Annotated in this window: 49 protein-coding genes; 19 read left to right on the forward strand and 30 right to left on the reverse strand. The window is 68.7% G+C overall.

The annotated features are described in order from the left end of the window. Positions 1 to 62: 62 nt before the first annotated feature. Positions 63 to 968, reverse strand: a complete 906-nt coding sequence (locus NWF34_RS22030; protein WP_258326052.1) for a bifunctional methylenetetrahydrofolate dehydrogenase/methenyltetrahydrofolate cyclohydrolase — start codon at positions 966 to 968, stop codon at positions 63 to 65. A gap of 55 nt (positions 969 to 1,023) precedes the next feature. Between NWF34_RS22030 and NWF34_RS22035 the strand changes: the two genes are divergently transcribed. Together NWF34_RS22035 and NWF34_RS22040 are read left to right on the forward strand one after the other, a co-directional pair. Beyond that, positions 1,024 to 1,962, forward strand: coding sequence for a serine/threonine dehydratase (locus NWF34_RS22035; RefSeq protein ID WP_258326053.1), 939 nt, complete (start codon positions 1,024 to 1,026; stop codon positions 1,960 to 1,962). Between the two features lie 57 nt (positions 1,963 to 2,019). Next, entirely contained in the window at positions 2,020 to 2,484 is a 465-nt protein-coding gene (locus tag NWF34_RS22040) for a tRNA (cytidine(34)-2'-O)-methyltransferase (RefSeq protein ID WP_024497190.1), read from the forward strand. Here NWF34_RS22040 and NWF34_RS22045 read toward each other — a convergent pair. The 3 genes from NWF34_RS22045 to NWF34_RS22055 all read right to left on the reverse strand — a co-directional run bounded on the left by NWF34_RS22045 (position 2,481) and on the right by NWF34_RS22055 (position 7,159). Continuing rightward, positions 2,481 to 3,473 (reverse strand): IS481 family transposase, encoded by a 993-nt coding sequence (locus tag NWF34_RS22045; protein ID WP_035754036.1) that lies wholly within the window; start codon positions 3,471 to 3,473, stop codon positions 2,481 to 2,483. The two genes, NWF34_RS22040 and NWF34_RS22045, sit on opposite strands and share 4 nt — an antisense overlap. A 126-nt stretch (positions 3,474 to 3,599) precedes the next feature. Next, positions 3,600 to 3,827, reverse strand: coding sequence for a DUF167 domain-containing protein (locus NWF34_RS22050; RefSeq protein ID WP_006434486.1), 228 nt, complete (start codon positions 3,825 to 3,827; stop codon positions 3,600 to 3,602). Between the two features lie 47 nt (positions 3,828 to 3,874). Further along, positions 3,875 to 7,159: an error-prone DNA polymerase gene (locus tag NWF34_RS22055; protein ID WP_258326054.1), complete on the reverse strand. Its 3,285-nt coding sequence runs from the start codon at positions 7,157 to 7,159 to the stop codon at positions 3,875 to 3,877. A 176-nt stretch (positions 7,160 to 7,335) separates the two neighbouring features. On the opposite strand from NWF34_RS22055, the gene NWF34_RS22060 reads away from it, so the two are divergent. Together NWF34_RS22060 and NWF34_RS22065 are read left to right on the forward strand one after the other, a co-directional pair. Further along, positions 7,336 to 9,276, forward strand: a complete 1,941-nt coding sequence (locus tag NWF34_RS22060) for an SDR family oxidoreductase (RefSeq protein ID WP_258326055.1) — start codon at positions 7,336 to 7,338, stop codon at positions 9,274 to 9,276. Then, positions 9,273 to 10,358 (forward strand): alanine racemase, encoded by a 1,086-nt coding sequence (locus NWF34_RS22065; protein WP_258326056.1) that lies wholly within the window; start codon positions 9,273 to 9,275, stop codon positions 10,356 to 10,358. Before NWF34_RS22060 ends, NWF34_RS22065 begins: the two co-directional genes overlap by 4 nt. A 5-nt stretch (positions 10,359 to 10,363) precedes the next feature. Here NWF34_RS22065 and NWF34_RS22070 read toward each other — a convergent pair whose 3' ends face one another. From NWF34_RS22070 to NWF34_RS22080, 3 genes are all read right to left on the reverse strand, one after another. Continuing rightward, on the reverse strand, positions 10,364 to 12,034 hold the full coding sequence (locus tag NWF34_RS22070; protein ID WP_258326057.1) for a DNA polymerase Y family protein: 1,671 nt from the start codon (positions 12,032 to 12,034) through the stop codon (positions 10,364 to 10,366). Between the two features lie 16 nt (positions 12,035 to 12,050). After that, positions 12,051 to 12,824, reverse strand: coding sequence for a hypothetical protein (locus NWF34_RS22075; RefSeq protein ID WP_258326058.1), 774 nt, complete (start codon positions 12,822 to 12,824; stop codon positions 12,051 to 12,053). 281 nt (positions 12,825 to 13,105) lie between these two features. Beyond that, entirely contained in the window at positions 13,106 to 14,137 is a 1,032-nt protein-coding gene (locus NWF34_RS22080; RefSeq protein WP_258326059.1) for an Rv2578c family radical SAM protein, read from the reverse strand. Positions 14,138 to 14,216: 79 nt separating this feature from the next. Here NWF34_RS22080 and NWF34_RS22085 point away from each other — a divergent pair, with 79 nt between their 5' ends. Then, positions 14,217 to 15,479: a serine/threonine-protein kinase gene (locus NWF34_RS22085; RefSeq protein ID WP_191834883.1), complete on the forward strand. Its 1,263-nt coding sequence runs from the start codon at positions 14,217 to 14,219 to the stop codon at positions 15,477 to 15,479. Here the strand turns inward: NWF34_RS22085 and NWF34_RS22090 are convergent. Both NWF34_RS22090 and NWF34_RS22095 read right to left on the reverse strand, forming a co-directional pair. Then, positions 15,476 to 16,195 carry a response regulator transcription factor gene (locus tag NWF34_RS22090; protein WP_309148656.1) on the reverse strand — a complete coding sequence of 240 codons (720 nt, stop codon included), beginning with the start codon at positions 16,193 to 16,195 and terminating at the stop codon, positions 15,476 to 15,478. The genes NWF34_RS22085 and NWF34_RS22090 overlap by 4 nt on opposite strands. Beyond that, positions 16,192 to 17,478, reverse strand: coding sequence for an ATP-binding protein (locus NWF34_RS22095; protein WP_258326060.1), 1,287 nt, complete (start codon positions 17,476 to 17,478; stop codon positions 16,192 to 16,194). Before NWF34_RS22095 ends, NWF34_RS22090 begins: the two co-directional genes overlap by 4 nt. A gap of 153 nt (positions 17,479 to 17,631) precedes the next feature. Between NWF34_RS22095 and NWF34_RS22100 the strand changes: the two genes are divergently transcribed. Together NWF34_RS22100 and NWF34_RS22105 are read left to right on the forward strand one after the other, a co-directional pair. Then, positions 17,632 to 19,077 carry a PspC domain-containing protein gene (locus tag NWF34_RS22100; RefSeq protein WP_258326061.1) on the forward strand — a complete coding sequence of 482 codons (1,446 nt, stop codon included), beginning with the start codon at positions 17,632 to 17,634 and terminating at the stop codon, positions 19,075 to 19,077. Continuing rightward, the gene (locus NWF34_RS22105; protein WP_258326062.1) at positions 19,074 to 19,304 is read left to right on the forward strand and encodes a hypothetical protein; all 231 of its coding nucleotides are present in this window, start codon (positions 19,074 to 19,076) and stop codon (positions 19,302 to 19,304) included. Before NWF34_RS22100 ends, NWF34_RS22105 begins: the two co-directional genes overlap by 4 nt. Before the next feature lie 62 nt (positions 19,305 to 19,366). On the opposite strand, the gene guaA is transcribed toward NWF34_RS22105, so the two are convergent. After that, on the reverse strand, positions 19,367 to 20,959 hold the full coding sequence (guaA, locus tag NWF34_RS22110) for a glutamine-hydrolyzing GMP synthase (protein WP_258326063.1): 1,593 nt from the start codon (positions 20,957 to 20,959) through the stop codon (positions 19,367 to 19,369). 49 nt (positions 20,960 to 21,008) lie between these two features. Between guaA and NWF34_RS22115 the strand changes: the two genes are divergently transcribed. Genes NWF34_RS22115 through NWF34_RS22125 form a run of 3 tightly spaced genes read left to right on the forward strand, consistent with a single transcriptional unit; the run spans position 21,009 to position 22,935 of the window. Continuing rightward, complete coding sequence (locus NWF34_RS22115) at positions 21,009 to 21,635, forward strand: biotin transporter BioY (protein WP_258326064.1); 627 nt, start codon at positions 21,009 to 21,011, stop codon at positions 21,633 to 21,635. Positions 21,636 to 21,661: 26 nt separating this feature from the next. Beyond that, positions 21,662 to 22,336: an energy-coupling factor ABC transporter ATP-binding protein gene (locus NWF34_RS22120; RefSeq protein WP_258326065.1), complete on the forward strand. Its 675-nt coding sequence runs from the start codon at positions 21,662 to 21,664 to the stop codon at positions 22,334 to 22,336. Then, on the forward strand, positions 22,333 to 22,935 hold the full coding sequence (locus NWF34_RS22125; protein WP_258326066.1) for an energy-coupling factor transporter transmembrane protein EcfT: 603 nt from the start codon (positions 22,333 to 22,335) through the stop codon (positions 22,933 to 22,935). Before NWF34_RS22120 ends, NWF34_RS22125 begins: the two co-directional genes overlap by 4 nt. 65 nt (positions 22,936 to 23,000) lie before the next feature. Here NWF34_RS22125 and NWF34_RS22130 read toward each other — a convergent pair whose 3' ends face one another. The 3 genes from NWF34_RS22130 to guaB form a co-directional block, all read right to left on the reverse strand. Beyond that, complete coding sequence (locus tag NWF34_RS22130; RefSeq protein WP_258326067.1) at positions 23,001 to 24,764, reverse strand: GMC family oxidoreductase N-terminal domain-containing protein; 1,764 nt, start codon at positions 24,762 to 24,764, stop codon at positions 23,001 to 23,003. A gap of 143 nt (positions 24,765 to 24,907) precedes the next feature. Continuing rightward, positions 24,908 to 26,065 (reverse strand): GuaB3 family IMP dehydrogenase-related protein, encoded by a 1,158-nt coding sequence (locus NWF34_RS22135; protein WP_258326068.1) that lies wholly within the window; start codon positions 26,063 to 26,065, stop codon positions 24,908 to 24,910. Between the two features lie 87 nt (positions 26,066 to 26,152). Then, positions 26,153 to 27,664: an IMP dehydrogenase gene (gene guaB, locus NWF34_RS22140; protein WP_024500326.1), complete on the reverse strand. Its 1,512-nt coding sequence runs from the start codon at positions 27,662 to 27,664 to the stop codon at positions 26,153 to 26,155. A gap of 180 nt (positions 27,665 to 27,844) precedes the next feature. Here guaB and NWF34_RS22145 point away from each other — a divergent pair, with 180 nt between their 5' ends. Next, a complete protein-coding gene (locus NWF34_RS22145) occupies positions 27,845 to 28,234 on the forward strand; it encodes a DUF5319 domain-containing protein (protein ID WP_006434467.1) in 390 nt (129 codons plus the stop codon). Between the two features lie 102 nt (positions 28,235 to 28,336). Here NWF34_RS22145 and NWF34_RS22150 read toward each other — a convergent pair whose 3' ends face one another. From NWF34_RS22150 to NWF34_RS22160, 3 genes are all read right to left on the reverse strand, one after another. Further along, positions 28,337 to 29,419, reverse strand: coding sequence for an anti-sigma-D factor RsdA (locus NWF34_RS22150; RefSeq protein WP_258326069.1), 1,083 nt, complete (start codon positions 29,417 to 29,419; stop codon positions 28,337 to 28,339). Further along, positions 29,403 to 29,990, reverse strand: a complete 588-nt coding sequence (locus NWF34_RS22155; protein WP_191834878.1) for a sigma-70 family RNA polymerase sigma factor — start codon at positions 29,988 to 29,990, stop codon at positions 29,403 to 29,405. Before NWF34_RS22155 ends, NWF34_RS22150 begins: the two co-directional genes overlap by 17 nt. Before the next feature lie 120 nt (positions 29,991 to 30,110). Beyond that, positions 30,111 to 31,001, reverse strand: coding sequence for a hypothetical protein (locus NWF34_RS22160; RefSeq protein ID WP_258326070.1), 891 nt, complete (start codon positions 30,999 to 31,001; stop codon positions 30,111 to 30,113). Positions 31,002 to 31,418: 417 nt separating this feature from the next. Between NWF34_RS22160 and NWF34_RS22165 the strand changes: the two genes are divergently transcribed. After that, complete coding sequence (locus NWF34_RS22165; RefSeq protein WP_258326071.1) at positions 31,419 to 31,715, forward strand: WhiB family transcriptional regulator; 297 nt, start codon at positions 31,419 to 31,421, stop codon at positions 31,713 to 31,715. 145 nt (positions 31,716 to 31,860) lie between these two features. Here the strand turns inward: NWF34_RS22165 and groL are convergent, their stop codons facing one another. The 14 genes from groL to NWF34_RS22235 all read right to left on the reverse strand — a co-directional run bounded on the left by groL (position 31,861) and on the right by NWF34_RS22235 (position 45,368). Next, the gene (gene groL, locus NWF34_RS22170; protein ID WP_159406094.1) at positions 31,861 to 33,477 is read right to left on the reverse strand and encodes a chaperonin GroEL; all 1,617 of its coding nucleotides are present in this window, start codon (positions 33,475 to 33,477) and stop codon (positions 31,861 to 31,863) included. Positions 33,478 to 33,597: 120 nt separating this feature from the next. Beyond that, positions 33,598 to 33,897 carry a co-chaperone GroES gene (gene groES, locus NWF34_RS22175; RefSeq protein ID WP_004019185.1) on the reverse strand — a complete coding sequence of 100 codons (300 nt, stop codon included), beginning with the start codon at positions 33,895 to 33,897 and terminating at the stop codon, positions 33,598 to 33,600. Between the two features lie 213 nt (positions 33,898 to 34,110). Beyond that, entirely contained in the window at positions 34,111 to 35,157 is a 1,047-nt protein-coding gene (gene tsaD / locus NWF34_RS22180) for a tRNA (adenosine(37)-N6)-threonylcarbamoyltransferase complex transferase subunit TsaD (RefSeq protein WP_024500323.1), read from the reverse strand. Beyond that, on the reverse strand, positions 35,154 to 35,663 hold the full coding sequence (gene rimI, locus NWF34_RS22185) for a ribosomal protein S18-alanine N-acetyltransferase (protein ID WP_258326072.1): 510 nt from the start codon (positions 35,661 to 35,663) through the stop codon (positions 35,154 to 35,156). Before rimI ends, tsaD begins: the two co-directional genes overlap by 4 nt. Further along, a complete protein-coding gene (tsaB, locus tag NWF34_RS22190; protein WP_258326073.1) occupies positions 35,660 to 36,385 on the reverse strand; it encodes a tRNA (adenosine(37)-N6)-threonylcarbamoyltransferase complex dimerization subunit type 1 TsaB in 726 nt (241 codons plus the stop codon). Before tsaB ends, rimI begins: the two co-directional genes overlap by 4 nt. Next, on the reverse strand, positions 36,382 to 36,915 hold the full coding sequence (tsaE, locus tag NWF34_RS22195; RefSeq protein ID WP_258326074.1) for a tRNA (adenosine(37)-N6)-threonylcarbamoyltransferase complex ATPase subunit type 1 TsaE: 534 nt from the start codon (positions 36,913 to 36,915) through the stop codon (positions 36,382 to 36,384). Before tsaE ends, tsaB begins: the two co-directional genes overlap by 4 nt. Next, entirely contained in the window at positions 36,912 to 38,054 is a 1,143-nt protein-coding gene (locus NWF34_RS22200; protein WP_258326075.1) for an alpha/beta fold hydrolase, read from the reverse strand. The genes tsaE and NWF34_RS22200 overlap by 4 nt, the downstream gene beginning before the upstream one ends. Beyond that, positions 38,051 to 39,208 (reverse strand): alanine racemase, encoded by a 1,158-nt coding sequence (alr, locus tag NWF34_RS22205; protein ID WP_258326076.1) that lies wholly within the window; start codon positions 39,206 to 39,208, stop codon positions 38,051 to 38,053. The genes NWF34_RS22200 and alr overlap by 4 nt, the downstream gene beginning before the upstream one ends. A 136-nt stretch (positions 39,209 to 39,344) precedes the next feature. Continuing rightward, entirely contained in the window at positions 39,345 to 40,811 is a 1,467-nt protein-coding gene (locus NWF34_RS22210; protein WP_258326077.1) for an NAD(P)H-hydrate dehydratase, read from the reverse strand. Positions 40,812 to 40,821: 10 nt separating this feature from the next. Further along, on the reverse strand, positions 40,822 to 42,684 hold the full coding sequence (glmS, locus tag NWF34_RS22215; protein WP_024500316.1) for a glutamine--fructose-6-phosphate transaminase (isomerizing): 1,863 nt from the start codon (positions 42,682 to 42,684) through the stop codon (positions 40,822 to 40,824). A gap of 54 nt (positions 42,685 to 42,738) precedes the next feature. Further along, positions 42,739 to 43,728, reverse strand: coding sequence for a dienelactone hydrolase family protein (locus NWF34_RS22220; RefSeq protein WP_258326078.1), 990 nt, complete (start codon positions 43,726 to 43,728; stop codon positions 42,739 to 42,741). Positions 43,729 to 43,738: 10 nt separating this feature from the next. Further along, positions 43,739 to 43,999, reverse strand: coding sequence for a hypothetical protein (locus tag NWF34_RS22225; RefSeq protein ID WP_258326079.1), 261 nt, complete (start codon positions 43,997 to 43,999; stop codon positions 43,739 to 43,741). Next, on the reverse strand, positions 43,996 to 45,009 hold the full coding sequence (locus NWF34_RS22230) for a hypothetical protein (protein WP_258326080.1): 1,014 nt from the start codon (positions 45,007 to 45,009) through the stop codon (positions 43,996 to 43,998). The genes NWF34_RS22225 and NWF34_RS22230 overlap by 4 nt, the downstream gene beginning before the upstream one ends. After that, positions 45,006 to 45,368 carry a hypothetical protein gene (locus NWF34_RS22235; RefSeq protein ID WP_258326089.1) on the reverse strand — a complete coding sequence of 121 codons (363 nt, stop codon included), beginning with the start codon at positions 45,366 to 45,368 and terminating at the stop codon, positions 45,006 to 45,008. The genes NWF34_RS22230 and NWF34_RS22235 overlap by 4 nt, the downstream gene beginning before the upstream one ends. A gap of 227 nt (positions 45,369 to 45,595) precedes the next feature. Here NWF34_RS22235 and NWF34_RS22240 point away from each other — a divergent pair, with 227 nt between their 5' ends. The 7 genes from NWF34_RS22240 to NWF34_RS22270 all read left to right on the forward strand — a co-directional run bounded on the left by NWF34_RS22240 (position 45,596) and on the right by NWF34_RS22270 (position 52,791). After that, positions 45,596 to 46,630, forward strand: coding sequence for an LLM class flavin-dependent oxidoreductase (locus NWF34_RS22240; RefSeq protein ID WP_258326081.1), 1,035 nt, complete (start codon positions 45,596 to 45,598; stop codon positions 46,628 to 46,630). Beyond that, positions 46,627 to 48,312 carry a long-chain-fatty-acid--CoA ligase gene (locus NWF34_RS22245; RefSeq protein ID WP_258326082.1) on the forward strand — a complete coding sequence of 562 codons (1,686 nt, stop codon included), beginning with the start codon at positions 46,627 to 46,629 and terminating at the stop codon, positions 48,310 to 48,312. Before NWF34_RS22240 ends, NWF34_RS22245 begins: the two co-directional genes overlap by 4 nt. Before the next feature lie 10 nt (positions 48,313 to 48,322). After that, positions 48,323 to 49,501, forward strand: coding sequence for an LLM class flavin-dependent oxidoreductase (locus NWF34_RS22250; RefSeq protein ID WP_258326083.1), 1,179 nt, complete (start codon positions 48,323 to 48,325; stop codon positions 49,499 to 49,501). Beyond that, a complete protein-coding gene (locus NWF34_RS22255) occupies positions 49,482 to 50,282 on the forward strand; it encodes an alpha/beta fold hydrolase (RefSeq protein ID WP_258326084.1) in 801 nt (266 codons plus the stop codon). Before NWF34_RS22250 ends, NWF34_RS22255 begins: the two co-directional genes overlap by 20 nt. Beyond that, positions 50,279 to 51,010, forward strand: coding sequence for an SDR family NAD(P)-dependent oxidoreductase (locus tag NWF34_RS22260; protein ID WP_258326085.1), 732 nt, complete (start codon positions 50,279 to 50,281; stop codon positions 51,008 to 51,010). The genes NWF34_RS22255 and NWF34_RS22260 overlap by 4 nt, the downstream gene beginning before the upstream one ends. A 147-nt stretch (positions 51,011 to 51,157) precedes the next feature. Further along, complete coding sequence (locus NWF34_RS22265) at positions 51,158 to 51,580, forward strand: nuclear transport factor 2 family protein (RefSeq protein ID WP_258326086.1); 423 nt, start codon at positions 51,158 to 51,160, stop codon at positions 51,578 to 51,580. Positions 51,581 to 51,699: 119 nt separating this feature from the next. Then, entirely contained in the window at positions 51,700 to 52,791 is a 1,092-nt protein-coding gene (locus tag NWF34_RS22270) for an LLM class flavin-dependent oxidoreductase (RefSeq protein ID WP_258326087.1), read from the forward strand. The last annotated feature ends 121 nt before the right edge of the window (positions 52,792 to 52,912 follow it).

The following is a 52,912-nucleotide window of genomic DNA, read 5'->3' on the forward strand; positions in this document are numbered from 1 at the left end:
CCGGTTCGGATCCGTCGAGGGCGGATCCGAACCGGCCGGGCCGACGTGCGGCTCGTCCGGGCTCACGCCGTGCCGCCGCCCTCGACCCCGGCGACGGCCTCGGCAGCGGCTTGTTGGGCGGCGAGCTGCTGCTCGGCCCTTTCGACGACGTTGACGAGCAGGAAAGCGCGGGTCAGCGGCCCGACTCCGCCGGGGTTCGGCGACACGTGTCCGGCGACCTCCCACACGTCGGGATGGACGTCGCCGACCAGGCCGTCGTCGGTCCGGCTGACGCCCACGTCGACGACCGCGGCACCCGGCTTCACCATGTCCTTGGTGATCAGATGCGGTACACCTGCAGCGGCGACGACGATGTCGGCACGCTCGACCTCCGAGCGGAGGTCCGTGGTCCCCGTGTGGCAGAGAGTGACCGTGGCGTTCTCACTGCGCCTCGTCAGCAGCAGGCCGATCGGCCGGCCGATCGTGACCCCACGGCCGACGACGGTGACGCGGGCACCCGCGATCGGGACGTCGTAGCGCCGGAGGAGATGGATGACGCCGCGCGGCGTGCAGGGCAGTGTCGACTCCTTGCCCAGCACCAGTCGACCGAGGTTGATCGGGTGCAGTCCGTCGGCATCCTTGAGCGGGTCGATCCGTTCGAGCGCCGCGTTCTCGTCGAGGTGCTTCGGCAGCGGCAGCTGCACGATGTACCCGGTGCAGGCGGGGTCGGCGTTCAGTTCGTCGATCGCGGCGTTGAGCTGCTCGGTGGTCGCGTCGGCCGGCAGGTCCTTGCGGATGGATTCGACACCGATCCGGGCGCAGTCCGAGTGCTTGCCCTTGACGTAGGAGTGCGAGCCGGGGTCGTCGCCGACGAGTACCGTGCCCAGACCCGGGGTGATGCCCGCCTCGCGCAGTTTGTTCACCCGTTCGGTGAGATCCGCGAAGATCTCGTCGCGCGTGGTCTTGCCATCCAGTCGTATCGCGGTCACGCCCGACATTCTTCCATCCGGAGCGAGCTCGATGTGAGCCACTACTGTCTGTGCCGTGAGAGCAACGCGGGCCGGCGTCGACCTCGCCGCCAGGACCATCTCCCCTCTCCTGCGGCGCACACCGACATCGCACAGCACCATCGAGACCGTCGACGGCCCGCGGGACGTCGCGTTCAAACTCGAGTACCTCCAGCTCGGTGGCTGTTTCAAGGTCCGGGGCAGCTTGTGGGCGACGCTGCACGCGCGCGCCGAGGGAACGCTGACGGACGCCGGGGTGCTCGTCGCGTCAGGAGGCAACGCCGCGATCGGCGCGGCCTGGGCCGCACGGATCGCCGGCGTGCCCTGCACCGTCGTGATCCCGGAGACGGCTCCCGCGGTCAAGGTCGGAACACTGCGAACTCTGGGCGCGCAGGTTCATCTCGTCGGGCTGCGCTACCAGGACGCCGCCGACGCCGCGGTGGAGATCGCCGCGACCACCGGCGCCCTGGCTCTCCACGCCTACGACCTGCCCGACATCGTCGCGGGTGCGGGCACGATCGGCCTCGAGGTCGCCGAGGACATACCCGGTCCGGTCACCACCGTGGCCTGCGTCGGCGGCGGTGGGCTCCTCGCCGGTCTCGCGGCGACCCTGCGTCCCGGCGACCGCCTGGTGGGTGCCGAACCCCTCGGGGCATCGTGTTTTCACCAGGCACGGGCAGCGGGTTCACCGGTCCCGGTCGAACTCGAGAGCATCGCCGCCGATTCCCTCGGTGCGACCCGCCTCGGTGACATCTGCTGGGAGACCGCCGCACAGCATCCGGACGTCGACAGTGTGCTGGTGACCGATGACCAGCTCGTCGCCGCTCGACGAATGCTGTGGGACTCTCACCGCATCCTCGTCGAACACGGCACCGCCGCGGCCGTCGCCGCGGTGACCACCGGAGCGGTTCGGACAGAACCGGATTCGACGCTGTGCATCGTGCTGTGCGGTGCGAACACGGGTTTCGACCTGTAGCCGACACGAACCGTCGCCGTCACTCCCGGCGAGGCCTGCGACTACGCTGAGCACATCATGTTCCGGATCATGTTCTATCAGCCCTGCATCCCGCCGAACACCGGAAACGCGATCCGGTTGGCCGCCAACACCGGGTGCGAACTACACCTCATCGAACCCCTCGGATTCTCGATGTCCGACGCCCAGGTAAAGCGGGCGGGTCTGGACTATCACGAGATGGCGAACGTGACCGTGCATCCCAACCTGGTGACGGCGTGGACCACGTTGAAGCCCGAGCGCGTGTTCGCGTTCACCGCACATGCGGAGCGCTATCACACGGACGTCGACTACCGGCCCGGCGACGTGCTGCTGTTCGGCCCGGAACCGACCGGACTGCCCGAGGAGGTCCTTTCCGAACCCGAGGTCACCGACCGGGTGCGCATCCCGATGCTCGCCGGCCGTCGTTCACACAACCTCGCCAACGCGGCGAGCATCGTCGTCTACGAGGCATGGCGGCAGAACGGTTTCGCCGGGGCCGTCTAGCTGTACTGCCCAGGGACGTTGGTCAAGCGGCTGAAGGGAACGTTCCGGCCGATGGCGGAGTGTTGCCGGTGGTGATTGTAGGTGTGCAACCATCCTGGCAACGCTGCGCGTCGGGCTTGTTCGGACCGGTAGTGCCGGGCGAAAGCCCATTCGGCGGCCATGGTCCGGTGGAACCGTTCGATCTTGCCGTTGGTTTGCGGCCGGTAGGGGCGTGTGTACTTCGCCGTGACTCCGAGCTCGGTGCAGGTGCGCTTCCACAACGCTGAGCGGTAGCAGCCACCGTTGTCGGACAAGACTCGTTCGACAGTGACGCCGCGGGCCGCGAACCAGCCCACGGCTCGCTGAAGGACTCCGGCTGCGGTGACAGCGGTTTCGTCGTCATGGATCTCGGCATAGGCGACGCGAGAGTGATCGTCGATGACGGTGTGCACGAAGGCATGTCCGAGTAGTTCGTTGTGGTGCTTGCTCCGGCGGGTTCCCGGCGTGGCCTGCCGATTCTTGCGTCCTTTGGCGCGTCCGACGAACCGCCAGCCGCCACCGACGGGGATGTTGCCGAGTTTCTTGACGTCGACGTGGATCATCGAGCCCGGATGAGGGTGCTCGTAGCGGCGGATCACTTCCCCAGTGCGGATGTCGATGTGGGAGAGCCGGTTGAGCCGGCATCGGACCAGCACCGCGTGCACGGTCGAGGCCGGCATCGACAGTCGGGAGCCGATCGCCTGGGGTGAGAGGCGCTGACGCCACCGCAGGGCCACGATCTTGCGTTTGATCGGCTCGGGGGTGCGGTTCGGACTGCGATGAGGACGACTCGAGCGGTCGTACATGCCCTCTGGGCCCATCTCGACATAGCGAGTGGCCCAGCGTTTGGCGGTCGGCCACGAAACGTTGAAGTGTTCGGCTGCCCTGACGATGGGCCAGCCGTCATCGACGATGCGACGGGCCAGCAGTAGTCGGCCCTTGGGGGTCAAAGGTGCGTTAGCGTGAACCACGAAGGTCTCCCGGTTGTGAAGTGTGTGTCGTAGCAGCTCCACTTCACGACGGGAGACCTTCGCTGTTCAACGACCCACTACCGCGTGTCGTCGCAATCCCTCAACCAACCTGCCTGGGCAGTACATCTAGCCCACCCGGAACCGCTTGGTGCGGGCGGTCGCCCCGCCGATGAGCGCGACCTTGCTCTTGGGCACTCCGAGATGTGAGGCGAGCAATTCGGCGACGGCCTTGTTGGCACGGCCCTCGGTGGCGGGCTCGCGAACGTAGACGGTGACGGAACCGTCGGGTCCGGTTTCCACCAGCGGACCCTTGCTGCTCTTCGGCTTGACGGTCACCACAACCTGCTGCGACATCAATATCCCCGATTCATTGTCTTCCCACTCCGGCAGGCCTCCCGCGGCTACTGCCAGTCTCTGGATCTGGTTCCAACTCGAAGATCCATGCGCTGCAAACGATCTGCGACGACGGTCACGGCCCCCTCGGCATTCTGTACCCGGCCGCGCACCAGCAGAGCCGGTGCTGTCTGTGCCAGTACACGGTACCGCGCCCACAGGCCCACCGAACACACCACATTGACCATCCCCGTCTCGTCCTCCAGGTTGATGAAGGTCACGCCCGAAGCCGTCGCAGGTCGTTGGCGATGGGTCACCGCACCCCCGATCAGCACACGCGCGCCGTCGGGCACCGACAGCAACCGGTCCGCGGCCACCACCCCCAACGCATCGAGCCGAGGGCGCAGGAACTGCGTCGGATACGTCTTCGGGGTGATGCCGGTGGCCCAGGCATCGGTGGCCGCCAACTCGATGTCGGACAGGCCGGGCAGCGTCGGGGTGGCACCCGCCGATCGCAGTTCCAGCTGATCGTCGCGGACGGTCGCGGCGGCCCCGGCCTCCCAGAGCGCCTGCCGCCTGCTGAGACCGAAACCGTCGAAAGCCCCGGCCCCGGCGAGCCCCTCGAGCTCCTTGGCGCTCAGGGCAGCACGCCGGGACAGGTCGGTGATGTCGGTGTACGGCCCGTCGGCGCGACGGTCGACGATGCGTTGGGCGACCTCCTCACCGACCCCGCGCACCCCGTCGAGTCCCAACCGCACGTCGAGGCCCTCGTTCTCCAGAGTCGCGTGCGCGAGGGAGGCGTTGATGTCGGGACGATGGACGGCCACCCCGTGCCGGCGGGCATCGGCGACCAGCGACTGCGGCGAGTAGAAACCCATCGGCTGTGCCCGCAGCAGCGCCGCACAGAACGCGGCCGGATGATGCAACTTGAACCACGACGAGTAGAAGACCAGCGACGCGAAACTCTGCGAGTGGCTCTCCGGGAAGCCGAAATTGGCGAAGGCGGCCATCTTCTCGAAGATGCGGTCGGCGGTGTCGCCGGTGATGCCGTGCAGTCGCTCCATGCCGGCGTAGAAGCGTTGGCGCAGCCGCTCCATCTTCTCCGGCGACCGTTTGGAGCCCATCGCGCGTCGCAACTGGTCGGCCTCGGAGGCGTCGAAGCCCGCGACGTCGACGGCCAGCTGCATCAGCTGCTCCTGGAACAGCGGCACCCCCAGTGTCCGTTCGAGCGCCCTGAACATCGACGGGTGTTCGACGGCGACCGGTTCCTCCCCGTTGCGCCGTTTGATGAAGGGATGCACCGAGCCGCCCTGGATGGGTCCGGGACGGATCAGCGCCACCTCGACGACCAGATCGTAGAAACAACGTGGTTTCAGCCTCGGCAGGGTCGCCATCTGGGCGCGCGACTCCACTTGGAACACGCCCACCGAATCGGCGCGGCAGAGCATCTCGTAGACCGCGGGTTCGGCGAGATCGAGCGTGGCGAGGTCGACCTCGATGCCCTTGTGCTCGGCGACCAGATCGATCGCATAGTGCAGCGCCGAGAGCATGCCGAGACCGAGCAGGTCGAACTTGACCAGCCCGATGGCCGCGCAGTCGTCCTTGTCCCACTGCAGCACGCTGCGGTTCTCCATCCGCGCCCACTCCGTGGGGCAGACGTCGGCGATGGGCCGGTCGCAGATCACCATGCCACCGGAGTGGATACCCAGATGCCTTGGCATACCGAGGATCTCACCGGCCAGATCGGTCACGTCCGATGGTGCGGTGTCCGGGGACTTCGCCCAGGCGTCCTGCTGACCTGGCGCATACCCCAGGGCACGCGCCATGTCCCGGATGGCCGAGCGACCGCGATAGGTGATGACATTGGCGACCTGCGCGCTGCGATCCCGGCCGTACCGGCGGTAGACGTACTGGATGGCCTCCTCGCGACGGTCGGACTCGATGTCCACGTCGATGTCGGGCGGCCCGTCGCGTTCGGGGGCCAGGAACCGCTCGAACAGCAGCTTGTTGGCGACCGGGTCGACGTTGGTGATCCCCAGGGCGTAACAGACGGCCGAGTTGGCCGCGCTCCCCCGGCCCTGGCACAGGATGTCGTTGGCCTTGCAGAAGTCGACGATGTCGGCGACGACCAGGAAATAGCCGGGGAACGTGAGGGTCTCGATGATGGCGAGCTCGTGCTCGATCTGCCGGTAGGCCTGCGGATGTTCGGTGGGCGTGCCGTAGCGGCGCCGGGCGCGGGTCATGGTGAGTTCACGCAACCAACTGGCCTCGGTGTAACCCTCCGGCACGTCGAACGGCGGCAATTCCGGCGCGATCAGGCCCAGCTGGAAGGCGCAATCGGCGGCGAGGCCGGCCGCGTTGTCGATCGCGTCGAGGTGCGCGGGCATCAGCCGTGCCATCTCGTCGCCGCTGCGCAGATGCGCGCCGGCCACGCCCGGCATCCAGCCCGCGATGGTCTCGATGTCGGTGCGGGCCCGAACCGCCGCCATCGCCATCGCCAGCCGGCGGCGTCGGGGCGCGGCGAAGTGCGCACCGGTGGTGGCCACCGTCGGCACCCCGGCGCGCGCGGCGAGACCTGCGAGCACCGCGTTGCGTTCGTCGTCGTCGGGCATGGCCTGGGCGGTGAGCTCCAGGACGACGTTGCCGTGGCCGTAGGTCTCGATCATCTCCCGCAGCGCGATCTCCGCGGCCGGGACGCCGCCGCGGTCCAGCGCGCGTCGGACCGCGCCCTTCCGGCAGCCGGTGAGGATCAGCCAATGCCCGTCCCCGGCACCGGCCAGGGCGTTGCGGTCGTAGCGCAGCAACCCCTTCTCGCCCGCGACCATGTGCGCCTCGGCAATCGTCCGCGACAGCCGGCGGTAACCCTCGCCGTCACGGGCGAGGACCAGCAGGTGTTCTCCCGGGGGATCGTTGTGTCCGGTTCGTGCGATGTCGGGCTCCAGCGACAGCTCCGCACCGAAGACCGTCGGCATCCCGAATTCACGGGCGGCCTCGGCGAACCGGACGATCCCGTAGAAGCCGTCGTGATCGGTGACGGCCAGCGCCGCCAGACCGAGCCGCTGCGCCTCCTCGACCAGTTCCTCCGGCATCGACGCACCGTCGAGAAAGCTGTAGGAGCTGTGGGCGTGGAGTTCGGCGTATGCCACCGACGACGATCCCCGCGTGATGTCATCCGCCTGGTACGCACCACGTTTGCGCGACCAGGCGGGGCTGTCGCCGCCGTCGCCCGGGAACATCGCGTGGTCGCTGTCATCGGGACCGAAGGCGGTACCCGGACGCCCGCCGTCGGGTGCACGACCGGAGAGCACCCGCTCCATCTCCGACCACGTCGGTGGTCCCTGATCCCAGCCCACCCGAACAGTCTATCGAACACGAGTTCGAATGAACATCCGGATTCCCCGCCGATCCCCGTAGGCCGTTGCGTCCGGCTCGAGTTGGTGCAACTCTGAGTACCAGACAGATTCCATCTCCCATCGGGGGACGGGACATCCAGCGGGTGACATGCCCGCTCACATGATGGGATCCCTACATGACTAGCTACTTCATCACCGGAGGCAGCGGGTTCATCGGCCGGCGCGTCATCGATCGTCTTCTGACCGTCGACCCCGACGCGACCATCCACGCACTGGTGCGCGAATCCTCTCGATCCACGTTCACCGCCCTGCTCGACGACCTCGGTGCCGCCGATCGAGTGAAACCGGTCGTCGGCGATCTGACCAGCCCGGGCCTCGGCCTCGACGCGAACGACCTGCCGGATTTCGACCACGTGGTCCATCTCGCCGCGATCTACGACATGGCCGCCGGCGCCGAGTCGCAACGGGCCGCCAACGTCCTCGGCACCTCACGCGTCGCCGACTTCGCCATCGCCCACGACGCCCTGTTGCACCACGTCTCCTCGATCGCGGTGGCCGGCGACCATCGCGGCCGCTTCGACGAAACCGATTTCGAAGTCGGGCAAGGCTTTCCGACGGCGTATCACCGGACCAAGTTCGAGGCCGAACGAGTCGTGCGCGAACGCGAGGGCCTGCGGTGGCGCGTGTACCGGCCCTCGATCGTCGTCGGCGACTCGCGGACCGGCGAGATGGACAAGATCGACGGCCCCTACTACTTCTTCGGTCACCTCGCGGCGCTCGGACGTCTTCCGTCGAAGCTGCGGTTGCCGATGCCCGACCTCGGCACGCTCAACATGGTGCCCGTCGACTTCGTCGCCGCCGCCATGGTGGCGCTCATCGCCGTGGAACCGCAGCGCAGCGGGCTCGTGTTCCACCTCGGGGACCGGCGTTCGCTCACCATCACCGAGATGTACAACGCGCTCGCCCCGTCCTTCGGCGCACCCCGGGGATTCGACGCCGTCCCGCACGCCATGGTCGAGCCGGTACTGGCGCTGTCCGCGATGGGACCGGCCCGCGTCGGCCGCAATCTCCTCGCCACCCAACAGGGCATCCCACCGGCGGTGCTCGACGCGGTGTCGCTGCCGGTGGACTTCTCCTCCGACGCCACCATCGCCGTCCTCCACGAGCACGGGATCGGTGTCCCCGAATTCGCCGAGTACGCACCCCGCCTGTGGCAGTACTGGTCTGCGCACCTCGACCGTTCGCGCAACCGGCGTCGCGACCCCCGCGGCCCTCTCGTGGGCAAGAACATCCTCATCACCGGCGGGTCGAGCGGCATCGGGAAGGCCACCGCCCGGATGTGCGTCGCACGTGGCGCCAACGTGATCATCGTGGCCCGATCTGCCGACGAACTCGATTCCGCCGCCGCCGAATTGAATTCGACGACCAGCAAGAAGGGCATCCCGCCCGGCCGTGCGGTGGCGTATCAGTGCGACATCACCGACGAGGAATCGGTCAACGCGCTGGTCAAATCGGTACTGGCGGAGCACGGTCACGTCGACGTCCTGGTCAACAACGCCGGCCGGTCCATCCGGCGCGCCACCGTGAACTCGGTGCAACGCTCCCACGACTATCACCGGGTCATGGCGGTCAACTACTTCGGCGCGGTCAACCTCATCCTCGGACTCCTGCCGCACATGGTTGCCCGGCGGTCGGGACATGTGGTCAACGTGACCTCGATCGCGGTGCAGTCCCGCGGTCCGCGCTTCGGCGCCTATGCGGCGTCGAAGGCGGCGCTGGAGGCGTTCAGCGATGTGACCGGCACCGAAACCGTCTCCGATCATGTGACGTTCTCCAATGTGCGTCTGCCGCTGGTGAAGACGCGGATGATCTCCCCGACCGAGGCCTACGACAACCAGCCCGGCACCTGGGATGTCGACAAGGCCGCGTCCCGGGTGTTGCACGCCATCATCGATCGGCCCAAACGGGTCAGTTCGGTCGTCGGGACGATCGCCGAACTCGGGCATCGCTACACCCCTGATCTGACCACCCGCATCCTGCACCAGGAGTACCTGCTGTTCGGCGAGTCGGCGGCCGCCATGGGACGTCCCCGCAGTTCCGGTGGTCGCGACGCGTGATCGACACCCCGTACCTGGAGGTCGACGTCGACCGACTGGACCGCAACCTCGCCACACTCGCCGGAGCAGCCCGGAACGTCGGCGTCGACGTCCGGCCGCACGCCAAGACCCACAAGTGCGCCGAGATCGCCCGCCTTCAGATCGATCACGGCGCGGTGGGGCTGACCGTGGCGACCATCGGCGAGGCCGAAGCCTTCGCCGACGCCTCCGGTGCCACCGGGTGCACCGACATCTTCATCGCATACCCGTTGTGGCCGAACGCCGTCCAGGCGTCTCGACTGCGCGCGCTCGCCGAACGGGTCAGTCTGCGAGTGGGGGTCGATTCGCTCGCCGGCGCACGGCATCTCGCCAGGTCGCTCGGCACGGCCGGCCTGCAGGTACTCGTCGAGGTCGACTCCGGTCAGCACCGCACCGGCGTCGCCCCGGAACTGGCCGGTTCCGTCGCCGAGGCGGGTGTCGCGGCAGGACTCGACGTCATCGGCGTGTTCACCTTCCCCGGCCATTCCTACGGTCTCGGTGACACCCGACGCTCCGCGGCCGAACAGGAGGTGGCCGCGCTGGCGACGGCGGCCGCCGGGTTGCGCGCGAACGGCGTCGACCCCCGCGTCCGGAGCGGCGGTTCGACCCCGACGGTCGGCTTGCTCGACGCGGGACAGGCGGATGTCCTCACCGAGATCCGCCCCGGCGTGTATCCGTTCAACGACGCGCAGCAGGTGGAGATCGGCTCGTGCGGCTTCGACGAGGTCGCGTTGACCGCGGTCGCGACGGTGGTGCGCCGGGACGCCCACCGGATCGTCCTCGACGCGGGCAGCAAGATCCTCGGCGCCGACCGCGCACCCTGGGCCACCGGGTACGGCCGGCTCCTCGACCATCACGATGCCCGCATCGTGATGCTGTCGGAACATCATGCGGTGGTGGAGTTCCCGGCGGAGTCTCCCGACGAGGACATCCCGGGTATCGGGAGCTTCGTTCGCGTGGTGCCGAACCACGTGTGCAACGCGGTCAACCTGGTCGACGAGCTGGTGGCGATCGACGGCTCGGACACCAGGTGGCCGGTGATCGCGCGGGGTCGCAACAGCTGAAACCCTCACTCGTAGACCCCTTCGACGATCCACTCCCCACCGCGGTAACACAGCAGCAGAGCGCGTGAGTCGTCGAGCAACACCTGTGCCCGTGCGATCAGTTCGGTGGTCCCTGCCGCGGATGCACGGTCCATGCCGACCGGCCACGGGCCGGCCCACCAGCACAACCCCCAGCTCGTCTTCCGGCTCTTCCCCCCACCCGGCGACTCCGACAGCCGGACGGTCACCGGCTCGGCGGTGAACGCTCCCCGGTCGGTCACCCGCACCGGTTGGCCGAGGGCGTCGAGCACACTGACAGCAGTCTCCACCAGCACTGTCGGGGTGGGTTGCGGCAGGTGGCCGGGCCACGGTGCGGACGGGTCGCGGCGCGGTGTCCGTTCGTCGCCGAGGGACACCATCGTGATCTGCTCGGCGGGTCCGCGCCCACCGCTGAGCACCGGGATACGGACCGCATCGCCACCCAGCAGTCCCTGGATACGGACAAGTGAGCGACGGGCGCGTTCTTCGACGTCGGGGTCGACCGCTGTGCCGCCGGAAAGTGCGTCGGAGAGCTGATAGTGCAGGGCACCGGCCTCGACGACCTCCACCGGTATCAACCGCAGCCGCACGATCGGCGAGTCGGGACGGGTGTCCTTGCCCGGTCCACTCGTTCCCCCGTTATTCGTTCCCCGGCCGCCGTTCCCCCGCCGCCCACCGGTCAGCCACCCCTCCAACTGCCAGCGGATGCGGTCCGCGGTCGTCTCCGGAGTCAGCGGCTGTGCACAATGCCACGTCCGCGAATGCTGTTGGCCGCGTTCGGTGATCGCTTCGATGGTGAGTCGGGTGCAGGCGACCGCGGCGTCCCGCAGACGACGATGCAGTTTCTCGGCGAGGGTACGTCCGATGAACGCCGCGACGTCGATGCGGTCGACGGGCGGATCGCAGGTGTGGTCGACGTCCAGTTCCGTCGGCAGATGCCGGCCTGAGGGCACGCGCCCCGGTAATGCATTGGCCAGGCGGTGCGCGAGCACCGCATCGCGGGCGAATCGGGTGGCCACGTCGGCGATGTCCATCTCGGCGAAGGCGCCGATGGTGCCGATCCCCAAGCGCCGCAACAGATCCACCAGCTCGACACGTGACGGGTCGCTCATGCTGGGTTCGAGGGCGAGATCGGCGACGGGACGCCCGGCGAGATAAGCCCGGTCACCACCCGGTTCCACCTGATGGCCGTGCCGCGCGGCGAGGACCGCGGTGAAGATCTCGTCGGCGATGCCGACCTGCGATTCGATACCACAGGCAGACACCACGTCGACGAGTTCCTCGGCGAGCGCCTCCATGCCGCCGAAATAGCGCGCCGCCCGATCACCGGGGATCACCAGAAGACCCGGCCGGAGCACCTCGAGGGTCGGGATCACCTCGGCCACCGCGGCCACCACCGGGTCGAACAGCCGACCGTCGCGTCCCTCGTCGGCCGCGACCACGGTCATCTCCGGGCACACCGCCTGTGCCTGGCGTTTGCGCATGCCGCGTCGGACGCCGACGGCCCGGGCGGTCGCCGAACAGGCGACCACCCGGTTCGCCGACAGCACGGCCACCGGATGCAACGGCGGCAGATCGGCCTCGGCGGCCGCCGCCATCGCCGGCCAGTCCGGGCACCAGAGTGCGAGAGTCCGCCTGGTGAGCTCCTGCTGTGTCATCGGTTCACCCCCGCCATCAGTTCGCGACCGCGAGGACCGGACGAGCACTCGTCGTCGAGACCATCTCCACCGTCCGGTCGGCACCCTGGCCTCGCGCCAGGAGATCGACCTCGGTGCTCTGCGACTGCCTGCCGCGTCCCGAGGCCGTGACCTGCAGCCTCATCCCGCCGATGCGGCCGTAACCGCTGCGTGCGGAGTCCAGGTCGGTGGCGCCGGGCACCAACGGGCTGTGCCGGTAGGTGAGCACCCGCGCCTCGATGGTCAGCTGCGCACCCGGCCATGTGCCACCGGCGACCAGCAGGACCGACGACTGTTTGCGTACGCGTCCCATCACCACGCGCGCCCGCGACGGGGCGACCGCATCCGCCGCGCCCACCCCCGGTCCGACCTTGCCGAGCACCACCAGGTCCATGCCGTCGAGAAGCACCGCGGCGACCTCCACCGGATCGATGCCGGGATCGGGGACGGTGGCGATGCGCGAGAGGTCCGCACCCATCTCCACCGCCGACAACAGGCTCAGCCGGGGCATCCCGACGATCCCGACCTGACCGCCCGCGCGGGTGACCGATGCGATCATCGCGACCAGCAACGAGTTGGCACCGTCGAACCGGGCGACCGTTCCACGCGGAATCCCGTTGTGCGGCAGTATCTCCGACAGCGGCTCGGGGATCGGCAGCACGCCCGCGGCCGGATCACGCGTCTCCACCGCGTGCCGGTCGGGACGCCCCGACATCGCCGCCATGCGTCGGCGGAGTCCGGCCAATTCATCCGTACGGGACGACACATCCATGACACTCTCCAGTCGCGTGGTGGTACTCGAGCGAGCCGGGAAGGTGCTGCGCCATCTGGTTCTCGAACCGCCGTGAGGAATGATCCGAGAGTGATCTCGTCCGCCGATCATTCGAACATTGTTTCGATACCCAGAGGGTAGAACCACCCACCGACAAGCGTCAACCGACGGCCATCCGCACCCGATCGACGGACGTAACGCGTTGCACTGGCGCATCTTTCGTCACAGGAAGCAAACCCCCGCCGCCTGAGGTGCGAGGAGCCCCTCAGGCAGCAGGGTGGTCAGAACAGGGTGAGCGCGTGCTGCAGTTCGGGCGCGGCGACCGACCCCGCCGGCTCCGCATCCGTGCCGGACTGCCGTAGGCCACCCGAGCCCGCCAGCCCGTGGCGCTGCACCATGGGTTGCATCCGCTCCCGCAGCCACGACGAGTACTCAGGTGTCACGTAGGCACCGCGTCCGTAGAGGCCGCGGTAACGGCGGATCAGCGCCGGGTGCTCCTCGGCCAGCCACTCCAGGAACCAGGGTTTGGTCGAGGACCGCAGATGCATCGGGAACGCCGTCACGCCCGACGCGCCGGCCTCGGCCAACGCCTCCAGCAGCGCATCGAGGTGCGACGTCGAGTCGGTCAGGTAGGGAATGACCGGTGCGACCATCACATGAGGCGCGAGGCCGGCGTCGGCGAGGTCGCGGATCAGCGACAGCCTGGCCTGCGGCGACGGCGTGCCCGGTTCGATCTTCTTCTGCAGATCCGGGTCGATGATGGCCAGCGAGATCCCGATGCTCACCGGGATCTGGGCCGCCGCCTGCCGCAACAGGGGCAGGTCACGCCGGATCAGCGTGCCCTTGGTGAGGATCGAGAACGGCGTCCGGGACTCCGCCAGCGCCGAGATCACCCCCGGCATGAGCTTGTACCGGCCCTCGGCCCGCTGATAGGGGTCCGTGTTGGTTCCCAGCGCGACGGTCTCCCGCGTCCAGGAGCGCCGTTTCAGCTCCTTGCGCAGCACGGCGGCCACATTGAGCTTCACGACCACCTGGGAATCGAAGTCCTTGCCCGCGTCGAGGTCGAGGTATTCATGCGTCGGCCGGGCGAAACAGTACCGGCACGCGTGGGTGCATCCGCGAAAAGTGTTGACAGTGAACTGAAACGGGAGATGCGAGGCCTCCGGGACACGGTTGAGAGCACTCTTCGCCAGCACCTCGTGGAAGGTGACACCCTCGAAGTCGGGCGTCCGCACCGACCGCACCAGGCCGGAGCGGCTCAGCCCGGGGAGTGCCCCGTCGTCGACCTCGACCGCCTGCTCGGACCATCGCATACCAGCGAGTCGAACACATGTGCGATCGGACTGTCAAGTGCGGTGCCCCCCGGCGATCCCTCGCCGCTATCATCGCCGTATGCCACCGTCCGTCGGAACCCATCATGCCCCAGGTCCCCAGTACCTGGTGGCCGGCCGATACCGCCTGAAGTCGCGGATCGGCGGCGGCGGCATGGGCACGGTGTGGCTTGCTCGCGACCAGCTCCTCGATCGCGACGTGGCCGTAAAGCAGGTCGTCTCCACCGAGGGCCTCACCGAGGATTCCGCGGACAACGTCCGTAAGCGGGCGATGCGCGAGGGTCGCATCGCCGCGAAGCTGTCGCACCGCAACGCCATCGCGATGCACGATGTCGCCCTCGACCGCGGTGAGCCATGGCTGGTGATGGAGTACCTGCCGTCACGCAGCGTCGCCCAGATCCTGCACGCCACAACGACGCTCGAGCCGATGGAGGCCGCCCAGATCGGTGCGCAGGTGGCCGACGCGATGGTCGAGGCCCACGCGGCCGGCATCGTGCACCGCGACATCAAGCCGGGCAACATCCTGATCGCCGAGGGCGGCCGCAACGCCGGCCTCGTCAAGATCACCGACTTCGGCATCTCGCGGGCCAAGGACGATGTGACACTCACCCAGACCGGCGTGATCACCGGCACCCCGGCCTATTTCGCTCCCGAGGTGGCCCGCGGCGCGGAGCCGATGGAGGCCTCCGACGTCTACTCGCTGGGTGCCACGATCTACACGATGGTCGAGGGCCAGCCACCGTTCGGCGTCGACGACAACTCGATCGCGTTGCTGCACAAGGTCGCCCGGGCACGGATCAATCCGATGACGAAGGCCGGTGATCTCGAACCGGTGCTGCTCCGTCTGCTGGAACCGAGTCCGACGAAACGACCGTCGATGGCGGAGGCGCGCGACGCGCTCACCGCTTTCGCCGCCGGTTCCCGCGGCACCAGGGACCAGGTGCTCACCGGCCTCATCACCCGCCCCGGGGCAGGTACGCCGGTGTGGGCGCAGCGCAACAACCGCTCGTCGACCACGGGACCCCATCGCCCGGTGGCCGGCGCGACCCTGCCGCCGTACGCCCCGACCGTGGCCGGCGATCGCGGCTCACGCGACATCCCGCATACGCGGCAGGAGCACCACTCCCCGACGCTGATGTCGACCCCGCAGCCGTATTCGGCTGCCTCCCAGTCGTCGTCACCCCATCGTCAGCCGATGAACCCCGGCTACGGGGAACCGTCCCGGAACTCGGCCACGTCGAGCACGGCCCTCGCGGTGTCGGTCTTCGTGTTTTTCGCCGTGCTGGCGGTGCTCGTGGTCCTCGCGATCGCGCTGTTGCGCTAGCCGATGTGGCGTGTCGCCGCCCAGCGGGTCAGGGCGTTGCGGTTGGACTGCTGGGTCTTGCGCAGCACGTTGGAGGCGTGCGTCTCCACGGTCTTGATCGAGATGAAGAGCTCCTCGGCGATCTCCCGATAGGTGTACCCGCGGGCCAGCAGTCGCAACACCTCGAGTTCACGGCGGGTGAGGGAGTCGAGTTCCGGATCCAGCGGCGGTTCGGGCGCCGACGACTTACCGGTGAACGAATCGAGCACGAACCCGGCCAGCCGGGGGCTGAACACCGCATCGCCCTCCGCGACCCGACGCACCGCATCGGCGAGTTCGGCGCCGTCGATCGTCTTGGTCACGTACCCGCGCGCACCGGCCCGGATCGTCGCGATCACGTCTTCGGCGGCGTCGGAGACGCTCAGGGCGAGGAAGACCGGCATCGACGCCGCATCGGTACCGAGCCGGTCGAGTACGCCACGCAGCACCGCGACCCCGCCACCGGCCGGCATGTGGACGTCGAGGAGCACCACATCCGGTGCGGTGGAGACGATTCCGGCGATCGCCTCCGGCACCGTACCCGCCTCCCCGACCACCCGCAGGCCCGGTTCGTCGGCCAGCTCCGCGCGCACCCCGGAACGGAACACGGCGTGGTCGTCGACGAGGTACACGGTGTAGCCCGACGCCGGTGCGCCGGTGGTCGTGTCCATCGAATTCGAGGTCTGCTGGGGGGTCATCGCACCTTCCGGTCGTCCGTTGTTTCCTTCTCTGCCTGCTCTGCCTGGGCCTGTTCCGCGGGCGGTGCGCCGGTCTCCGCGCCCACCCCGTCGACCACCGGTACACGGTCGACCCGCGGCATCGTCAGGGCGACATTCGTCCCGCGCCCCGGTGTCGAGGTGATCGCCACCCGACCGCCCATCCGTTCCATCCGCGCCCGGATCGACCGGCTGATCCCCTGGCGGTCGTCGTCGACGACCATCGGGTCGAAGCCCACGCCACGGTCGCGGACGAACACCTCGACCTGGTCGTCGGTCACCTCGCTGTACACGTCGACCGTGCGCTCACCGGAATGCTTGGCCGCGTTGACCAGCGCCTCCCTGGTCGCCCCGGCCAGCGCCGACCATCGTTTCGCATCCCGCGCATCGTTGGGCCGCAGATCACCGACGGTGATGATCTCCACGTCGACGCCATAGGCGTCCTCGACCTCCGCGCCGACGCTGCGCAGCGCCGCCGAGAGTGAACCGCGTTCCTGCGCGGGGTCGCTGAACAGCCAGGCACGCAACTCCCGTTCCTGGCTGCGGGCGAGCCGCGCGACCTCCTCGGGACGGTGGGCCTTCTTCTGGATCAGCGCAAGGGTCTGCAGCACCGAGTCGTGCAGGTGCGAGGCGATCTCCTCGCGTTCGGCATTGCGGATGCGTGCGGCGCGTTCCTCGTTGAGGGCACGCCACATCCGCATCCACAGCGGCACGGTGAGGAGCACGACGCCGATGAGCGTCGCCACCACCGCGAGGATCGTCGAGTTGAGGCCGCCGAAGCTGCGATCGCCGGCGACGACGATCACCACGAGTCCGCCGACGACGAGCAGCACGCCGCCGATCAGTCGTGTCCAGGTCAGCAGTGGGGCGCGGGGCGCGCGGTGGGAGGTGTCGAACTCCCGCCACACGAGGCTCGCGCCGATGGCGATGAACACGAAGGGAACGAGATACTCCGCGGGTGTGCCCGAGGCGGCGAAGCCGACGACCGACATCGCGACGAGCCCGATCACCGCGAGCCCCAGGGACTGCCGGCGCTCGCCCGGTGCGGGCGGGGCGGTGTCCTTGCCGGGCGGGCAGAAGAACCAGAGCAGACCGTAGGCCGCGACCCCGGCTCCGGCCAGCGCGGCGAGCACCACGAACACGATCCGGACGCGGAAGACGTCGACCCCCAGATGGTCGGCTATCCCGCCGGCGACCCCGGCGACCACCCGGCCGCCGTCCCGGCGTACCAGCCGCGGCGCAGGCTCCACCTCCGTTCCACTCACCCCTCGATGGTCCCATGGCAGGCGAATCCGGACATCGGGGTTCACCCCCGTTTCTCCACCCGCGACTCGGGGTGCCCGACCCGCACCCCCGATCAGCGCCCGGGGTGAAATCAGGGGATCACCCGATGTGCTGCGGGTGCTCGAGGGAGCACGATGATCCCCATGGACACCAAGGAGTTCCAGAATCAGCTCAGGGAGCTGTGGTCGACGCGCCCCTATCGTCCGGAGAACCGGACCATCGCCGGCGTGTGCAGTGGCATCGCGGCCCGCTACCGCGTCGACCCCACGCTCGTGAAGGTCGCCTTCGTGGTCTCCGCCTTCTTCGGCGGCAGCGGGTTGATCCTCTACCTGGCGGCCTGGATCGCGTTCCCGGGGTCCCAGCGCGCCCATGCCGAAGCACTGCGAGCCGCGTACTCCGGCGGACACGGCGGGCACCGACGCCACGGTCACGGCCACGGCTGGGGCAATCCACAGGTGATCGTGCTGGTCGTCCTCGCGATCGTGATCGTCACCTCGATCGGCCCCAACCGCACCTGGGGTTCGGGTGGCCTGGTCGGCGCGATCCTGATGCTCGGCGGGTGGTACCTGCTCTATCTGCGCACGCCCACGCCCCCACCCGGCACCAGCATCGACACCGTGGCCGTCACCGACGTGGTGGTCCCGCCGCCGTCGGCGGGGCAATTCGAACGATGGGTCCCACGCACCATGAGCGATACCGGGACGACCGGTTCTGGGACGACCGGCGCGAGCTCGGCGAGCACGCCCACCGTCCACCTGCAGAAGTCCACGACCGACACCGGCCCGAACGCGGCGGCAACGAAGGAGACAGGCATGAACCAGGGCGACGTCGACACCGGGTCGGCCGGGCAACGCTGGGCTCCCCTGCCGACTCCGGTGCCGGCATCCGACGACCTCGAACCGGCCCCGCCGGCCTGGGATCCGTTGGGAGCGGCCCCGTTCGCCTGGGATCTGCCCGAACCCGCCGCCCCGGTGAGGTCCATCGAGCCCCGGCGCCGTCGGTCACCGCTGACCATGGTCGTCCTCGGACTCGCGATCATCGTCGGCGCGGTCGGGGCCGCCCTGAATCAGGCAGGGGTGGACTGGTTCACCACGCCCCGAGTCCTCTCGTTGTGCCTGGCAGTCGTCGGCGCGGGCCTGTTGCTGGCCGCAACGCTCCGACGACGCACCGGCGAGCACAGCACCGGTCTCCTGCCGGTGGCCATTCTGCTGGGCGTCGCGACGATCGTCACCACGACGGTCTCGGGGATCACGATCCCGAACGGAGGGGCCGGCGATCGGGTATGGAAGCCGTTGACGGAGAACGACATCCAACCCGAGTACTCCCTCGGCGTCGGCGAGATGACCCTCGACCTGCGCGAGGTCGACCTCACCGCGGACCGGCGGGTGGAGCTCCAGAACGGGATGGGCGTCATCAAGGTCGCGCTGCCCGAGAACATGAACGTCCGTGTCACCTGCGACACCGGGATCGGCGACATCGACTGCCCCACCGGACTCGACGGTGGTCGCGACGGCACCGACGGGCCCGTTCTCGAGATCGACGCACACACCGGCATGGGAGAGGTTCAGGTCACACGATGAGCGAGCAGATGAACGGCGATCCCGCCGCTACCGAGGACTACGCCGAATCAACCCACCGCGCACCGGGATTGGGGATCGTGGGGATCGCGGCGCTCGCCGTCGCCGGGTGGGGTCTGGCCGACGGGCCGGCACTTCCCGAAGCAGCCGACCTCGGCTGGGCCGCCGTCGGCATCGGGCTGCTGATCGGACTGATCCTCATCATCTCCGGGACTCGCAGCCGGAGATGAAAGGCGAGGGGTGAACACATCAGGCCGGCGTCGTGGTCACGACGCCGGCCTGATGTGTTGTGTCACTCCCACTCGATGGTGCCCGGCGGCTTGCTCGTCACGTCGAGGACGACGCGGTTGACGTCGGAGACCTCGTTGGTGATCCGGGTCGAGATGATCTCGAGGACCTCGTAGGGCACGCGCGTCCAGTCGGCGGTCATCGCGTCCTCGCTCGAGACCGGGCGCAGCACGATCGGATGACCGTAGGTACGGCCGTCACCCTGGACGCCGACGCTGCGGACGTCGGCCAGCAGCACCACCGGGCACTGCCAGATCTGGGCGTCGAGACCGGCCGCGGTCAACTCCTCGCGGGCGATGAGGTCGGCCTTGCGCAGCATCTCGAGCCGATCGGCGGTCACCTCGCCGACGATGCGGATCGCCAGACCCGGACCCGGGAACGGCTGGCGCGCCACGATCTCCTCCGGCAGGCCGAGTTCGCGGCCGACGGCACGGACCTCGTCCTTGAACAGCAGGCGCAGCGGCTCGACGAGGCTGAACTCGAGATCCTCGGGCAGGCCGCCGACATTGTGGTGGCTCTTGATGTTCGCGGTGCCGCTGCCGCCACCGGACTCGACCACGTCGGGGTAGAGCGTGCCCTGGACCAGGAAGTCGACCTTCTCCCCCGTCTCGGCCTCCTCGCCGAGGACCTCGCTCACCGCGCCCTCGAAGGAGCGGATGAACTCGCGGCCGATGATCTTGCGCTTGGTCTCCGGGTCGCTGACACCCGACAGTTCCTTCAGGAACTTGTCGGCGGCGTCGACGGTGACGAGCTTGGCACCGGTCGCGCCGACGAAGTCGTGCTGGACCTGCTCGCGCTCACCGGCGCGGAGCAGTCCGTGGTCGACGAAGACGCAGGTGAGACGGTCGCCGATGGCGCGCTGGACCAGCGCGGCGGCCACCGCGGAATCGACTCCGCCCGACAGACCGCAGATCGCCCGGCCGTCGCCGATCTGGTCGGCGACCGCGTCGATGAGGGCGTCGGCGATGTTCGCGGCGGTCCAGGTGGCCTCGAGACCGGCGATCTCGTAGAGGAAGCGGGTGAGGACCTGCTGGCCGTGCGGGGTGTGCAGCACCTCGGGGTGGTACTGGACGCCCGCCATGCGGCGCTCGAGATTCTCGAATGACGCGACCGGAGCGCCGGGCGTCGAACCGGTGACGGTGAAGCCCTCCGGGGCCTGCTGCACCGCATCGTTGTGGCTCATCCACACCGGCTGGGTCTCGGAGAGGCCCTGGTGCAGAACGCCGCCGCTGTTCACCGTGAACGTGGTGCGGCCGAACTCGCGGCCGCCGGTGTTGGCGACCTCGCCACCCAGCTTTGCCGCCATCGCCTGGAAGCCGTAGCAGATGCCGAAGACCGGGATGTCCAGGTCGAAGACGGCGGGGTCGAGATCCGGGGCGTCCTCGGCGTACACCGACGCCGGTCCGCCCGAGAGGATGATCGCGACCGGGTTCTTCTCCTGGATCTTCGCCAGCGGGACGTCGTGGGAGATCACCTCGGAGTAGATCCGCGCCTCGCGCACCCGTCGTGCGATCAGCTGCGCGTACTGCGCTCCGAAATCGACGACGAGTACGGGCCGCGGGCCCTCGAGGAAATCCTCGGCAGAAGAGTCTGTCACCCGGCCGAGTCTAGTGGTCGACGTCGACGTGAAATACTTCGACACCGACATGACTGCATCTCCCCGTACCTCCGCTTGGTCGCTGAGCATCGGCGACCTCACCCAGGCCGCCGTCTTCGCCGCGTTGATCGCCGCGCTCGGCCTGCCCGGGACCATCAACATCGGCTCCAGTGGCGTGCCGATCACGTTCCAGACGCTGGGTGTGATCCTCGCGGGCGCCGTCCTGGGCCCGAAGAAGGGAACTCTCGCCGTCGCCATCTTCATGGTGCTGGCCATCGCGGGACTCCCCATCCTGTCCGGAGGACGCAGCGGTCTGACCGCCCTGGCCTCGCCGACCGCCGGCTACTTCGTCGGCTGGCTGCCGGCGGTCATCGTCATCGGTGTGCTGACTGCGGCGATGCTCGCGGTCGGCGACCGGCCGCGGTACCGCGTGCTCTGGGGCATCGGGATCAACGCACTGGGCGGGATGTTCGTCATCTACCTGTTCGGCGTCCTCGGGTTGATCCTGCGCACCGATCTGACGGTGTGGGCGGCGATCACGTCGAACGGCCCGTTCCTCATCGGCGACGTGATCAAAGTCGTCGTCGCCGCGCTGGTGGCCGCGCAGATCCACCGCGGCCGCCCCGGCCTCATCGAGCCGCTCCGACCGTCGCGGCGCTCCGGCGCCGACAGCTGAGCCGACCCGGCCGGCGCCACACCTCGATGATCGAGTTCACGAACGTCTCGCACTCCTACGACGACCGGGTCGTGCTGCGTGACGTCTCGTTGAATCTCACCGAGAACCGGATCGGGATCGTCGGGGCCAACGGCAGCGGGAAGTCGACGCTGGCGCGGATGATCAACGCGCTCGTCGTACCGGTCTCGGGCACGGTGACCGTGGACGGTCTGCTCGTCGCCCGGAACAAACGTGAGGTCCGACGCCGTGTCGGGTTCATCTTCTCCGACCCCGACCGGCAGATCATCATGCCGACGGTCATCGAGGACATCGAACTGTCGCTGCGCCGCACCGATCTCGACAAGAAACAGCGCACTGTCCGGGCCCTCGAGGTACTCGAGCGTTTCGGCCTGGCCCAGCACGCCGATCATCCGGCTCAACGACTGTCCGGCGGGCAGAAACAACTTCTCGCGCTCGCGTCGATCTTCGTGACCGACCCGGCGATCATCGTCGCCGACGAGCCGACGACCTTGCTCGATCTGCGCAACACCCGCATGCTCACCGACGTCTTCGCGTCACTCGACGAACAGCTGATCGTCGTCAGTCACGACCTCGACATCCTCGATGGCTTCGACCGGGTCATCGTGATCGACGAAGGCCGGGTGGTCGCCGACGACGAGCCGGCTCCCGCCATCGCCTTCTACCGGACCCTGATGTCGTGAACGTCCTCGGCGTCTACCGCCCCGGGAACACCTTGCTGCACCGGCTTCCACCGGGCGTCAAATTCGTCGCCATGGCCGTGGCGATCCTCGTGATGTCGCTGACCGTGGGGACACTGCTCACGCTGGGGGTCGCGACCCTCGGTGTCGCGGCGACCTTCGCGCTCGCCGGCATCGGCCCGCTCGAAGCCTGGCGTCAGCTCCGACCGCTGACCTGGATGTTGTTGTTCATCTTCGCTTTTCAGGTCATCTTCACCGACTGGCAACGCGCGGTGGTGATCTGTGGCGTACTGGCGCTGTCGGTCGCCCTGGCGACGGTCGTGACGCTGACGACCCGCACCACCGACATGCTCGATGCGATCGTACGCGCCCTGGGTCCGCTCCGACGGATCGGGGTGCGCACCGACCTCATCGCCATCGCGCTCGCACTGACGATCCGCGCCATCCCGCTGATGGTCGAGGTGGTGCGCGAGGTCGACGAGGCACGCCAGGCCCGCGGGCTTCGGCCGGGTCCGCGGATCCTGGTCGCGCCGGTCGTGCTCGCCGCCCTCCGCACCGCGGACGGCTTCGCCGACACCCTCACCGCGCGTGGCCTGGATTGAACGAACCGACCCGAGATCAGGTTGCGTTTTGTCCCGGCATGCGGGACAAAACTCAACGTGATCCGTCAGGCGGTGACGCCCGGTCGCGTGATCGGGGTGATCGGCAGCCGCAGCGCGCCCGGGGCCTCGGCCGGCACGACCGGCGCCACCGGTTCTGCGGGGCTGATGCGCTCGTACGACTGCCCCTGCGCGGGCCGACGGTCTTCCTCACCCTTGTTGGGCCACAACGCGACTGCCCGTTCGGCTTGCGCACAGATCGTCAGCGACGGATTCACACCGAGGTTCGCCGAGACCGAAGCGCCGTCGGTGACGTGCAGCGTCGGGTAGTTCCACACGCGCTGATAGGGATCGATGACACCGCTGGCCGGGTCGTCGGAGATGGCGCAGCCACCGAGGTAGTGCGCGGTCAGCGGCATGTTGAGGATGTCGCCCCAGGTGCCGCCGGCGACGCCGCCGTTCAGCTTGGCCGCCATCCGGCGAGTTGCCTCGTTGCCCTTGGGAATCCATGTCGGATTCGGTTCGCCGTGACCCTGCTTGCTGGTGACGTAGCGCAGCGGACCCCGCTTACGCACGAACGTCGTCAGCGAATTGTTGTTGTTCTGCATGACCAGCGCGATCACGGTGCGCTCACTCCACTGGCGAACGACGAGCAACCGCACCAGCAGGAACGGGTTCTTCGCGACCTGGCGGAGAAACTGCCCGAACCGGTTGCGGCGCGTGCCACCGTCGGTGAGCAGCGTCTGCAAGTAGGCAATTGCATTGGAGCCCTTGCCATATCGCACGGGCTCGATGTGGGTGTTCGGTTCCGGATAGAACGACGACGTGATCGCGACGCCGCGTGAGTAGTCGTGCTCGGGATCGATCCGCGACCCCATCGCGCCCAGGATCGACTCCGAGTTGGTCCGGGTCAGCCGGCCCATCGCATCCGAGATCTGCGGCAGCGTGGTGACTTTCGCGTGATGCATCAGCCGCTGGGTGTTGAACGTCCCCGCGGCGAGGATCACCTGGCCGGCGGTGAAGGTACGCCGACGACGTCCCAACGGCCCCCACGACGACGAGTGGTGTGTCCCGACCTCCCACGAGCCGTCTGCCCGCTGGACGAGTGAGTCGACCGTCGTCCGGTCGATGATGATGGCGCCGTTGCGTTCGGCGAGTCCGAGGTAGTTCTTCAGCAGGGTGTTCTTGGCGCCGACGCGGCAGCCGGTCATGCAGGCACCGCATTCGGTGCACGCGGTGCGGTCGGGTCCGGCGCCGCCGAAGTACGGGTCGGGCACCGTCTCGCCGGGCGCACCGTCGAGTCCGGTCTTGGCACCGAAGAACACGCCGACGGGCGTGGGCGTCACGGTATGGCCGACGCCCATCTCCTCCGCCACCTCGGCGACGATCCGGTCGGAGTCGGTGATGGTCGGGTTGGTGACCACGCCGAGCATCCGCCGGGCCTGGTCGTAGTACGGGGTGAGCTCGTCCTCCCAGTCGGTGATGTGGTTCCACTGGGGGTCGGTGAAGAACGGTGTCGGAGGCTTGTACAGGGTGTTCGCGTAGTTCAGCGAACCGCCGCCCACACCCGCGCCGGCCAGGATCATCACGTCTTTGAGCGCATGGATGCGCTGGATGCCGTAGAGACCGAGCTTCGGGGCCCACAGCCAACGGTTCAGCCGCCAGCTGGTCTTGGCGAACTCCTCGTCCTCGAAGCGGCGTCCCGCCTCGACGACACCGACGCGGTAACCCTTCTCCACCAGTCGGAGCGCGCTCACGCTGCCACCGAATCCGGAGCCGACGACGAGGACGTCGAAGTCGGTGGAGCTGTCGGATCGCTTTGTCACACCCATGGAAACCATGCTAATGGCTGTTGTCACATGGGATGAGCCAGGTCACCCTAACCCTTCGATACGCGTCCTCCGCAAGCTCCGGACGCTACTCAGGGAGCGAGCGAACGGGTCTCCGCAAGCTCCGGACGCTACTCAGGGAGCGGTCAAGCGTGGACGGACAACCCCACCCGCTGGAATTCCTTGAGGTCGCAGTACCCGGCCTTGGCCATCGCGCGCCGCAGCGCACCGACGAGGTTGAGCTCGCCGAACGGGTCGTCGGACGGGCCGTTGAGGACTCGATCGAGGCTCGGGCGGTCGGCGTTGCCGGCCACCTGGAGCAGCGCCCCGCGCGGGGTGTCGGGGTGAGCGGCGGCCGACGGCCAGTACCAACCACCACCGGGAGCCGACGCCGAGGCGGCGAGCGGCGTACCGAGAACCGCGGCATCGGCACCACAGGCGATGGCCTTGACCAGGTCACCCGAGGTGTGGATGTCACCGTCGGCGATGACGTGGACGTAGCGTCCACCGGTCTCGTCGAGGTAGTCGCGACGGGCGGCGGCCGCGTCGGCGATGGCGGTCGCCATCGGCACGCCGATGCCCAGCACCTCACCGGTGGTCGTCGCTCCGGCCGCCGAGCCGTAGCCGACGATGACGCCCGCCGCACCGGTGCGCATCAGGTGCAGCGCGGTGCTGTGATCGAGGACGCCGCCGGCGATGACCGGGATGTCGAGGTCGGCGATGAACGTCTTCAGGTTCAGCGGTTCGCGCTGGGTCCCGTCGGCGTCGACCTGCGCGACGTGCTCGGCGGAGATGATCGTGCCGTGCACCACGAGGAGTTCGACTCCTGCCTTGAGGAGGGCGGGGGTCAGTTCCGGTGCGTGCTGCGGGCTGACGCGCACCGCGGTGGTGACACCGGCGTCGCGGACCTGCGCAACCGCTTCGGCGAGAAGACCGCTGTCGAGGGGTGCGGCGTGCAGCTTCTGCAGATGACGCACCGCCGCATACGGATCGGGATCGCCAGCGGCGATGGCGGCCAGCTCCTCGAGCTTGGCCTCGACGTCGCGGTGCCGCGCCCACAGTCCCTCGCCGTTGATGACGCCGAGTGCGCCGAGCTTGCCGAGCTCGATGGCCACCGACGGCGACACCAGGGCATCGGTCGGGTGGCTCAGGATCGGGGACTCGAACCGGTAGGCATCGATCTGCCACGCGGTGGAGACATCCTTGGACGAACGGGTCCGACGGGACGGGACGATGCTGATGTCGTCCAGTTCGTAGGTCCGTCGGGCCGTCCGGCCCATGCCGATTTCGACGAGGTCACGCACCAGTGCGCCTTTCTGCGGAGTTCAGCTGCACGACGACCCTACGGCGTCCCCGGTCCGGAGGGACCGGCGGGAACGGCCGCGGGGATGTCAGCGGGAATAGTAGTTGGGCGCTTCGGAGGTGAGGGTGATGTCGTGGGGATGCGACTCCTTGAGCCCGGCCGCGGTGATCTGGACGAAACGTGCGGTCTGGAGATCGGTGATCGACGACGAACCGGTGTAGCCCATCGCGGCACGCAGGCCACCGACGAGCTGGTGGATCACCTGTGCCAGCGGCCCGCGGAACGGCACGCGCCCCTCGATGCCCTCGGGGACGAGCTTCTCCTCCTTGAGGACGTCGTCCTGGAAGTAGCGGTCCTTCGAGTACGACTTGGCCTGGCCGCGGCCCTGCATCGCGCCGAGTGAACCCATGCCGCGGTAGCTCTTGAACTGCTTGCCGTTGACCAGGACGAGTTCGCCCGGTGCCTCGGCGGTGCCGGCGAGCAGCGAGCCGAGCATCGCGGTCGACGCACCGGCGGCGAGCGCCTTCGCGATGTCGCCCGAATACTGCAGACCGCCGTCGGCGATGACCGGCACACCGGCCTTCTGGCACACGGCAACCGCCTCGAGAATCGCGGTGATCTGCGGGGCACCCACGCCCGCCACCACACGGGTGGTGCAGATCGAGCCCGGTCCGACGCCGACCTTGACCGCATCCGCGCCGGCGTCGATGAGCGCTTGGGCGGCCTCGCGGGTCGCGACGTTTCCGCCGACGACGTCGACACGATCGCCGACCTCCGCCTTCAGCTTGGCGACCATGTCGAGCACGAGGCGATTGTGCGCGTGGGCGGTGTCGACGACGATCACGTCCACGCCCGCGTCGGCCAGCGCCATCGCGCGGTCCCACTGCGGCCCACCGGTACCCACCGCGGCGCCGACGAGGAGACGACCGTCGGAGTCCTTGGTGGCATTCGGATGCTGTTCGGTCTTGACGAAGTCCTTGACGGTGATGAGACCGGTGAGTCGACCGTTGCCGTCCACGATCGGCAGCTTCTCGATCTTGTTGCGACGCAACAGCCCGAGCGCGGCCTCGGCGGACACGCCCTCCTGCGCCGTGATGAGCGGCGCCTTGGTCATGACCTCTGCGACCGGACGGTTCTGGTCGACCTCGAAGCGCATGTCGCGGTTGGTGATGATGCCGACGAGCTCACCCTTGTCGTCGACGACGGGCAATCCGGAGATCCGGTACCGCGCGCACATCGCGTCGACCTCGGCGAGGGTGTGCGACGGCGTGCAGGTGACCGGATCGGTGACCATGCCGGCCTCGGACCGCTTGACCGTCTCCACCTGGGCGGCCTGCGCTTCGATGGACAGGTTGCGGTGCAGCACGCCCATGCCGCCGGCGCGCGCCATCGCGATGGCCATGCGAGACTCGGTGACGGTGTCCATCGCCGAGCTCACCAGCGGCACGCGCAGCGTCACGTTCTTGGTCACTCGCGAGGAGGTGTCGACCTCACTGGGGATCACGTCCGAGGCCGAGGGCAGCAACAGGACGTCGTCGAAGGTCAGGCCGAGCATTGCGACCTTGCCGGGATCGTCTCCACCGGTGCGAACATGCGTCATCGGTCCATCGTATCGAGTCGACCGATGCGGCGATCGTCACACGTGCACTCCGGTGCCGGTGAGACGTCCGGGACCCCGTGTTGCCTCGTTCGGAAACCTCCCCGGCACGGGCCCGGATACCTTCGGAATACCTTTGGAGGGCTGCGGCGGAACAGCGCCCGGATCGGCTACGGTGGTGGTGTGCGTGACCACCTGCCACCCGGCCTCCCGCCGGATCCGTTCGCCGACGACCCGAGCGATCCCGCTTCCGCACTGGACAGTGTGGAACCGGGCATCCCTCTGGACGAAAACGAGCGGCTGGCGGTCGAGGAGGACCTGGCCGATCTCGCGGTCTACGAGGCGCTGCTCGCACACCGCGGCGTCCGCGGTCTCGTCGTCGTCTGCGACGACTGCCACGAGGACCATTACCACGACTGGGACATGCTCCGGGCCAACCTGATCCAGCTGCTCATCGACGGGACCGTCCGGCCGCACGAGCCGGCCGTCGACCCGCGTCCCGACGCCTACGTCACCTGGGACTACTGCCGCGGCTACGCCGACGCCCGCAACCATTTCGACGAAGGCCGCTGATACCAGGGGCCACCGCCCACCAGACCGACATCTCCCCCTCAGACGACTGCGCCCGTACCGAGATCGGTACGGGCGCAGTCGTCTGAGGTTGTTCGTGCGGGTCTAGCGGGGCCGTCCGTCCGACGCGTCGACGCCGGGCGGCGGTGTCCACGGGAAGGCGGGGAAGTCGGCGGGTGTACGCGACACCGAGGAACTCGTCGTGGGTTCGGTGGGCCCGGTGGTCGGCTCGCTCGGCGGGGCCGACTGTGACGGCTCCTCGGTCTGACCGGGCTCCTCCGCGGGAGGGGGCACCTCGGTCGTCGGTGTCGTGGTCACGGAACTGTCGGAGGGCGACCTCTGGTCGGTCCGGTTGCGCACGTCCGGATTGGTGGTGGGTGCACCGGGTTCGGTCGCCGCTGATTCCGACTGACCGGCCGACGACGTCGCATCCCGGGTCGGCGGCAGGCCGACCCCGGCGCGGAGCCGATTCATCCAGTCCGACATCTCCTCCCGGCTGTCCTTGTCGCGCATCGGCCCCATGCTGCTCTGGGCCTTCGCGATGAAGCTCGCGGCCGCCTGCGTGTCGCCTGCGGCGATCGCCGCCTCGGCACGTTCGAGGTCCGCGCGCACATCGTGGGCGGCCTGGGTCTCCGACGCCGCCTCGGCGAACACGACCTGCTTGACGCCCCACAGCGGGTCGCCCGGTTGCGAGCCCTCGGACAGGACGGTCAGGCCGGCCGCTGCCACGATGACGATCGCGGCCGCGCCGGACACCACGCGCAGGTGGCGCACCATGCGGCGGCCACGACTCGCGCGTTCGGTGCTCGCGATCGCGCGCTCGACGTCGTCGACGGACACCAGCTGCGGCACCGGGGTCGACACGACCTCGTTGCGCCACCCCGAGAGAAGTTCTGCGAGTTGATATTCGGTGCTGTCACGCGTGGGGACGGGCACATCGTGGGAAAGCGCGTCGAGGAAGTTCTCGTCGAAACCGACCTCGGCGAAGTCCAGTGATTCCGCACCGATTGCGCCCGCTTCGTGCTCGAGAGCGTCACCGCCGGTTGCGGGTCCTCCGGTGGCGGGACCTCCGGTGGACGGGCCGCTCGGGCCCGGTCCCCGACCCCGGCTCGACGGCTGACCCGGACGGCCGAGATGTTCGCGTCCGTGGACAAAGCGACGATCGCGCCAGTCAGACTCCCCGCTCATCGTGACCTCCTGTCCGTTTCAACTCGTCTTTCAGCTTCGCCAGCGCCCGGTGTTGGGCCACTCGAACCGCACCCGCGGTGCTCCCGATCATCTGGGCCGTCTCCTCGGCCGACATGCCGACGACCAGCCGGAGTACCAGCACCTCACGCTGCTTCTCCGGGAGTATGTCCAGTAACGCGCGCATCCGCCTACTGCCGTCGGCGTCGAGAGCGGACTGCTCCGGTCCGCCGGTCACATGACCCACCTCGGGCACATCCTCCACCGGATCGGACTTGACCCGGGCGGCCACCCGCATGGCATCGGCGACCTTGTGTGACGTGATGCCGTAGACGAAGGCCATGAACGGCTTGCCCTGGTCCCGATAACGGGGCAGCGCGGTCATCACCGCCATCAAAGCCTCCTGCGCGATGTCGTCTGCGGAGAACAGATGACGTTCTCCTACTCCGATTCGCCCTCGGCAATAGCGCAGGATCGGTTCCTGCACGCTTTCGAGGACAGAGGTGAGAGCTGCACGATCGCCCTGGCCCGCGGCCCGGACAGCGTCGTCCAACTCACCACCTGACAGCTTCATCGCGCGTAGGAATCCCCGTGTTACAGATCGGTTGACCGTCGTGAGGCGGTCCTGTTACGGGCCGCGACACCCCTGAACGTCACCGCAACGCGCGAGGCAGACCCTCAAACACCTTAGCCATCACTCCGTTGGCGTCAGTGCCATGCCCTTGCCGCTCAGCGTGGCGCGCAGGTCTCGACACCTCTCCTCTTCCGACGCCGACGCCACGCCCGCGCCGATGAGCAGGCTCGACGCCGCCCATTCCAGGGGCAACAAACCGTGTTCACCTGCGTCGACGACGACGCGACGGGCCTGCGCGGCCGACGCCTCGGAATTCCCCGCCCCGGCGAGGGCGGCCGCGTGGATGAGAGAGGTCTTCACGCGATGCCGCGCCGGCACGTCCGAGGTGTCGGCCAGATGACGGACGAGCCGGTCGGCAGCCTCTGCATGAGCCAGCCCCGCGGCGACGTCTCCGGAGTACAGCCCGAGTTCGGCACTGACCCATTCCCAGCGCAGCCGGCATCGGCCATGGGTGAGCCAGTCCACGGCTTCCGATGAGGCCCATCTCTCCGGGCCGGGCCCGCCCGGCCCGGAGAGCTGCTTCCGCGCACGGCCGAGCAGTCGCGCCGACGCCCGGAAACGAAGGAGACCGAGATTGTCTGCAGCCAGTCCGATGAGAGCATCCGCCCGTGCGGCCCGTACCGGGTCGATCCGTCCCGGATCATCCCGTCCCGGATCGTCCGCGACCGGATGGACACCCGCGACCATAGCGAAGGCGACCCCGTCGAGTCCCAGCGCGAGATCGTGGCGTCCGCCCTGCCGCAACAGCGAGGCCGTCGTGCTCCGGCACAGCGACAGCAACGCGGCGGCGGGTCCGCGGGGCGTCGACCCCTGTGTGGACCTCACGTCCTCGTCCAACCGCGCCAGCATGGTGAGCGCCGCGGCGTACTCACCGCGGCCTCCCGCCTCCACTGCGGCCTCCCAACGCAGTTCAGGAGCCTTGTCGAGGCCCCGTGAAGTGGTCTTGATCACTACTTCTCTTTTGGTTTGCATGAATTTAACGAACGATTCCCAACGTTAATCCTGCGAGCAGATCACCAGCGGATAATAACCAGATTTCCTCGGTGTTAACCGTTGACATGGCCGTCGTTCGATGATCAGGTCGTGTTCACTCGTCGCGGAAAGTATTGACCTTTCCATCTACGCAGGTCCGCGCCCATTACCTTCGCCCGATCAGAGGGCGTGACAACCCCTCGACCCCGCTGTGCTAGCACCATCCGTTCATCTAACCCGCCGTTAACATTTAGGAGACTTTCACTGCCCCGATGTCTGATTTCGACGGTATTGACGCCATTTCTCAGGGCCGCTTAATGTGAGCGCAAGCGTTGCAGGAAATCGACGTTTCTCGACCGAGCACCTCGGTGCGGCCCTAGACAAGGAGTAGCTGCCATGCCTCAGCCCAATCATCTCCCCGGCCCCAACGCAGATATCTGGGACTGGCAGATGTCCGGCCTCTGCCGCGGCGTCGACTCGTCGATGTTCTTCCATCCTGACGGTGAACGTGGCCGTGCGCGCGCCCAGCGTGAACGTCGGGCGAAGGAGCTGTGCCACCAGTGCCCCGTCATCGCCCAGTGCCGCGAGCACGCGCTGGCAGTGGCCGAGCCCTACGGGATCTGGGGCGGACTCTCGGAGTCCGAACGCAGCATGCTGATGAAGCGCGGCGCCGGTCGCCGCATGGCGAGCTGAGCAGTCCGTAGCCGCCGACGGACGACGACCGGACGGCGAACAGGGCCCTGCGGACACCACGCAAACGACACAGGAGCCGGACATCCTCGGAGGATGCCCGGCTCCTGCGTGTGTATCGCCGCTCGACCGGTGTACTACCGCTCGATCAGTGCGAGTGACCGTGTCCGGCGTGGCCGGCGGGCTCCTCGGCGGGTCGATCGGTGACCGCGGTCTCCGTGGTGAGCACCATGCGGGCGACCGACGCGGCGTTGACGACCGCGGAACGGGTCACCTTCACCGGATCGATGATGCCCTCGCCGACGAGGTCCCCGTAGGTGAGGCTCGCGGCGTTGAAGCCCTCGTTCTTGCCGAGGTTGGACACCTTGTCGACCACCACGGCGCCGTCGAGACCGGCGTTGGAGGCGATCCAGTACAGCGGCGCCTTGGCAGCATCCCGCACCACGCGGACGCCCAGCGCCTCGTCGTCGGTCAGCGAGGCGGCGAGCTCGTCGAGCACCTTCGATGCCTGCACGATCGCCGAACCACCGCCGGGGATGATGCCCTCCTCGACCGCGGCCTTGGCTGCGGCGACGGCATCCTCGACGCGGTGCTTGCGCTCCTTGAGCGAGGTCTCGGTGGCCGCACCGACACGGATGACGGCGACGCCGCCGGCCAGCTTGGCCAGACGCTCGGAGAGCTTCTCCTTGTCCCAGTCGGAGTCCGACTCCTCGATCTCACGACGCAACTGCGCGGCGCGGCCGGCGATGGCCTCCTTGGTACCCGCACCCTCGACGATGGTGGTGGCGTCCTTGGTGACGACGACACGACGTGCCGAGCCGAGGACCTCGAGGCCCACGGTCGACAGGCTCAGGCCCACATCCGAGGTGACCACGGTGCCGCCGGTGACGACCGCCAGGTCCTCCATGAACGCCTTGCGGCGGTCACCGAAGAACGGCGACTTCACCGCGACGGCTCGGATGGTCTTGCGGATCGAGTTCACGACCAGGGTCGACAACGGCTCGCCCTCGACGTCCTCGGCGACGATCAGCAGCGACTTGCCCGCCTCGACGACCTTCTCCAGCAGCGGCAGGAACTCCGGCAGCGAGCTGATCTTGTCGCGGTACAGCAGCACGAGCGCATCCTCGAGGACCGCTTCCTGGCTGTCGACGTCGGTGACGAAGTACGGCGAGAGAAAGCCCTTGTCGAACTGCACGCCCTCGGTGATCTCGAGTTCGGTCTGCAGCCCCGAGCCCTCTTCGACGGTGACGACGCCATCGGCACCGACCACGGACATCGCCTTGCCGACCATCTCGCCGATCTCCTCGTCGCGAGAGGAGACGGTGGCGATCTGGGCGATGGACTGCTCGCCGGCGACCGGGGTCGCGGCGGCCAGCAGTGCTTCGCTCAGCGCGTCGGCGGCCTTGCTGATGCCCTGTCCGAGTGCGATCGGGTTGGCACCGGCGGCGACGTTGCGCAGACCGGCCTTGACCATCGCCTGCGCGAGAACCGTTGCGGTGGTGGTGCCGTCACCTGCGACGTCGTTGGTCTTGGTCGCCACCGACTTGACCAGCTGGGCACCGAGGTTCTCGAAGGGGTCCTCGAGGTCGATGTCGCGGGCGATGGTGACACCGTCGTTGGTGACACTCGGTCCACCGAATGCCTTGGCGAGGACCACGTGCCGGCCGCGCGGGCCGAGGGTGACCTTCACGGTGTCGGCGAGCTGGTCGATGCCTCGTTCGAGCGCCCGCCGCGCGGTTTCGTTGAATTCAATCTGCTTGGCCATGAATCTCTTTCTTCGCGGGAGTCGGACGAGACAACGCACACCGCCCCGGTACCCCTGCACGGGGAGCCGGGGCGGTGCGTCGAATCGCGAACGACTCGCGGGGTCTGTAGAGCCCGAGTCCTACTTGCCGATGACGGCGAGGACGTCGCGCGCCGACAGGATCAGGTACTCCTCGCCGGCGTACTTGATCTCGGTGCCGCCGTACTTGCTGTAGATGACGGTGTCACCTTCCTTGACGTCCACGGGGACGCGGTTGCCCTGCTCGGTGACCCGACCCTCGCCGACGGCGATGACGGTGCCTTCCTGCGGCTTCTCCTTGGCGGAGTCCGGGATGACCAGGCCCGAGGCGGTGGTCGTCTCGGCCTCGACGGCCTGCACCAGGATCTTGTCCTCAAGCGGCTTGATGTTCACGCTCGCCACGATGTGAGTCCTCAACTTTCGTACTGAGAAAGAATCTGCACGTTCATGGCCCTGGGACAAAACCTCGTCGTCGCGGGTGTCCGAGGCTTCGTTCAGCGCCAGCTAGCACTCTATACGTGCGAGTGCCAGCACTCAAGGGTGGTGGGTGCAAAATGCCGGAGTTTCGCTCCCCGCGATCGCAGCTCAGGAAGCGCCAGAGCCTCGATGCGGACCTCAGAGCTGACTGACCCGTACCGACATCGCCGGATCGGAAGCCACCGTGAGCGGCGACGGCGCCGCGCCGCCGGCGATCACATGTGCGCCCAGGGTCGCGATCATGACGCCGTTGTCGGTGCACAGTCTCGGTTTCGGCACGCGCAGCGTGATGCCGGCGGCCGCACAGCGCTCCTCGGCGAGCGACCGGATCCGCGAGTTGGCGGTGGCACCGCCACCGAGGACGAGGGTGTCGACACCCAGATCACCGCACGCGCGGACGGCCTTCATGGTGAGGACGTCGGCGACGGCCTCCTGGAACGACGCCGCGACGTCGGCCACCGGAACCGCCACCCCGTCGCGCTCACATTTCTCCACGTAGCGCGCGACCGCGGTCTTGAGACCGCTGAAGGAGAAATCATGGCGGGCATCGCGTGGCCCGGTCATCCCGCGAGGGAACGCGATGGCCTTCGGATCGCCGTCGCGCGCAGCGTGGTCGAGGGCCGGGCCGCCGGGGAACCCGAGGTCCAGCAGTCGGGCGATCTTGTCGAAGGCCTCCCCTGCCGCGTCGTCGACGGTGGTGCCGAGCTCGACGATGGGCTCCGCGAGATCGGTGACGTGCAGCAGGTGTGTGTGTCCGCCCGACACGAGGAGGGCGACGCACTCGGGCATCGGTCCGTGCTCCAGCGTGTCCACGGCGACATGTCCGCCGAGGTGATTCATCGCGTACAGCGGTACGTCCCAGGCCAGCGCATACGCCTTGGCGGCCGCGACGCCGACGAGCAGCGCACCGGCCAGTCCGGGTCCGATGGTGACCGCGATGGCGTCGGGCCGGTCGATGCCGGCGGCCTCGCGGGCGCGGCGCATCGTCGGCACGATGGCCTCGAGGTGCGCGCGTGAGGCGATCTCGGGGACGACGCCGCCGAACCGGGCGTGTTCGTCGACGCTCGAGGCGACCTCGTCCGCGAGCAGCGTCGCATGGCCGGGTGTGTCACCGTCGGCCGGCGTCCAGCGCACGATGCCGACCCCGGTCTCGTCGCAGGAACTCTCGATGCCCATGACGATCACGCCGGGCCCTCCTCGGGATCGAGCGGCCGTCCCGAACTCGGGGCCCGCAACATCGTGTATGCATCCGCGCCGGACGGCTGGTAGTAATTGCGGCGGAAGCCGGCGGTACTGAAGCCGTGCCGGGAGTACAGGGTGATCGCGACGTCGTTGTCGGTGCGGACCTCGAGGAAGACCGGGGCGTCGACGGCGTCGGCCACCGTCAGCATCGCCTCCAGCAACGCCTTGCCGATTCCCCGCCCCCGGTGGGCGGGATCGACTGCGATCGTGTGGATCTCGCATTCGTAGGCATCCGGCTGACCGAGTGTGGAGATCCCGGCGTAGCCGATGACCTCACCGGCCGCACGTTCCCGCGCCGCGAAGTAGGTGTTGTACGGCGCGTTCAGTTCGGCCCGGAACGCCGAGGCCGGCCAGGGCGAGTCCTCGGCGAACATCTGCTTCTCCAGCGCCGCGCAGTGCGGGATGTCGCCGTAGGTCAGCGCGTCGATGATCAGTTCGGGGGCGGTCACCGCGCGGCTCCCAGCTTCCTGGCCTTCTGCTCGACCGCGTCGGGGCGTCGGAGATACAGCGGCACAAGTGGTTCCGGCACCACGCCGGCCTCGATTGCCGACGCGGCAGCCGCGACGAGCCCCCGGGCCGACGGCACGGTCACCTGCGGGGTCGTCTCCGTCCAGCCGACCAGCTCCAGATGCGACGCCGACCCGGACACCGCACCGACCTCGCCGGTGCTGAACACCGGGGCCAGCTCCTCGGCGACCGTCGCCGGTGCGGACACCTCAGGTCCGCGGACCCGCGCCCCGTCGCGGTACAGCGCCCAGTACACCTCGCGGCGCCGGGCGTCGGTAACGACGAGGACGTCGGGACGCCCGGCCGGCGGAGTCGTCTCGAGTGCGAGCGCGTCCAGCGAACACACGCCGTGTGCGGGAATGCCGAGTGCGTCGGCGAACGCCGCGCCGGTGGCCATACCCACACGCAGGCCGGTGAACGGTCCGGGACCACATCCGACAACCACCGCGGAGAGGGCGTCGCGGGAGATCCCGGATTCGGCAAGGCATTCCGCGATGAGAGTGGTCAGCAGCTCTGCGTGCCGGCGGTGGTCGGTGACCACGCGTTCGGCGAGCACGCGCACACCGCCGATCGTCTCGACGACGCCGGTGACCACCGAGTCGGTCGCGGTGTCGATCGCGAGCACCGTCCGCGCCGCGTCGACACCCCGTTCAGCCGAACTCATTCTTCGGTCACCCACTTCCATTCCACGTGTCGCACATCGGTGTCCACGTCGCGACGCAACCGCACGACCAGGTATCGCTGTGCCAGCCGCTCGGCGACCCCCTCACCCCATTCGACCACGACGACCGCATCGGTCAGTTCGGTGTCCAGGTCCAGGGCGTCGAGTTCGTCCAGGCCGCCTCGTGCCGGTCCACCGGCCTCGTCGCTGCCGGCCAGGCCGAGCCGGTAGGCGTCGACATGGACCATCGCCGGGCCGTCGGGTCGGCCCGGTCGGTGCTCGCGCGCGATGATGAAGGTCGGCGAGGTGACCCGGCCCTCGACCCCCAGACCCGCGCCGATTCCGCGGGCCAGGGCCGTCTTGCCCGCACCGAGCGGGCCGTCGAGGATCACGAGGTCCCCGGCGGACAACACGGTCGCGAGTTCGGCGCCGAACGCCTCGGTGTCGGCGACCTCGGGCAGCTCACGGGTTCCGGTGCGGTCGGTGACCGGTGTCGGGTGGATTCCGTCGGTGTGCGATCTCTCTGGGCTCATGCCTTCCCCAGCATCTTCCACCAGCGCCGACGGGGCGCCGGCCGGGCGATCCGGGCGCGGTCCACGAGATCGACGATCGCGTCGCTGACCATCTGGGGTTCCTCCATCTGGACCATGTGGCCGGCCCCCTTGACCACCACGAGACGGGAATCCGGACCGAGCTGGGAGAACATTCGCACCGAGTTCGGCAGCGGTGTCAGCCGGTCCTTGTCGCCGCACACGACGGTGGTGGGCACCTGCGCCAGCACCGGCAGTGCCGTCGACTCGTCGTGGATCTCCAAGGCGTGCAGGAAGTTCACGATGGTCTCGATCGGCGTGCTCTGGATCATCTTCTCCACGGCACTACCGAGTGCCGGGCTGAAGAACGCCGGCCCGAAGCTGGCCGCGACGAGCACGGGTTCGAGGGCTTGGCGGGTCAGGCCACGACCCGCCTGGACCAGGCGCGGCGCGCGTCGCACGCTGAGGCGGAAAGCGTCGACCACCGGATTACCCAGTCCCTCACCGAGTCCCGCCTCGGTGAGACCACGCGAGGCGGTCGCGACCAGACCCACGCCGGCAACCGGGCCCGTCGACGAGAACAGGGCCGGATGACGACGGGCCAGCCCCATCACCGTCATGCCGCCCATCGAATGGCCCACCACGACAACGGGTCCGGCGGTCACCGTGGAACGGATCACGGCCGCGGCGTCGTCGGCGAGCTGGGCGATCGTGCAGGTCTCCACCGGCGCGGGATCGCTCTCGCCGTGTCCGCGGTGGTCGTAGAAGACGAAACGGTAGTTGCGGTCGGCCCACTCCGCCGCGAGTTGGTCACGCTGGAAGTGCCAGCTCGCCAGCCGCAGGCTGAATCCGTGTACGAAGACGATGGTGAGCTCGGGAGGTGTGCCGTCGGGAACGTCACCGAGGTCGACGGTCCGGACCGCGAGGTCGAGGCCGTCGTCGGTGGTCACCGTCCGCGCCTGCTCGTCGTACAACCTGGTGAGGTCGATGTCGGCGTGGGGATCGGACTTGCCGACGACGCTCTTGCGCGCGATGTTGCGCGCAGCGCCGACCGCCGCCATACCGCCCAGTGCCGCGACACCGGCCAGCCCGGCGAGCAGTCCGACGCGTTCGGAATCGTCCACCACACTCACCCCGCTCACTCGTCGGCCACCGCGTCACCGCGAGCCGGGCTCGTGTTCACGTAGCGCCGGACCACGCGGCTGCCGATCTGGGAGACGATCTCGTAGTCGATGGTGCCGATGGCGTCGGCCCAGTCCTTGGCGGTGACGCCCCCGCGGGCCCCGGTGCCGAAGAGTTCGACCTCGTCGCCCTCCCGCACCCCGGCCGCGTCGGGTCCGAGCTCGACGACCAGCTGATCCATGCAGATCCGGCCGACCCCGCCGAAGAGCCGGTCACCGATCCGTACGCGAAGCCGTCCCGACAGCAGGCGCGGGACCCCGTCGGCGTAACCCGCGGGGATCACCGCGACGACGGTGTCGTGCGGTGCGATCCAGGTCTGGCTGTAGGAGACGCCCTCCCCGGCGGCGACGCGCTTGACCAGGGCGACCTGCGCCGACAGCGTCATCGCCGGGATGAGCCCGAAGTCGCCGCGCTCGGGGACCGGGGTACGACCGTAGAGCGCGATCCCGGGCCGGACCATGTCACGCGCCAGATCCGGACGAGTCAGTGCCGCAGGTGAATTCGCCATGTGGATGATCTCGGGCGCCGCGCCGAGGCGAGCGAGGTCGGCGGCTGCGGCGTCGAGCCGGGCGGCCTGTTCGCTGTTGAGTGGATGGTCGGGTTCGTCACCGCGGGCGAGGTGACACATCACCGCGCGGACGGTGACGGCTCCCTCGGCGTGCACTTTCGCGATCTTCACGGCGAAGTCGTCCCACTCGTCGGCCGCGACGCCGCTCCGGTTGAGTCCGGTGTCCACCTTCACCGTGACACTCGCCGCGACGCCGGTGGCACGGGCGGCCGCGACCACGGCGTCGAGCTGGGTGGACGAGGACAGGGCGATCTCGATGTGGTCGGTGACCGCGCCCTCGAAGTCCGCGGCCGGGGTGTGCAACCAGGCGGTGATCGGGGCGTCGATCCCGGCGGCACGCAAGGCGCGGGCCTCGGTGATGTGCGCGACGCCCAGCTCGGCGGCGCCCGCGGCCAGTGTGGTCCGCGCGACCGGCACGGCGCCGTGACCGTAGGCGTCGGCCTTCACGACAGCCATCACGGCAGCATTCGAGGTCGTACGCAACACGTCGAGGTTGTGCGCGATGGCGCCGAGGTCGACGGTCGCGGTCAGAGCAGGGGAAGTCATCGCCGACCATTCTCCCAGATCGTCGCGAACGATTTCTGCGCGGCGACCTGCCGAGCGCCGTGACCAGCCGTTTCACCGGGCCGCCTATGAGGAATCACACCGATGCGGGCGCAACGGGGACACGGTTGGGTGGACGTCACGATGATGCGCGTGACGGCGTCGGCGGCTCCGCTCCTGCTCGTCGTGTGGCGAACTCGCGGATCGCCGGTCGCAGGGCCGCGAGCAGCGCGGAGGCGCCGATCGGGGCTCCCCGACTCGCCAGCAGGGCAGCATGGGCGTGGACGCGGGCCGCCGCAGCACCCGCCTCCTGTGGTGACCGACCCGCCGCGAGCAGTGAGCCGGCGATCCCGGCCAGCACGTCGCCCGCGCCGGCGGTCGCGGCCCACGACGCCCCGGCGTCGTTTCCGACGACCCTTCCCGACGGGTCGGCGATCAGCGTGATCCGGCCCTTCAGCAGCACCGTGACACCCCACCGGGCGGCGAGGTCGGCGACCGCGGACACCCGATCGGCGTCCACCTCGGTCCCGGTCAGCCTCGCGAACTCGCCGGCATGGGGGGTCAGAAGCGTAGGCGCCCGACGGCCGTCGACGAGTGCGGGATCGGTCGAGATGATGGTGAGCGCATCGGCGTCGACGAGAACCGGCAGATCGGAGTCGAGGACGGTGCGCAGCGTCGCCGTCGCGGCGGCGTCGGTGCCCATTCCCGGACCGGCCACCCAGGCCTGGACGCGGCCGGCGTCGGCGAGGTCCGGAGCGGCGATCACCTCGGGGAAGTGCGAAACGACTTCGGCGTGAGCGGATCCGACATACCGCGTCATGCCCGAGGTCGCGGCCACCGCGGCCCCGGAGGCCAGGATCGCCGCGCCCGGATAGCGGTGCGAGCCGGCGATGACCCCGACCACGCCCTGGGTGTACTTGTCGTCGGCAGGTCCCGGCACCGGCCAGTCGATCTCCTCGTCGGAGTACGAGATGAGTTGCTGCGCAGCCGGTTCCGTAGGGTCACCGATGCCGATGTCGACGACGATCACGCGACCACACCGGGGCGCGGCGAGAAGGTGTGCGCGCCGGGGGAAGCCGAAGGTGACGGTGACATCGGCGCGGACGGACGGGGTGTGGACCTCGCCGGTGTCGGCGTCGACACCGGACGGCAGATCGACTGCCACGACCGTGGTCTCGGCACCGAGACCGGCGAAGACCGCCGCCGCGGCGGGGCGCAGCGGTCCGCGGCCGCCGATGCCCACGACACCGTCGATGACGACGTCGGGATGCCCCGGCAATGAGTCGACGACACGCCCGCCGGCCGACCGGAACGCCCGTAGCCCGGCCGGGTGCGCCTTGTCGGGTGCCAGCAGCACCGCATGGGCGGCTGCTCCGCGGCGGGCGAGTTCGGCGGCGGCGAAGAGGGCGTCGCCGCCGTTGTCACCCGCCCCGACGACCACTCCTACCGTCCGCCCGTAGCATCCGCCCGTACGGTTCAGCTCCCCCACGACGGCCTGCGCGACGCCGTGCGCGGCGCGGCGCATCAGCGTTCCGTTGGCGAGGAGGTCCCCCGACGCCCGCTCGGCGTCGCGGACCTCGTCGGCGGTCAGGTACCGGGTCGACATCGGGACCGGTCTACTCGACGGTCACCGACTTGGCCAGGTTGCGCGGTTTGTCGACGTCGTAACCGCGCGCCTGGGCGACGCTGGCGGCGAACACCTGCAGCGGCACCGTGGAGACCAGCGGCTGCAGGAGCGTCGGCGTCTTCGGGATCGGGATGAACTCGTCGGCGACCGCGCGGGCGGCGGCGTCGTCGGATTCGGCGATGACGATCGTGCGCGCACCGCGGGCCTGGATCTCGCGGATGTTGCTGACCATCTTCGAGTGCAGCACCGCGCGACCGTCCGCGGACGGCATGACGGTGATGACGGGCAGACCGTCCTCGATCAGCGCGATGGGCCCGTGCTTGAGTTCACCGGCGGCGAAGCCCTCGGCGTGCATGTACGCGAGCTCCTTGAGCTTGAGCGCACCTTCGAGGGCCACCGGATAGCCGACGTGACGGCCGATGAACAGCACCGTGTTGTGGTGGGCCAGCGACTGCGCGAGCTCGCGCACCGGCTCCATGGTCTCGAGGACCTCGGCGACCGAGTCGGCCATCGCCTCGATGGCCGCGAACTCGCGGGCCACCTCGTCGGCGTACTTGGTGCCGCGGGCCTGCGCGAGCGCCAGACCCACCAGATAGGCCGCGACGATTTGCGCGAGGAAGCACTTGGTGGAAGCGACACCGATCTCCGGACCGGCGTGGGTGTACAGCACCGCGTCGGATTCGCGCGGGATCTGCGCACCGTTGGTGTTGCAGATGGCGAGGACTCGTGCCTTCTGATCCTTGGCGTGCCGGACAGCCTCGAGCGTGTCGGCGGTTTCGCCCGACTGGGAGATCGCCACGACCAGCGTCGACCGGTCGAGGACCGGGTCGCGGTAGCGGAACTCGCTCGCCAGCTCGATCTCGACCGGCAGACGCGTCCAGTGCTCGATCGCGTACTTGGCCAGCAGTCCGGCGTGGTAGGCCGTGCCGCAGGCGACGACGAAGACCTTGTCGACGTCGCGCAGGTCGTCGTCGGTCAGTCGCTGCTCGTCGAGCACGATGCGCCCGTTCTGCAGGTGTCCGAGCAGGGTGTCGGCGATCGCGCGCGGCTGCTCGGCGATCTCCTTCAGCATGAAGAAGTCGTAGCCGCCCTTCTCGGCCGCCGCGAGATCCCAGTCGATGTGGAACGGCTTGCCCGCGCGCTCATTCCGGTCGAAGTCGGTGATCGTGTAGGTGTCGGCGGTGATCACGACGACCTCGTCCTGGCCGAGCTCCACGGCCTCGCGGGTGTGCTCGATGAACGCGGTCACGTCGGATCCGACGAACATCTCGCCCTGCCCGACACCCACCACGAGCGGGGTCGACCGGCGTGCCGCCACGATGGTGTCGGGATGGTCGGCGTGGGTGAACACGAGGGTGAACGCACCTTCGAGCCGGCGCAGCGCGGCATAGGCGCTGGCCACGAAGTCGCCAGCGGTCGGGCCGAGGGCGTAGTACTTGGAGACCAGGTGGACGGCGGTCTCGGTGTCGGTTTCCGAGCCGAACTCGACGCCGTCTTCTTCCAGCTCGGCCCGCAGCTCGGCGTAGTTCTCGATGATGCCGTTGTGGACGACCGCGATCTTGCCGTCGTCACTCGCGTGCGGATGCGCATTGCGGTCGGTCGGCTTGCCGTGCGTGGCCCACCGGGTGTGCCCCATGCCCGTGGTCCCCGACAGCGACTCCCGGCCGACGGTCGCGATCTGCTTCTCCAGGTTCTCCATGCGGAGCGCCTTCTTCTGGATCGCGGTGTTACCGGCGCCGTCGAGAATGGCGACACCCGCCGAGTCGTACCCGCGGTACTCCATCCGTCGCAATGCCTCGACGACGATGTCCAGGGCATCGCGGCGCCCCACGTATCCGACGATTCCACACATAGCTAGTCAGCGTACCTGCGCGCGGTGCGGACGATGCGCTCGCGCGCGGGGGCGTCACTCCAGGGTCTTGGGGACCACGACGTTCGGGGCCGCGGCGGGCACCGGAGACGCGGCGCGACGACGCCTGCGTTCCTTGGCGCCGAGGAGTTTGGCGATTCGGTCCTGAACCTCCGGCGGGTCGTCGAGGTCAACGGCCGGGACCTTGCCGAGGACGGTGTCGGGATCGGAAAACGCCTGGTACTCGGGGTCTTGGGTGAGCGTGTGGAGCAAAAATCCGGTGGTCAGCGCACGCACGGCGCCGTGCGTCTTCTTGTCGGCCCCGTTGCTCCCCCACAGCGCGCCGATCGTGCGATGTTCGACGAGGCCCCGCGACGTCGCTCCGGGCGGCGTGCGCAGCACCACACGGCGCTCATCATCTGATGTGTGGTCGGCGCCATACGCCTGCGCGAGCGGTAGCGCGTTGCCGTCGATGGTGTCGAGTTCGCCGATCGAGGAGACGATGAGCCCCGGCGCGGTCACGCGACGTGCCGCGGGCAGGAGCCCGGCGGTGGTCGGCGCCGGGAAGAGCGCGACCACACCCCGGACGTCGGGCTGCCGCTGGCCGTGCAGGATGCCCTCCGACGCAGCGATGACGGCGGCGGAGGCCCCGAAACCGTGACCGGCGAAGCCCACCTTCGCGGGGTCGACGGTGATCTCGCCGAAGCCCAGCCGGACCCGGGTCACGATCGACAAGGCCGAACGCAGCTCCGCGGCCATCGCGTCGTCGGACACCAGTACCCCCAGCTGACCGGCCGGGACCGCCACCACGATGCCCCACGACGCCAGGTGCTGGCACAGGTCGCGGTAGCGGCTCGGCGAGGACAGCCAACCGTGCCCGAAGGCGATGGCGGGCAGTCGTTCCCCGCTCGCAGGGGTGAACACCTCGCCGCGGGTACCGACGATCCCGAGATCGCCGTGGAGAACGCGATTCGGGCCCCGACGGCCGAGCGCGGTCATCAGCTTCGCGGGCGACTGCGATGGTTTCGGACGCTTCTTGCCTGGCACAGCTGACAGCCTATGCGTTCGGCGGCGGCAGATGCGGACTGGCGTCGGCCATGTCGGCGGGCAGCATGATGCCGGGCAATGCGTCGGCGGCGTCGGCCTGGTGCTCCAGTTCGGCACGAAGCCGTTGCGCCGCCGACTGCTCGGCGGTGCGCCGGTGGTCGGTCATCGCGATCTCGAGATCGCGCTGTGCCGCGGAGAAACGGTGTGAGGCATCGGCGACCTCGGCGGTGGCAGCGCGTGCCAGCGCTTCGATCTGATCGGCGAGACTCACTGGTCACCCGCCAGGGCCAGATCTCCGGTCGATCGCTCGGGTGAGCTCGACGCCCCGCCGGCGGCCGGAGATGTGCGGCCGCTGCGGGTGTCGGCGACGATGTGGGTCGGGGTCGGCGTCTGCTGTCCGGGACCGGCCGCCGGCCTGCTCTCGAAAGCAGCCGGCTCGGCCCCGGGAACTCCCTGCGCGACTTCGGGTTCCGCGGCCGACGAGCCGCTCAACCGGAACGGGATGTCCCCCTCGTCGGACTCGCGCACAGGTAGCACCGTCTCGGTCGGCGGAAGGGGCGGCTCGGTAGGAGCCGGTTGGGGCCGGACCGGCTCGGCAGCACGCGCGACGGGCCGGGTCTCGGGTTCGACGCGCTCGGGTTCGACGGGATAGGGATCGTCGTCGATCCCGTCGAGGGACCGGTTCAGGATGTCGAGGATTCCGGCGATCCCGCGCAGTGTCGCGTCGACGGAGGTGGTGAACAGTGCCACGCGCGACCGGATGTCCTCGACCGCGACATCGAGCGGGACACGTCCGGAGAGCACGGCCTGTGGGAGCTCGGCAGGTGGGGTTCCCGCGGGATTCGGTGCCGACAGACGGGCGAGGGCCAGGTAGAAGGAGCGCAACAGACGGTCGATCCCCGATGCGGCCGCGGAGGTGGCGTCGGTGATCGTGTGCAGCAGATAGAGGTCGGATTCGGCTCGTCGCTGGTGGTCGACGACGGTCTCGATCGCGAACGACGCGGACTCGCCGTGCCAGCCGTCGTCGAGCCGGACCCGCTGCTCGGGCAGGTGATGCAGCTGATCGGACACGGCTCGATGAGCGGAGACCAGCACCCGACTGTCCGCCGCGAGCGCCGCGATGTCGAAGTCGTCCACCGCACGGAGCCCGGCACGGATGGTCACGTCGTCGGGAACCGGTACACCCATCAGCCTTCCGACCGCCAGCAACTCGGTCAGCGCCCCGGTACCGTCCTGCGCGTCCTTCCGCAGCGTGGCCAGCGAATCCGCACCCCGCCTCATCCCGTCGTCGCCCCCGACCCCGGTGTCGCACGGGTGATCTCGTCCGCGGCGTGCGCGTCGCCCGCGGCCATGATGATCGCGGAGTTCCGCAGGGTGTCGGCGAGAACGGCCGCAGCTCGTGATTGCGTGCGGAGTCGGACGGAGAGCGTGGCACTCATCTCGGCGTAGGTCGCGGCGGACGGACCCAGCGACGACGCCGGGCCGGGGTCCGCATCGGTGCGCGCCCACCGGCCGAAGTCGTGCGTGGCCAGGTCGTCGGCGACCGCGTTCAGAACCAGGGACGAACGCCGGTAATAGCCTGCGACCGCGGACACCTGCTCGACGTCCATCGCGATCCGGTTCGACCCCGCGCTGTCCATGCCCACCCCCCTGACGATGCCTGATGGTACCCATCCCGCGCGCTCGCCGTCTCCGCCCGGAACACGCCATCTGTTGGACGCCCACGGGACGCTGCCGGTTCCATCCCCTGGGTCGGCATCCGCGAACCTTGGGATTTCCGACAATGACCCCCTCGATGGGCCCTTCCCGTCGTCACATCCATCGCCCAGAGTGACACCGACCACACCGTCGGCGAAAGGACCATGCAATGAGTACGTCGGACGTCAGCTTCGGGCTCTGGTACGACTTCCGCAACCCGCCCGGGAACTCGCGCGGTTTCGGCGACTTCTATCGAGCGACGCTCGATCAGATCGTCTGGGCGGAGTCGATCGGGATCGACTCCGTCTGGCTGACCGAGCACCATTTCATGGAAGACGGCTACACACCCTCGCCGTTCCTCCTCGCCTCCGCCATCGGCGACCGGACGACGACGATGAGGATCGGCACCAACCTCGTCGTGTCGCCGCTGCACAACCCGATCCGGCTCGCCGAGGACTCCGCCACGCTGTCCCTGCTGACCGGCGGACGTTTCTCGCTCGGTGTCGGGCAGGGATATTGGGAGCCGGAGTTCGAGGCTTTCGGACGGCGACTGATCAACCGGCCGAGTCTGCTCGAGGAAGGTGTGGAGATCGTGCGTCGATGCTGGTCCGGGTCGGCCGAACCATTCGACGGCAAGCGCCTGCGCAAACCCGCGCTGCCCGTCACGCCCACGCCGGAGACGACCCCCGACATCCTGGTCGGCGCGATGGCCGATCCGGCGATCGAACGAGCCGCACGCATCGGTGACGGTTTCCTGAGCACCCAGAACGCACACCACGCGTCCTACCTGGACGCGCTCGAACGACTCGGCCGGTCCCGTGACGACGGCCGGATCTTCGCCGGGCAGTGGACCATCATCGCCGACGATCCCGAGCGGGAGTGGTCGCGCATCGGCGCCCACGCGCTCTACCAGATCAACAAGTACATCGAGATGGGCGCGTTCGGTCCCATCCCGCAGTTCACCGAACCCGATCAGCTCGTCGATGCCGGCTCGTTCACCCTGTGGGACCCGGCCACCGCCGTCGACGAACTCACCACGTTGCTGACCGCAACGCCGCAGATCGAGGACGTGCACTTCTGGGCGCAGCTGCCCGGCGAGTCCATCGACAGCGGCAGCGCCCGCATCGAGCTGCTCGCCGGCACGGTCGTACCCGGGGTCAGAGCCCGACTGGCCGCGCGATCGTCGGTGGAGGTCCCTGCATGAACCAGGGCCCATCCTCTGCACCCCCCTCGCCGCCGTCGGCACACCCCCTCCTGATCACCGACTTCCTGTTCCGGGCGCGAGACATGTTCGGCGACAAGGAGATCATCGATCACGTCGACGGCGCCGAGGTCTTCCGGTACACCTATCGCGACTACGCCGACCGCGTTCTGCGGCTCGCTTCGGCCCTCATCGCGAGCGGCATACGTCCGGGTGACCGGGTCGGCACACTGGCCTGGAACCACCGTCGGCACCTGGAGCTGTATCTCGCGGTGCCGCTCGCCGGCGCGGTGCTGCACACGATCAACATCCGACTCGCGCCCGACGAGATCGCCTACATCGTCGATCACGCCGACGATGCGATGATCTTCGCCGACCCGTCGCTGGAACACCTGCTCACCACCGCTCGCGCGCAACGCCCGGACATGCCGGTCGTGCCGATCGACGTCGATGTCGACCCCTCTGGTGCCGATTCCGCGATCGCGGCGACCTCGCTCGACTCGATGATCGCCGCGGCGGAACCTCTCGCGAGACCGGTCGCCCGCGCGGACGACGACCTGGCCGTCCTCTGCTACACCTCGGGCACGACCGGGGCCCCGAAGGGCGTTGGATATTCCCACAAATCCCTCTATCTGCACACGATGGCCGCCTGCCTGGCCGACGGACATGCGATCTCCGAGCGGGACCGCGTCCTGCTCGTGGTCCCGATGTTCCACGCCAACGCCTGGGGAGTTCCGTTCGCGGCGTTGATGTCCGGGGCGTCACAGATCCTGCCCGGACCACACCCCACACCGGCCCAGATCGCCGGCATCATCGCCGACGAGCAGGTGACCTACACCGGGATGGTGCCGACCGTCGCAGTGGACATGCTCGCTCATGCGCGGGATGCGGGCACCGACCTGAGCAGTCTCCGCGCGCTGGTCCTGGGCGGTTCGACACCGACGCTCGGCCTGATCCGCGACCTCGAACAGCTCGGGGTCCCGGTCTTCCAGGGCTGGGGCATGACCGAGATCTCGCCGATGGCGACGTTCTCCCGCCCCCCGGCGTCGACCGACGATGACGCGGAACGCCGCTGGGCGTACATCCGCAAGCAGGGGAGGCTCCTGCCCGGCCTGCAGTGGAAGCTCGTCGACGAGGACGGTCGGGTCATGCCCCACGACGGGATCAGCCGTGGCGAGGTCCTGATCCGCGGCCCGTGGGTCGCCACCCGCTATTACCGGGCCGACCATCCGGACAGGTTCGACGACGGCTGGTTGCGCACGGGCGACATCGGGGTCATCGACGAACACGGCTATCTCACCATCGTCGACCGCAGCAAGGACCTCATCAAGAGCGGCGGCGAGTGGATCAGCTCCGTGGCCCTCGAGGAGGCGCTCGTCGAGCATCCGGCCGTCCACGCGGCGGCGGTGGTCTCCGTACCGCATCCGCGCTGGCAGGAGCGCCCGGTCGCCTACATCGTCGGCGACGACGGCCTCGACGTCGACGAGGTCGCGGCGGAGCTCGCCGACCGTGTGCCGCGCTGGTGGATGCCCGAGAAGATCGTGATCGTCGACCATCTCCCGCGAACCAGCGTGGGAAAACTCGACAAACGGACCCTCCGTGAGCGGGCCGCCGGCACACCCGACTTGTGGGAACCCACAACCGCCGCGGATTCTCCGGTTCCGGTGACGCACGGCGATTCCTAACGTCGACCTTGTGAAGTTCAGCCTGTTCTACGTGTTGGAGAGCCCGGACCGGGACTTTCGGCGGGCCTACGAGGAGATGCTCTCGCAGGTCGAGATCGCCGAACGTCTCGGATTCGAGGGGGTCTGGCTCGCCGAACACCACGGCAGCGCCTACGGGTCGATGCCGTCACCGCAGGTCGCGGCGGCCGCCATCGCGTCCCGCACCTCCCGGATGCGCATCGGGATCGCGGTCAGCAACCTGACCCTCGCGTGGCCGGTCCGGATCGCCGAGGACTTCGCGATGGTCGACGTGATCTCCGGTGGCCGACTCGACTTCGGTGTCGGACGCGGCTACCAGCCCCACGAGTTCCGTGCGATGGGCGTGGCCGACAAGCAGGACGTCAGCCGCGAGGTCTTCGACGAGGCGTTCCAGATCGTCACGGGTCTGTGGACCAAGGCCATCGGTGAGCCGTACACGTTCCACGGCAAGCACTTCCACATCGACGGCGTGGACTGCCGACCGACGCCACTGCAGCGACCGACACCCCCGATCTACGTGGCGTCGATCAGTCCCGAGACCTTCGACCTGGTCGCCGATCACGGCCACAACATGCTCGTCACGCCGACCCTGATGACACTGCCCGAACTCAACGGGTTCGTCGTCGGCGCCAAACGCACGCTGATGCATCGGGGTCGCGATCCGCTGTCCCTCGACTTCCCGATGAACTGGCAGATCCATCTGGCCGAGGACGACGCCCTGGCCGTCCGACGGGCACGACCGAGCCTCGAGTGGTACTTCGACAACGTCATGTCCGCCGTTCCTCAGGGCGCCGCGACACCCGCGGGCTACGAGCGATACGCCGCGCTGGCAGAGGCCGCCGCGGAGGGTGCGATGTCACTGACCGGCCTGCGTGAGGGCGGGATCTGCTACGTCGGCGATCCCGACGGGCTCATCCGCGACATCGAGATCCTCCGCGAGGAAACGGGTCTCGACCATCTCATCTGCTGGATGCGGTTCGGCGGCATGGCACACGAGGACGTCGTGCGGTCGATGGAACTGCTCGCCGACCATGTCATGCCGCATTTCGCCGACGCCCCACCGCTGGTCCCCCGCGCCCTGCGGAACGAGGAACCCGCCACCCAGGCCGACAAGTTTTTCGAAATCGAGTTCGACGATGAAGGAGAAGTCCATGAGCTATCTCGCGGTTGAGAACGATCGCCGGATCTACTTCGAGCACCACCGCGGGGACGAGCGTCCCATCGTGCTGATCCACGGGTGGGGCGCCAACACCCGCTGCTGGGACACGACCGCTCCCGCGCTCAAGGCCGCGGGCCACGAGGTCGTCCTCGTCGATCTGCGCGCCTGTGGCCGCTCCGACAAGGACTTCGAGGATGTGACGATCGCGGCGCTCGCCGACGACGTGGTCAAGGTGGTCGAACACCTCGGCCTGTCGTCCCCGGTCATCAACGGCTGGTCCCTGGGCGGAGCGGTCGCCACGGCTGCCGCCGCCGCACTCGGCTCGCGTGCCGGCGGCCTGGTCCTGACCGGTGGTGCGTCGCCGCGCTACACCGCGACCGACGACTGGCCCTACGGCGGCTCCACCGACGACGTCGAGGGTGTGCTCGCCGGCGCCGCCGCCAACCGCGCCGACACCTTCCGCGGGGTGGCCGCGGCGGTGTGCGCGACGCCCCCGAGTTCCGATGTCCTGGACTGGATCTGGGGGATGTTCATGGAGATGGGACCCATCGGCGACGACTCACTGCGCGACCTCGCCCGAACCGACCTGCGCAAGGAACTCGGCGGGCTCGACATCCCGATCCTGCTCCTGCACGGCCGCGACGACGCCTTCGTCCCCTTCGCCGGGGCCGAGGCCGTCCTCGAACTCAACTCGCGCGCTCGTCTCGTCCCGTTCGACGCCTGCGGTCACGCCCCGTTCCTCGAGGACCGGGACCGCTACCTCGCCGAACTGACCGGCTTCCTGAAGTCATGAGCACCCGACCCCGGGTCTGGATCGTCACCGGCGGATCGCGCGGCATCGGCCGGGCAGTCGTCGAGAACCTCACAGCCCGAGGCGATTCGGTCGTGTCCCTGGCGCGCGGCGTGTCGACCACGCCGTTCACCAGACCGGCTCAGGTCCTGGAACTGAAGACCGACATCACCGATTCTTCCTCGGTGGCCGGCGCACTGGCCACGGTCAAGGAGGAGTACGGCACTGCGCACGGACTGATCAACGTCGCCGGCGTGCACCGCGGTGGACGCGTCGACGATCTGAGTCGCGAGGACTGGGACCTTGTGCTGACCACCAACCTCACCGGCGCCTTCGAGATGTGCAAGGCCACGGTCCCGATCCTCGAACCGGGCTCGTCGATCGTGAATGTCGGTGCGGTGGTCGGCTTCCGGGGATTCCCGGGCGACGTCGCGTATGGCTCGGCCAAGGCCGGTCTCAGCGGTCTGACCCAGGTCCTGGCCGCGGAACTCGCCCCACGCGACATCCGGGTCAACCTGGTCATCCCCGGTTTTGTGGATACCGACATGACCTCGGGGCTCAGCGACCGGGCCCGGGCACGCGTCGTCTCGTCCATCCCGGCCGGACGTACCGGCCGGCCGGAGGAGATCGCGCAGGTCATCGTCGATGTCGCGTTGTCCACCTACATGTACGGCGCCATCGTGCCCGTCGACGGCGGACTGATGAACACCTTCAGCGGCGGCGGCCGGTGACGTGGGCTCGCGACACCGGCAACCCGTTGTGACAACCCACAAGAGACGCGAAACGCAAGGGTGACTCACGCCACATCGACCCATAACGTCGTTGTTGCACACAGTTTCTCGCCTTCCCCCGGGGGGCGATCAGAAGGAGGCCAATCGGTGTCAACCAGTACGGCAAACGTCAGCACGGAGCAGCAGAACAAAGCTCTGGTCGCGGAATTCATGGAGGTGTTCTCCCGCGGCGACGTGGACGCCATCCTGTCCTACCTGGCGCCGACGGCCACCTGGTGGGTGGGCGGAGAGATAGAGGGCATCTCCGGGACCAAGGACAAAGAGGCATTCGGCGAAATGCTGGCCGGTCTCTCCGCCACCACCAAGACCGGTGCCATCGCCCTCACCCCGCTCGCCTTCACCGCCGAGGGAGAACGCGTCGCGGTCGAGACCGAGTCGTACTCGGAGATGAACAACGGCAAGGTCTACAACAACCTCTACCACTTCGTCTTCGTGGTCCGCGACGGAAAGATCCACGAGGTCAAGGAATTCCTCGACACCGAGCACACCCGCGCGGTCTTCCTCGGCTGAGCCCCCGGTCGCCGGCGGTCCCCAGCCCCCATCCCGCCGCCGGCGGCCATTCCCCTCGAGAGACACCGATCTTTCGAGATACCCAGTACCCCAACCCCTGTGATCAAGGAGTCAATGCAATGGATGTCGGCGTACTTCTCGTCTTCCAGAACTACCACGAGAACGTGAGCGACGAAGAGGTCTTCCTGCGCGACCTCGAGCTCGGCGTACTGGCCGAGAAGGCCGGTTTCGACTCGGTCTGGTCGGCGGAGCACCACTTCGACGACTACTCGATGTGCCCGGACAACTTCGCGATCCTGTCCTACCTCGCCGGCCGGACCTCGAAGGTCAAGCTCGGCATCGGCGCCACGATCCTGCCGTGGAACGATCCGCTGCGCGTCGTGGAGAAGGCCATCATGCTGGACCAGATATCCGGCGGGCGTGTGCTTCTCGGCATGGGACGCGGTCTGGCGAAGATGGAGTACGAGGCTTTCGGAATCCCGATGGACGAGGCGCGTCCCCGCTTCAACGAGGCCGCCGAGATGGTGCTGCGCGGACTGCGCACCGGCGTCGTCTCCGGCGACGGCCCGATGTATCCGCAGAAGGAGATCGCGCTGCGTCCCGCCCCCAATCCGAACACCTCCTGGGACGGAAGGCTTTTCGCAGCCGCGATGTCACCCGACTCGGTGCCGGTGGTCGCCGACCTCGGTGTCCAGATGATGACCTTCATGCAGTTCCCGTTCGAGCAGCATGCCGAGGCCATCAACGGCTGGAAGCAGATGTTCCGCGATGCCCAGGGCACCGAGCCCGGCCCGCCGGTCATCCAGGACTTCGTCATCTGTCACGAGGACGAGGAGGAGGCCCGTCGCCTGGCCTACGAGCACATCAACCGGTACTTCCTGTCGGTCATCAAGCACTACGACTTCGCCGGCAAGCACTGGCGTGAGACCAAGGGCTACGAGACCTACCAGGCGGGCGCGGACATGATCCGCGAGGCCGGCATGGAGGCCGCTGCCGACGCCTACGTCGAGGCGAACATCTACGGCACACCGGAGCAGTGCATCGAGAAGTACGCCTACCGCCACGAGCTCATCGGCGACTTCCTGCCCAACGCGGCCTTCGCCTTCGGCGGTCTCCCCTTCGACGCCGCCGAGCAGAGCCTGAAGCTCTTCGGCGAGAAGGTCGTCCCCGCGGTCCACAAGATGAAGGCCAAGACGCCCGCCGGGGTCTGAGGCCATCCGAACGTCGCTGCGGCGCCGGTCCTCTCCGGCGTCGCAGCGACCCCAAACCTCTCACGCATCTCCAGGAGGATCGATGAGCGAAACCGTCATCGACCAGGTGGCCCACGAGTTC

This window comes from Gordonia sp. GONU, assembly GCF_024733855.1.
Taxonomy (GTDB): domain Bacteria; phylum Actinomycetota; class Actinomycetes; order Mycobacteriales; family Mycobacteriaceae; genus Gordonia; species Gordonia amicalis.

What these genes read in the sequence shown, in the direction of transcription:
- NWF34_RS22040 (WP_024497190.1), top strand. Translation starts at nt 2,020, where the DNA reads ATGTTCCGGATCATGTTCTATCAGCCCTGCATCCCGCCGAACACCGGA.
- NWF34_RS22050 (WP_006434486.1), bottom strand. Translation starts at nt 3,827, where the DNA reads ATGTCGCAGCAGGTTGTGGTGACCGTCAAGCCGAAGAGCAGCAAGGGT.
- NWF34_RS22060 (WP_258326055.1), top strand. Translation starts at nt 7,336, where the DNA reads ATGACTAGCTACTTCATCACCGGAGGCAGCGGGTTCATCGGCCGGCGC.
- NWF34_RS22070 (WP_258326057.1), bottom strand. Translation starts at nt 12,034, where the DNA reads ATGACACAGCAGGAGCTCACCAGGCGGACTCTCGCACTCTGGTGCCCG.
- NWF34_RS22075 (WP_258326058.1), bottom strand. Translation starts at nt 12,824, where the DNA reads ATGGATGTGTCGTCCCGTACGGATGAATTGGCCGGACTCCGCCGACGC.
- NWF34_RS22080 (WP_258326059.1), bottom strand. Translation starts at nt 14,137, where the DNA reads ATGCGATGGTCCGAGCAGGCGGTCGAGGTCGACGACGGGGCACTCCCC.
- NWF34_RS22085 (WP_191834883.1), top strand. Translation starts at nt 14,217, where the DNA reads ATGCCACCGTCCGTCGGAACCCATCATGCCCCAGGTCCCCAGTACCTG.
- NWF34_RS22090 (WP_309148656.1), bottom strand. Translation starts at nt 16,195, where the DNA reads ATGACCCCCCAGCAGACCTCGAATTCGATGGACACGACCACCGGCGCA.
- NWF34_RS22100 (WP_258326061.1), top strand. Translation starts at nt 17,632, where the DNA reads ATGATCCCCATGGACACCAAGGAGTTCCAGAATCAGCTCAGGGAGCTG.
- NWF34_RS22105 (WP_258326062.1), top strand. Translation starts at nt 19,074, where the DNA reads ATGAGCGAGCAGATGAACGGCGATCCCGCCGCTACCGAGGACTACGCC.
- NWF34_RS22115 (WP_258326064.1), top strand. Translation starts at nt 21,009, where the DNA reads ATGACTGCATCTCCCCGTACCTCCGCTTGGTCGCTGAGCATCGGCGAC.
- NWF34_RS22120 (WP_258326065.1), top strand. Translation starts at nt 21,662, where the DNA reads ATGATCGAGTTCACGAACGTCTCGCACTCCTACGACGACCGGGTCGTG.
- NWF34_RS22130 (WP_258326067.1), bottom strand. Translation starts at nt 24,764, where the DNA reads ATGGGTGTGACAAAGCGATCCGACAGCTCCACCGACTTCGACGTCCTC.
- guaB (WP_024500326.1), bottom strand. Translation starts at nt 27,664, where the DNA reads ATGACGCATGTTCGCACCGGTGGAGACGATCCCGGCAAGGTCGCAATG.
- NWF34_RS22150 (WP_258326069.1), bottom strand. Translation starts at nt 29,419, where the DNA reads ATGAGCGGGGAGTCTGACTGGCGCGATCGTCGCTTTGTCCACGGACGC.
- NWF34_RS22155 (WP_191834878.1), bottom strand. Translation starts at nt 29,990, where the DNA reads ATGAAGCTGTCAGGTGGTGAGTTGGACGACGCTGTCCGGGCCGCGGGC.
- NWF34_RS22165 (WP_258326071.1), top strand. Translation starts at nt 31,419, where the DNA reads ATGCCTCAGCCCAATCATCTCCCCGGCCCCAACGCAGATATCTGGGAC.
- groL (WP_159406094.1), bottom strand. Translation starts at nt 33,477, where the DNA reads ATGGCCAAGCAGATTGAATTCAACGAAACCGCGCGGCGGGCGCTCGAA.
- tsaB (WP_258326073.1), bottom strand. Translation starts at nt 36,385, where the DNA reads ATGAGTTCGGCTGAACGGGGTGTCGACGCGGCGCGGACGGTGCTCGCG.
- tsaE (WP_258326074.1), bottom strand. Translation starts at nt 36,915, where the DNA reads ATGAGCCCAGAGAGATCGCACACCGACGGAATCCACCCGACACCGGTC.
- alr (WP_258326076.1), bottom strand. Translation starts at nt 39,208, where the DNA reads ATGACTTCCCCTGCTCTGACCGCGACCGTCGACCTCGGCGCCATCGCG.
- NWF34_RS22210 (WP_258326077.1), bottom strand. Translation starts at nt 40,811, where the DNA reads ATGTCGACCCGGTACCTGACCGCCGACGAGGTCCGCGACGCCGAGCGG.
- glmS (WP_024500316.1), bottom strand. Translation starts at nt 42,684, where the DNA reads ATGTGTGGAATCGTCGGATACGTGGGGCGCCGCGATGCCCTGGACATC.
- NWF34_RS22230 (WP_258326080.1), bottom strand. Translation starts at nt 45,009, where the DNA reads ATGAGGCGGGGTGCGGATTCGCTGGCCACGCTGCGGAAGGACGCGCAG.
- NWF34_RS22235 (WP_258326089.1), bottom strand. Translation starts at nt 45,368, where the DNA reads ATGGACAGCGCGGGGTCGAACCGGATCGCGATGGACGTCGAGCAGGTG.
- NWF34_RS22240 (WP_258326081.1), top strand. Translation starts at nt 45,596, where the DNA reads ATGAGTACGTCGGACGTCAGCTTCGGGCTCTGGTACGACTTCCGCAAC.
- NWF34_RS22245 (WP_258326082.1), top strand. Translation starts at nt 46,627, where the DNA reads ATGAACCAGGGCCCATCCTCTGCACCCCCCTCGCCGCCGTCGGCACAC.
- NWF34_RS22255 (WP_258326084.1), top strand. Translation starts at nt 49,482, where the DNA reads ATGAGCTATCTCGCGGTTGAGAACGATCGCCGGATCTACTTCGAGCAC.
- NWF34_RS22260 (WP_258326085.1), top strand. Translation starts at nt 50,279, where the DNA reads ATGAGCACCCGACCCCGGGTCTGGATCGTCACCGGCGGATCGCGCGGC.
- NWF34_RS22270 (WP_258326087.1), top strand. Translation starts at nt 51,700, where the DNA reads ATGGATGTCGGCGTACTTCTCGTCTTCCAGAACTACCACGAGAACGTG.